Annotated in this window: 51 protein-coding genes and 1 tRNA gene (2 of these 52 cut by a window edge); 26 read left to right on the top strand and 26 right to left on the bottom strand. The window is 66.1% G+C overall.

From position 1 onward, the window contains the following. From RALTA_RS13965 to RALTA_RS13940, 6 genes are all read left to right on the top strand, one after another. Nucleotides 1-339, top strand: the 3' portion of a protein-coding gene (locus RALTA_RS13965) for a DUF4870 family protein (protein WP_012354083.1). The gene continues 54 nt to the left of window position 1, outside the view; 339 of the gene's 393 nt are visible here — the last part of the coding sequence; its start codon lies off the left edge, out of view; the stop codon is at nt 337-339. Nucleotides 340-409: 70 nt separating this feature from the next. Next, nucleotides 410-766, top strand: coding sequence for a histidine triad nucleotide-binding protein (locus RALTA_RS13960; protein WP_012354082.1), 357 nt, complete (start codon nt 410-412; stop codon nt 764-766). A 150-nt stretch (nt 767-916) separates the two neighbouring features. Further along, entirely contained in the window at nt 917-1,147 is a 231-nt protein-coding gene (gene tatA, locus RALTA_RS13955) for a Sec-independent protein translocase subunit TatA (protein ID WP_012354081.1), read from the top strand. 93 nt (nt 1,148-1,240) lie between these two features. After that, complete coding sequence (gene tatB, locus RALTA_RS13950; RefSeq protein WP_012354080.1) at nt 1,241-1,762, top strand: Sec-independent protein translocase protein TatB; 522 nt, start codon at nt 1,241-1,243, stop codon at nt 1,760-1,762. A 122-nt stretch (nt 1,763-1,884) separates the two neighbouring features. Beyond that, nucleotides 1,885-2,691 (top strand): twin-arginine translocase subunit TatC, encoded by an 807-nt coding sequence (gene tatC / locus RALTA_RS13945; RefSeq protein WP_012354079.1) that lies wholly within the window; start codon nt 1,885-1,887, stop codon nt 2,689-2,691. A 233-nt stretch (nt 2,692-2,924) separates the two neighbouring features. Continuing rightward, a complete protein-coding gene (locus tag RALTA_RS13940) occupies nt 2,925-4,019 on the top strand; it encodes a porin (RefSeq protein WP_041232216.1) in 1,095 nt (364 codons plus the stop codon). A gap of 429 nt (nt 4,020-4,448) precedes the next feature. Here the strand turns inward: RALTA_RS13940 and RALTA_RS13935 are convergent, their stop codons facing one another. Then, the gene (locus RALTA_RS13935) at nt 4,449-5,642 is read right to left on the bottom strand and encodes a Do family serine endopeptidase (protein WP_012354077.1); all 1,194 of its coding nucleotides are present in this window, start codon (nt 5,640-5,642) and stop codon (nt 4,449-4,451) included. 20 nt (nt 5,643-5,662) lie between these two features. On the opposite strand from RALTA_RS13935, the gene RALTA_RS13930 reads away from it, so the two are divergent. Next, on the top strand, nt 5,663-6,409 hold the full coding sequence (locus tag RALTA_RS13930; RefSeq protein ID WP_012354076.1) for a Nif3-like dinuclear metal center hexameric protein: 747 nt from the start codon (nt 5,663-5,665) through the stop codon (nt 6,407-6,409). A gap of 56 nt (nt 6,410-6,465) precedes the next feature. Here RALTA_RS13930 and mscL read toward each other — a convergent pair whose 3' ends face one another. Continuing rightward, on the bottom strand, nt 6,466-6,891 hold the full coding sequence (gene mscL / locus RALTA_RS13925) for a large conductance mechanosensitive channel protein MscL (RefSeq protein ID WP_025585813.1): 426 nt from the start codon (nt 6,889-6,891) through the stop codon (nt 6,466-6,468). A gap of 214 nt (nt 6,892-7,105) precedes the next feature. Here mscL and petA point away from each other — a divergent pair, with 214 nt between their 5' ends. The 6 genes from petA to RALTA_RS13895 all read left to right on the top strand — a co-directional run bounded on the left by petA (nt 7,106) and on the right by RALTA_RS13895 (nt 11,410). After that, entirely contained in the window at nt 7,106-7,723 is a 618-nt protein-coding gene (gene petA / locus RALTA_RS13920; protein ID WP_012354074.1) for a ubiquinol-cytochrome c reductase iron-sulfur subunit, read from the top strand. Nucleotides 7,724-7,725: 2 nt separating this feature from the next. Further along, complete coding sequence (locus RALTA_RS13915) at nt 7,726-9,129, top strand: cytochrome b (RefSeq protein WP_012354073.1); 1,404 nt, start codon at nt 7,726-7,728, stop codon at nt 9,127-9,129. Nucleotides 9,130-9,165: 36 nt separating this feature from the next. Then, complete coding sequence (locus tag RALTA_RS13910) at nt 9,166-9,909, top strand: cytochrome c1 (protein WP_012354072.1); 744 nt, start codon at nt 9,166-9,168, stop codon at nt 9,907-9,909. A gap of 215 nt (nt 9,910-10,124) precedes the next feature. Next, nucleotides 10,125-10,736 carry a glutathione S-transferase N-terminal domain-containing protein gene (locus tag RALTA_RS13905; RefSeq protein WP_010812311.1) on the top strand — a complete coding sequence of 204 codons (612 nt, stop codon included), beginning with the start codon at nt 10,125-10,127 and terminating at the stop codon, nt 10,734-10,736. 58 nt (nt 10,737-10,794) lie between these two features. Continuing rightward, on the top strand, nt 10,795-11,283 hold the full coding sequence (locus tag RALTA_RS13900; protein ID WP_012354071.1) for a ClpXP protease specificity-enhancing factor: 489 nt from the start codon (nt 10,795-10,797) through the stop codon (nt 11,281-11,283). A gap of 51 nt (nt 11,284-11,334) precedes the next feature. Then, nucleotides 11,335-11,410 (top strand) — tRNA-Thr (locus tag RALTA_RS13895). Between the two features lie 115 nt (nt 11,411-11,525). Here RALTA_RS13895 and RALTA_RS13890 read toward each other — a convergent pair. From RALTA_RS13890 to RALTA_RS13865, 6 genes are all read right to left on the bottom strand, one after another. Beyond that, the gene (locus RALTA_RS13890) at nt 11,526-13,109 is read right to left on the bottom strand and encodes a class I adenylate-forming enzyme family protein (protein ID WP_012354070.1); all 1,584 of its coding nucleotides are present in this window, start codon (nt 13,107-13,109) and stop codon (nt 11,526-11,528) included. A gap of 67 nt (nt 13,110-13,176) precedes the next feature. Beyond that, nucleotides 13,177-14,430 carry an acyl-CoA dehydrogenase family protein gene (locus RALTA_RS13885; protein ID WP_242405234.1) on the bottom strand — a complete coding sequence of 418 codons (1,254 nt, stop codon included), beginning with the start codon at nt 14,428-14,430 and terminating at the stop codon, nt 13,177-13,179. After that, nucleotides 14,396-15,997 (bottom strand): acyl-CoA carboxylase subunit beta, encoded by a 1,602-nt coding sequence (locus tag RALTA_RS13880; RefSeq protein ID WP_012354068.1) that lies wholly within the window; start codon nt 15,995-15,997, stop codon nt 14,396-14,398. The genes RALTA_RS13885 and RALTA_RS13880 overlap by 35 nt, the downstream gene beginning before the upstream one ends. Nucleotides 15,998-15,999: 2 nt before the next feature. After that, nucleotides 16,000-16,497 (bottom strand): acetyl-CoA carboxylase biotin carboxyl carrier protein subunit, encoded by a 498-nt coding sequence (locus RALTA_RS13875; protein ID WP_012354067.1) that lies wholly within the window; start codon nt 16,495-16,497, stop codon nt 16,000-16,002. Beyond that, the gene (locus RALTA_RS13870) at nt 16,497-17,963 is read right to left on the bottom strand and encodes an acetyl-CoA carboxylase biotin carboxylase subunit (protein ID WP_242405233.1); all 1,467 of its coding nucleotides are present in this window, start codon (nt 17,961-17,963) and stop codon (nt 16,497-16,499) included. The genes RALTA_RS13875 and RALTA_RS13870 overlap by 1 nt, the downstream gene beginning before the upstream one ends. Nucleotides 17,964-18,085: 122 nt before the next feature. Then, entirely contained in the window at nt 18,086-18,862 is a 777-nt protein-coding gene (locus RALTA_RS13865; RefSeq protein ID WP_012354065.1) for an enoyl-CoA hydratase/isomerase family protein, read from the bottom strand. A 229-nt stretch (nt 18,863-19,091) separates the two neighbouring features. On the opposite strand from RALTA_RS13865, the gene RALTA_RS13860 reads away from it, so the two are divergent. The 3 genes from RALTA_RS13860 (at nt 19,092) to RALTA_RS13850 (ending at nt 21,516) form a co-directional block, all read left to right on the top strand. Then, on the top strand, nt 19,092-19,679 hold the full coding sequence (locus RALTA_RS13860; RefSeq protein WP_012354064.1) for a TetR/AcrR family transcriptional regulator: 588 nt from the start codon (nt 19,092-19,094) through the stop codon (nt 19,677-19,679). 146 nt (nt 19,680-19,825) lie between these two features. After that, on the top strand, nt 19,826-20,740 hold the full coding sequence (locus RALTA_RS13855) for a sensor histidine kinase (RefSeq protein ID WP_041232215.1): 915 nt from the start codon (nt 19,826-19,828) through the stop codon (nt 20,738-20,740). Between the two features lie 14 nt (nt 20,741-20,754). Then, on the top strand, nt 20,755-21,516 hold the full coding sequence (locus RALTA_RS13850) for a LytR/AlgR family response regulator transcription factor (RefSeq protein ID WP_012354062.1): 762 nt from the start codon (nt 20,755-20,757) through the stop codon (nt 21,514-21,516). A 37-nt stretch (nt 21,517-21,553) separates the two neighbouring features. Here RALTA_RS13850 and RALTA_RS13845 read toward each other — a convergent pair whose 3' ends face one another. The 4 genes from RALTA_RS13845 to manD form a co-directional block, all read right to left on the bottom strand. Further along, nucleotides 21,554-21,874, bottom strand: coding sequence for a 2TM domain-containing protein (locus RALTA_RS13845; RefSeq protein ID WP_012354061.1), 321 nt, complete (start codon nt 21,872-21,874; stop codon nt 21,554-21,556). Between the two features lie 141 nt (nt 21,875-22,015). Next, entirely contained in the window at nt 22,016-22,948 is a 933-nt protein-coding gene (locus RALTA_RS13840) for a sugar kinase (protein ID WP_012354060.1), read from the bottom strand. 1 nt (nt 22,949) lies between these two features. Next, nucleotides 22,950-23,984, bottom strand: coding sequence for a Zn-dependent oxidoreductase (locus RALTA_RS13835; protein ID WP_012354059.1), 1,035 nt, complete (start codon nt 23,982-23,984; stop codon nt 22,950-22,952). A gap of 34 nt (nt 23,985-24,018) precedes the next feature. After that, a complete protein-coding gene (manD, locus tag RALTA_RS13830; RefSeq protein ID WP_012354058.1) occupies nt 24,019-25,227 on the bottom strand; it encodes a D-mannonate dehydratase ManD in 1,209 nt (402 codons plus the stop codon). A gap of 269 nt (nt 25,228-25,496) precedes the next feature. On the opposite strand from manD, the gene RALTA_RS13825 reads away from it, so the two are divergent. The 3 genes from RALTA_RS13825 to RALTA_RS13815 are packed head-to-tail and all read left to right on the top strand — an operon-like array spanning nt 25,497 to nt 29,910. After that, on the top strand, nt 25,497-26,942 hold the full coding sequence (locus RALTA_RS13825) for a mannitol dehydrogenase family protein (protein ID WP_012354057.1): 1,446 nt from the start codon (nt 25,497-25,499) through the stop codon (nt 26,940-26,942). Nucleotides 26,943-26,977: 35 nt separating this feature from the next. Beyond that, nucleotides 26,978-27,997: a TRAP transporter substrate-binding protein gene (locus tag RALTA_RS13820; protein ID WP_012354056.1), complete on the top strand. Its 1,020-nt coding sequence runs from the start codon at nt 26,978-26,980 to the stop codon at nt 27,995-27,997. Between the two features lie 38 nt (nt 27,998-28,035). After that, entirely contained in the window at nt 28,036-29,910 is a 1,875-nt protein-coding gene (locus tag RALTA_RS13815) for a TRAP transporter large permease (RefSeq protein ID WP_050976460.1), read from the top strand. Nucleotides 29,911-30,009: 99 nt separating this feature from the next. Here the strand turns inward: RALTA_RS13815 and RALTA_RS13810 are convergent, their stop codons facing one another. Together RALTA_RS13810 and RALTA_RS13805 are read right to left on the bottom strand one after the other, a co-directional pair. Then, the gene (locus RALTA_RS13810) at nt 30,010-31,413 is read right to left on the bottom strand and encodes an amidohydrolase family protein (RefSeq protein ID WP_012354054.1); all 1,404 of its coding nucleotides are present in this window, start codon (nt 31,411-31,413) and stop codon (nt 30,010-30,012) included. Nucleotides 31,414-31,417: 4 nt separating this feature from the next. Beyond that, a complete protein-coding gene (locus RALTA_RS13805) occupies nt 31,418-32,767 on the bottom strand; it encodes a nucleobase:cation symporter-2 family protein (protein ID WP_012354053.1) in 1,350 nt (449 codons plus the stop codon). A 520-nt stretch (nt 32,768-33,287) separates the two neighbouring features. Here RALTA_RS13805 and RALTA_RS13800 point away from each other — a divergent pair. After that, nucleotides 33,288-34,295 (top strand): AraC family transcriptional regulator, encoded by a 1,008-nt coding sequence (locus RALTA_RS13800; protein WP_012354052.1) that lies wholly within the window; start codon nt 33,288-33,290, stop codon nt 34,293-34,295. A gap of 31 nt (nt 34,296-34,326) precedes the next feature. On the opposite strand, the gene RALTA_RS13795 is transcribed toward RALTA_RS13800, so the two are convergent. From RALTA_RS13795 to RALTA_RS13775, 5 genes are read right to left on the bottom strand one after another with little or no spacing between them, the layout of a single operon-like run. Next, complete coding sequence (locus tag RALTA_RS13795) at nt 34,327-35,433, bottom strand: CobW family GTP-binding protein (RefSeq protein ID WP_012354051.1); 1,107 nt, start codon at nt 35,431-35,433, stop codon at nt 34,327-34,329. A gap of 54 nt (nt 35,434-35,487) precedes the next feature. Beyond that, nucleotides 35,488-36,084, bottom strand: a complete 597-nt coding sequence (locus RALTA_RS13790) for a UbiX family flavin prenyltransferase (RefSeq protein ID WP_012354050.1) — start codon at nt 36,082-36,084, stop codon at nt 35,488-35,490. Next, on the bottom strand, nt 36,081-38,369 hold the full coding sequence (locus tag RALTA_RS13785; protein ID WP_081479480.1) for a xanthine dehydrogenase family protein molybdopterin-binding subunit: 2,289 nt from the start codon (nt 38,367-38,369) through the stop codon (nt 36,081-36,083). Before RALTA_RS13785 ends, RALTA_RS13790 begins: the two co-directional genes overlap by 4 nt. Beyond that, entirely contained in the window at nt 38,369-38,881 is a 513-nt protein-coding gene (locus tag RALTA_RS13780) for a (2Fe-2S)-binding protein (protein ID WP_012354048.1), read from the bottom strand. The genes RALTA_RS13785 and RALTA_RS13780 overlap by 1 nt, the downstream gene beginning before the upstream one ends. Continuing rightward, nucleotides 38,869-39,741, bottom strand: a complete 873-nt coding sequence (locus RALTA_RS13775; protein WP_012354047.1) for an FAD binding domain-containing protein — start codon at nt 39,739-39,741, stop codon at nt 38,869-38,871. Before RALTA_RS13775 ends, RALTA_RS13780 begins: the two co-directional genes overlap by 13 nt. A gap of 244 nt (nt 39,742-39,985) precedes the next feature. Between RALTA_RS13775 and RALTA_RS13770 the strand changes: the two genes are divergently transcribed. After that, nucleotides 39,986-40,891, top strand: a complete 906-nt coding sequence (locus RALTA_RS13770; RefSeq protein ID WP_041232214.1) for a LysR family transcriptional regulator — start codon at nt 39,986-39,988, stop codon at nt 40,889-40,891. A 5-nt stretch (nt 40,892-40,896) separates the two neighbouring features. Here RALTA_RS13770 and RALTA_RS13765 read toward each other — a convergent pair whose 3' ends face one another. From RALTA_RS13765 to RALTA_RS13750, 4 genes are all read right to left on the bottom strand, one after another. After that, complete coding sequence (locus tag RALTA_RS13765; RefSeq protein WP_012354045.1) at nt 40,897-42,288, bottom strand: nucleobase:cation symporter-2 family protein; 1,392 nt, start codon at nt 42,286-42,288, stop codon at nt 40,897-40,899. Between the two features lie 237 nt (nt 42,289-42,525). Beyond that, nucleotides 42,526-43,968 (bottom strand): UbiD family decarboxylase, encoded by a 1,443-nt coding sequence (locus RALTA_RS13760; RefSeq protein WP_012354044.1) that lies wholly within the window; start codon nt 43,966-43,968, stop codon nt 42,526-42,528. 102 nt (nt 43,969-44,070) lie between these two features. Further along, a complete protein-coding gene (locus RALTA_RS13755; RefSeq protein WP_012354043.1) occupies nt 44,071-44,985 on the bottom strand; it encodes an amidohydrolase family protein in 915 nt (304 codons plus the stop codon). A gap of 43 nt (nt 44,986-45,028) precedes the next feature. Then, complete coding sequence (locus tag RALTA_RS13750) at nt 45,029-45,931, bottom strand: amidohydrolase family protein (protein ID WP_012354042.1); 903 nt, start codon at nt 45,929-45,931, stop codon at nt 45,029-45,031. Nucleotides 45,932-46,352: 421 nt separating this feature from the next. Here RALTA_RS13750 and RALTA_RS13745 point away from each other — a divergent pair, with 421 nt between their 5' ends. Next, nucleotides 46,353-47,237, top strand: coding sequence for an endo alpha-1,4 polygalactosaminidase (locus tag RALTA_RS13745; protein ID WP_025585783.1), 885 nt, complete (start codon nt 46,353-46,355; stop codon nt 47,235-47,237). On the opposite strand, the gene RALTA_RS13740 is transcribed toward RALTA_RS13745, so the two are convergent. Both RALTA_RS13740 and RALTA_RS13735 read right to left on the bottom strand, forming a co-directional pair. After that, a complete protein-coding gene (locus RALTA_RS13740) occupies nt 47,219-47,752 on the bottom strand; it encodes a M48 family metallopeptidase (RefSeq protein ID WP_012354040.1) in 534 nt (177 codons plus the stop codon). The two genes, RALTA_RS13745 and RALTA_RS13740, sit on opposite strands and share 19 nt — an antisense overlap. 49 nt (nt 47,753-47,801) lie before the next feature. Continuing rightward, entirely contained in the window at nt 47,802-48,026 is a 225-nt protein-coding gene (locus RALTA_RS13735) for a hypothetical protein (protein ID WP_012354039.1), read from the bottom strand. Nucleotides 48,027-48,175: 149 nt separating this feature from the next. Here RALTA_RS13735 and ettA point away from each other — a divergent pair, with 149 nt between their 5' ends. Together ettA and RALTA_RS29090 are read left to right on the top strand one after the other, a co-directional pair. Continuing rightward, nucleotides 48,176-49,843 carry an energy-dependent translational throttle protein EttA gene (ettA, locus tag RALTA_RS13730; RefSeq protein WP_012354038.1) on the top strand — a complete coding sequence of 556 codons (1,668 nt, stop codon included), beginning with the start codon at nt 48,176-48,178 and terminating at the stop codon, nt 49,841-49,843. 135 nt (nt 49,844-49,978) lie between these two features. Beyond that, nucleotides 49,979-50,836 (top strand): conjugal transfer protein TraN, encoded by an 858-nt coding sequence (locus RALTA_RS29090; protein ID WP_012354037.1) that lies wholly within the window; start codon nt 49,979-49,981, stop codon nt 50,834-50,836. 61 nt (nt 50,837-50,897) lie between these two features. Here RALTA_RS29090 and RALTA_RS13720 read toward each other — a convergent pair whose 3' ends face one another. Continuing rightward, nucleotides 50,898-52,046, bottom strand: a complete 1,149-nt coding sequence (locus tag RALTA_RS13720; RefSeq protein ID WP_012354036.1) for a metallophosphoesterase — start codon at nt 52,044-52,046, stop codon at nt 50,898-50,900. Between the two features lie 351 nt (nt 52,047-52,397). Between RALTA_RS13720 and RALTA_RS13715 the strand changes: the two genes are divergently transcribed. Together RALTA_RS13715 and RALTA_RS13710 are read left to right on the top strand one after the other, a co-directional pair. Beyond that, nucleotides 52,398-54,797: a hypothetical protein gene (locus RALTA_RS13715; protein WP_012354035.1), complete on the top strand. Its 2,400-nt coding sequence runs from the start codon at nt 52,398-52,400 to the stop codon at nt 54,795-54,797. A gap of 248 nt (nt 54,798-55,045) precedes the next feature. Further along, a protein-coding gene (locus tag RALTA_RS13710) for an efflux RND transporter periplasmic adaptor subunit (RefSeq protein WP_012354034.1) crosses the window boundary here: on the top strand, nt 55,046-56,058 show its 5' portion. It continues 193 nt past the right edge of the window; the window shows 1,013 of its 1,206 coding nt (coding positions 1-1,013); the start codon lies at nt 55,046-55,048; the stop codon falls past the right edge of the window.

Here is a 56,058-nt window from a genome sequence, read left to right as displayed (position 1 = left end):
GGCAGCCTGCGCAAGCTGCTGCACATTCTTTACGCGCTGTACGCCATCTTCTGGCTCACCGGCGGCATCACCGCGCTGATCGCGATCGTGATCGACTACGTCAAGCGCGACGATGCCCGCGGTTCGCTGTATGCCTCGCACTTCGCGTGGCAGATCCGCTCGTTCTGGTGGTCGGTGGTGTGGGGCGTGCTGGGCGGGGTGCTGTTCGCGACAGTTGTGCTGATGCCGCTGGCCTTTGCCGTCTGGGGCGTGCTGTCGCTGTGGATGCTGTATCGTATCGTCAAGGGCTGGCTGTATCTGAACGACAGCAAGCCGATGTACCCGGACCAGCAGTTCTGATGTCGAAGGATGCCGGGCCGCCAGTGCAGGAGGCGACCCGCGGCGCCGCGGCCGTCGCAACGAAATTTTCATGAACGCTCAGGATAATTGCATCTTCTGCAAGATCGTGGCCGGCCAGCTGCCGTCGAACAAAGTCTATGAAGACGACGACATGCTGGCTTTCCACGATATCCATCCCAAGGCCCCGGTACACTTGCTGGTCATTCCCAAATCGCATGTCGACTCGCTGGCCGATTGCGGCGCCGGCGAAGGACAGGTGCTTGCTAGAATGATGCTGAAGGTGCCTGAACTGGCGCGCGCGGCCGGCTGTTCCAACGGCTTCCGGACGGTGATCAATACCGGCCCGGATGGTGGACAGGAGGTCTACCACCTGCACCTCCATGTGCTGGGTGGACCGCGCCACGCCTGGAAGGGACCGCTGCCCTGACCGGGCAGCCTTGGCAGGGAAGTCGTGTCCGCGGCGGCAGCGCCCGGACAGAAGCTGCGCCGGCAACCGTCGCCCGGCGCGGCCATCACGGGACGGAACAACGGGTCCGGGCATCAAGGAATGCGCCCGCGGCTGCATCAGGAGCAAGAAATGGGTTCGTTTAGCATTTGGCACTGGCTGATCGTGCTGGTGATCGTCATGCTGGTGTTCGGCACCAAGAAGCTGCGCAATATCGGCCAGGACCTCGGTGGCGCGGTCAAGGGCTTCAAGGACGGCATGAAGGACGGCGAAGACAAGGGTGCCCAGCCGGCCGCGTCCAAGGAACTGCGCGATTCCACCACCATTGACGTCGACGCCAAGGAAAAGTCCCGCCAGCAATAAGCCGGCGGCATGCCTCCCTTCCACGCAATCCCCGCTGCGGCGTGTCGTTGCGCGCCCGCGCTATTCCGCATGTTGTCCGCATGATGTGTCCGCATGATTGATCTCGGCATTTCCAAGCTGGCGCTGATTGGCGCCGTGGCACTGATCGTGATCGGTCCCGAACGGTTGCCCAAGGTCGCCCGCACGGTGGGTGCGCTGGTGGGCCGCGCGCAGCGGTACATCAATGACGTCAAGGCCGAAGTCAGCCGCGAGGTCGAACTGGAAGAGCTGCGCAAAATGCGCACGGAATTCGAGGATGCCGCGCGCGATGTCGAGCGCACCATCCACAAGGAAGTCAGCGAGCAGACCCAGGCGCTCAACGAAGCGCTCGGCGGAGCGGAGGCCAGCGCAACCAACGGCGCCGGTAGCAGCATCGACGCCGGCGGCGGCTTCGTGCCCAGCTGGGACGCGGCGCACAAGGCGCACAACGGGCGCAAGAGCTGGCGCGTCAAGCAGGGCGCCCGGCCGCTGTGGTTCAAGCGCCAGCACAATGTCCGCGTCTGGGTGCAGTCCGGCGCGGCGCGCGTCAAGCGTCACCGGCCGGCGAGCCGGCCCACCCGCTCCTTCTTCGAGTAAGCATGGCGCGCGGCGAACTCCTGCCGGCCGCCGTGGCCGCTGTCGTTGTGCGCCTCCCCACGCCGCCGCGTTGCGGTTTCATCGATCCACTTGCCAGCCCTCGCGGCTGAGCGGTTCACGCCATGAGCGACACCCGGTCCTCCGATCCCCAAGACCCGCAAGACGAGTCGCAGCAGGAAACCTTCATCTCCCACCTGATCGAGTTGCGCCAGCGGCTGGTCAAGGCGGTGGCCGGCATCATCCTGGTGTTCGTCTCGCTGGTCTACTGGGCGCCGGTCATCTTCAACCTCTTTTCCGCGCCGCTGATGGAATCGCTGCCCAAGGGCGGCAAGATGATCGTCACCGACGTGACCGGCTCCTTCTTCGTGCCGATGAAAGTCACCTTGCTGGTGGCGTTCCTGATCGCGCTGCCGTGGGTGCTGTACCAGGTCTGGCAGTTTGTCGCGCCCGGCCTGTACCAGCATGAGAAGCGCCTGATCCTGCCGCTGGTGTCGAGCAGCTATTTCCTGTTCCTGTGCGGCGTGGCGTTTGCGTATTTCCTGGTGTTCCCCACGGTGTTTCATTTCATGGCCCACTACAACGCGCCGCTGGGGGCCGAGATGTCCACCGACATCGACAAATACCTCAGCTTCGCCATGACGACATTCCTCGCCTTCGGCATTACGTTCGAAGTGCCGGTGGTCGTGATCGTGCTGGTGCGGTTTGGCGTGGTGGAATTGGAAAAGCTCAAGCAGATCCGTCCCTATGTGATCGTCGGGGCCTTCATCATCGCCGCCATCGTTACGCCGCCCGACGTGCTGTCGCAATTGTTGCTGGCCGTCCCGCTCGTGGCGCTCTATGAACTTGGCCTGATTCTGGCCCGCTTCATCGGCCGCCCGATAGCCGAAGAGGCCACTTCCGCAGAAACGCAGCCCGACGAATCGCGCTGAGGCCGGCGTTTTGGCAAGTCGCGGTGCCTGTTTGCACCAAAATGGGGAATTCCGGCCGCATTCCTGTTGCTCTCCGACAACAAAAACCGCCAGTAAGCATGGTTTACGCCGAAAAAGCCTTCTGAGGGCTGGGGGGCCTGGCACATAATACGCAGCAGACGTGAATGTAAATGCGTCGCCCAAGCACTTGGGCAACCAAGATTTCCCAATCAGTTGACAAGGAAAGTGTCGATATGAAGATGAAACTGTTTGCTGCTGCCGTCGCCGCTCTGGCCGCTGGTGGCGCGTATGCCCAGTCGAGCGTGACCCTGTACGGCGTGGCTGACGTCGGCCTCGAATACGTCAGCAAGGCCAACGCTGCCGGCGACGATCTGTTCCGCATGTCGTCGGGTAACCAGTCCGGTTCGCGCTGGGGCCTGCGTGGCGTGGAAGACCTGGGTGGCGGTCTGAAGGGCGTGTTCGTCCTGGAAAGCGGTTTCGACCTGGATGACGGCCGTTCGGCACAAGGCGGTCGTCTGTTCGGTCGTCAAGCCTACGTCGGTCTGCAAAGCAACTACGGTTCGCTGCTGCTGGGCCGTCAACAGACCGCTTTCTATGACTTCGGTCTGATCTATGACCCGATGGCCATCTCGTCGCGTTACGGTATCCTGTCTCAGGACGCCGCCTTCGCTTCGCGCGCCGACAACACCGTCAAGTACATCGGCAAGTTCGGTGGCCTGACCGCTTCGGCCTTCTACAGCTTCAACAGCAACGGCCAGGAAACCCCCGGCGCATTCCGTCGCGGCCAAGAGTACGGCGCCCTGCTGAACTACGCAGCTGGCCCGTTCTCGGTTGGTGCTGCCTATGACGAAATCCACGGCACGACCACCGGTCCCGCTACCGCTCCTGTCGATGCAAGCGGTCAGCGTATCCGCCGCGCCACCGTGGGTGCCAACTACGCCTTCGGCCCGGCCAAGGTGTACGCTGGCTACCGTTGGGCCAAGGCTGCTGACGGCGCGAGCCTGCCGGGCCAAGTTGCGACTACCGCCAACCCGCTGGGCATCAACGGTACCTCCAACCTGTACTGGCTGGGTCTGGGTTACCAGCTGACCCCGGCGTTCTCGCTGTCGGGCGCTGCTTACTACCAAGACTTCCGCAAGAGCGACGCCGATCCGTGGCAATTCGTCGTGACCGCCGACTACGCGCTGTCGAAGCGTACCGACGTGTACACCTCGCTGTCGTACGCTCTGAACGACAACGGTTCGCTGCTGGGTGTGAACGGCTTCAACACCGTCCAGTCCGGCAAGGACCAGTTCGGTGCTGTGGTTGGCCTGCGCCACAAGTTCTAATCTGACGCGGGCTTCCGCCCGCTGAAGGTTGGCTTGAAAAACGCCGGCATCCGTAAGGATGCCGGCGTTTTCTTTTGTGCAATTCGACGGCGGCTATCCGCCGGCACGGCGTGACCTTGCGCCGCGCCCACGCTGCCGCCGGACCGCGTGAGTGGCTCCATCGGGCCTGACCCCATCGGCTTTGGCAGCTCTTTGGCACCTTCGAGCCATGCGTAACGTGGCCGGCAAGCATCGCACGCCGGCGGACCTATTGGATCGGCTGAATCCCCTGAACAACCGGCGTCGGGCGGCATGACTCCCTGTGGCTATGCCGCAAGTTGGAAACGAGCCGACCCGTCTGCTACCACCGCCACGCCCCGGGAAATGCAGCCATAAAAAAACCCGCCATCGCTGGCGGGTTTGCTGACTCCGGTACGGTCAAGGACCGGCTTACTCTTCTTCCTCGAACGGCAGCGAGCGTCGCGGCGGCGGGGGCCGCTTGCCGATGGTGACCGTCAGGTCCGTCGGCTTGCCGCGTCGGATCACCGTCATCTTGATGTCCACGCCAGGCTTGAGCTGCGCAATGGCATTGAGCAGCGCCGTGGTGTCGGTGATCGACAAGCCATCGACTTTGGTCAGCACATCGCCGGGCCGCACGCCCGCCTTGTCGGCCGGGCCGCCCTGCACCACGGCCGCGATCAGTGCGCCTTCCTTGGCATCGAGCCCGAACGATTCCGCGATCTCCGGCGTCATGTCCTGGGGCTCGACGCCGATCCAGCCGCGTGTCACGCTGCCGGTCGAGATGATCGACTCCATCACCTGCTTCGCCGTCGATACCGGGATGGCGAAGCCGATACCCAGAGAGCCGCCCGAGCGCGAATAGATCGCCGTGTTGATGCCCAGCAGGTTGCCCTGCGCATCCACCAGCGCGCCACCCGAGTTGCCGGGGTTGATGGCGGCGTCGGTCTGGATGAAGTTCTCGAAGGTGTTGATGCCCAGGTGGCTGCGGCCCAGCGCCGACACGATGCCCATGGTCACGGTCTGGCCGACGCCGAACGGGTTGCCGATGGCCAGCACCACGTCGCCGACCTTGACGTTCTCGAGCCGGCCCAGCGTGATCGCGGGCAAGTCCTTGAGCGTCACTTTCAAAACGGCGAGGTCGGTTTCCGGGTCGGAGCCGACCACCTTGGCATTGCCCTTGCGGCCGTCGGTCAGCGCGATCTCGATCTCGTCGGCGCCGTCGACCACGTGGTGGTTGGTTAGAATGTAACCCTCGGCGCTGACAATGACGCCAGACCCCAGGCTGGAGACCGGCTCCTGCCTTTCGGGCAGGCGATCGCCGAAGAAGAAGCGGAACCACGGATCCTCGGCCTGCGGATTGGGCGAGCGCTTGTTGCCGTTCTTGCTGGTAAAGATATTGACCACCGCCGGCATCGCCTGCTGGGCGGCTTCGCTGTATGACCCTTCGGCCGCAGGACCAGATACGTTGGGCACGACCTCCTTGAGCGCCACGATGGGCGAGCCGGACTGCACCGCGACGCGCCCCCTCTGCAGCCATTCAGGCTTGAGCGTTGCCACGACGAACCAGACCGCCAGCACGACAGTGACAGCCTGGGCAAAGAACAGCCAAAAGCGCCGCAACATATTGGAGTTTTGAGCAGAAAATGAAAACAAAAGAGCTTGAATTGTACTTGAACGACCTGTTGGACGTTTCCCGATACAAGGACTATTGTCCCAACGGGCTGCAAGTGCAAGGCCGCTCGGAGATCACACACGTGGTGACCGGGGTGACGGCAAGCCTCGCGCTGGTCGATGCCGCGATCGAGGCAGGCGCCGACGCCATCCTCGTGCATCACGGCTATTTCTGGAAAAGCGAAGATGCGCGCGTGGTGGGGCAGAAGCATGCGCGACTGAAGCGCCTGCTCGGCGCGGATATCAATCTGTTCGCTTTCCATCTGCCGCTGGATAACCACCCGGAATTCGGCAATAACGCGCAACTTGGCCTTCAGCTCGGTTTTACTCCCACCGGCCGCTTCAGCGATGACCAGCTGGGCTGGACCGGTACGCTGCCCGCGCCGATGCCGCTGTCCGCGCTGGCGGCGCATGTCGGCGGTGTGCTCGGGCGCGAGCCGCTCGCGATCGGCGAGCCCGGCCAGATGATTCGCACCGTCGGCTGGTGCACGGGCGGGGCGCAAGGGTATTTCGATGCCGCAGTGGCCGCCGGCGTCGATGCCTATCTGAGCGGCGAAGTCTCGGAGCAGACCACGCACCTGGCGCGCGAGAGCGGCGTGGCGTATCTCGCCGCGGGTCACCATGCCACCGAGCGCTATGGCATCCGCTCGCTCGGCGAGCATGTGGCCGAACGCTTCGGCCTGCGCCATACCTTTATTGATATTCCGAATCCGGTCTGATCTGATAAAAAACAAAACGGCCCCAGCGGGGCCGTTTTATCGTTCGGGGTTCGGAATCAGCGTGCTTTCAGGCTGTCCCGGATTTCACGCAGCAGCGTTACTTCCTCGGGCGGCGCGGCGGGCGGCGGTGCGGGTTCTTCGGCGCGCATCCGGTTGAAGGCGCGCACCATCAGAAAGATGATGAAGGCCAGGATGATGAAGTTGACGACGATGGTCAGGAAGTTGCCATAGGCAAACACCGGTACGCCCGCCTTCTTCATGGCATCGAGCGTCTGCGGTGTCCCCGGAGGGGGATCCGCCAGAACAATGAACAGGCTGGAGAAATCCAGCTTGCCCACAACACGGCTCACCAACGGCATGATCAGGTCGTTGACCACCGAATCCACGATCTTGCCGAAGGCCGCGCCGATGATCACACCGACAGCGAGGTCGATGACGTTGCCGCGTACGGCGAAGGTTCTGAATTCCGAGATCATGCCCATGGGGGGTTCTCCTTCTTGTGGCGATGGGTGAACGGTTTCAAGCTCGAAGCCTGCCGCATCACCCACCGGAAATCAAGCGTGCAGGCGGATTTCCGGGATGCATGTCCGATAATCGCGCGAGGCCGTGGCATTTTCTGCCTATCTAGTGCGCAGGTGTCTAAGGTACACTTTATGGTTGACGCAAAATCTAAATTGACTTCCCCTGGGGTTTGGAATGAGTGACCAGCAAGACGTGAAGAGCGTGGATAAAGGTCGCCGCAATTGGTTGATCGCGACATCCGTCGCTGGCGGCGTCGGAGGCGTAGCGGTAGCGGTTCCTTTCGTCAGTACCTTTGCACCATCGGAGAAGGCCAAGGCCGCGGGTGCCCCAGTCGAGGCGGATATCGGCGCCCTGAAGCCGGGCGAGATGATGACCGTCGAGTGGCGCGGCAAACCGGTCTGGATCATGCGGCGCACGGAGGAGCAACTGGCGTCGCTGAAGAAGACGGACGGCGAAGTGGCCGATCCCAATTCCGACATTCCGTTCACCATGCAGACGCCCGAGTACTGCAAGAACGAAACCCGTTCGCGTCCGGAGCACAAGGACGTGCTGGTCGTAGTGGGGATCTGTTCCCATCTCGGCTGTTCCCCATCGGGCCCCTTCGCCCCCGGTGCCAATCCTCAGCTCGGCACTGATCCCGGTTTCCTCTGCCCCTGCCACGGGTCGACCTTCGATCTGGCCGGGCGCGTCTTCAAGAACAAGCCGGCTCCGCAGAATCTCGATGTTCCCCCCTACCAGTTCCTGTCCGACAGCAAGATCGTGATCGGCAAGGACGAGAAAGGAGAAGCCTGATCATGGCGGCCGAAAAACAAGTCAAGACGACCGGCCTGCTGGGCTGGATCGACGCCCGCTTTCCCGCGACCCAGCTGTGGGAAGACCACCTGTCGCGCTACTACGCGCCGAAGAACTTCAACTTCTGGTACTTCTTCGGTTCGCTGGCGCTGCTGGTGCTGGTGATCCAGATCGTCACCGGCATCTTCCTGGTGATGAACTACAAGCCGGACGGCACGCTGAACGCCGCCGGCATTCCCGTGGCCTTTGCCAGCGTGGAATACATCATGCGCGAAGTGCCGTGGGGCTGGCTGGTGCGCTACATGCACTCGACCGGCGCCTCGGCCTTCTTTGTCGTGGTCTACCTGCATATGTTCCGGGGCCTGCTGTACGGTTCGTACCGCAAGCCGCGCGAGCTGGTCTGGATCTTCGGCTGCCTGATCTTCCTGTGCCTGATGGCCGAAGCCTTTATGGGCTACCTGCTGCCGTGGGGCCAGATGTCGTACTGGGGCGCCCAGGTGATCGTGAACCTGTTCTCGGCCATTCCGGTGATCGGCCAGGACCTGTCGCTGTTTATCCGCGGCGATTACGTGGTCAGCGACGCGACCCTGAACCGTTTCTTCTCGTTCCACGTCATCGCCGTGCCGCTGGTGCTGCTGGGCCTGGTGATCGCGCACATCATTGCGCTGCACGAAGTGGGCTCGAACAACCCGGACGGCGTCGAGATCAAGGCCAAGAAGGACGAAAACGGTATCCCGCTGGACGGCATCCCGTTCCACCCGTACTACTCGGTGCATGACCTGCTCGGCGTGGGCGGCTTCCTGATCCTGTTCTCGGCCGTGATCTTCTTCTTCCCCGAAGTGGGCGGCTATTTCCTGGAAGCCAACAACTTCTTCCCGGCCGATCCGCTGAAGACCCCGCCGCACATTGCGCCGGTCTGGTACTTCACGCCGTTCTACTCGATGCTGCGCGCCACCACGTCGAACTTCCTGCCGATCCTGTGGGTGTTCTTCGCGCTGCTGCTCGGCATGGTGTTCCTGCGCAGCAAGGATGCGCGCGTGAAGATCGGTGCCATCGCCATCGCGGTGATCCTGGCCGTGGGCTTCTATTTCATCGACGCCAAGTTCTGGGGCGTGCTGGTGATGGGCGGCTCGGTGGTGATCCTGTTCTTCCTGCCGTGGCTCGACTGCTCGCCGGTCAAGTCCATCCGCTATCGTCCCGCTTTCCACAAGACCATCCTGATCGTCTTCGTGGTGGTGTTCCTGGTGCTCGGCTATCTCGGCGTGCAACCGCCGTCGCCGGTTGGTGAGAAGGTGTCGCAGCTGGGTACGCTGCTGTACTTCGCCTTCTTCCTGACCATGCCGCTGTGGAGCCGTGTCGGCGAGTTCAAGCCGGTCCCGGAGCGTGTCACGTTCCACCCGCACTGAGCGAAGCGAACCCCGACAAGAGCACAAGGACACAAGATGAAAAAGCTGCTTTCGATCCTCGCGCTGGCCGGCGCCTGCATTGCCGGCGCGCCCGCCATGGCATCCGAGGGGGGCTTCCCCCTCGAGCCGGCGCCGGTGAACACCGCCGACCTGTCGTCGCTGCAGCGCGGCGCCAAGGTGTTCGTCAACTACTGCCTGAACTGCCACGGCGCGTCGATGATGCGCTACAACCGGCTCAAGGACATCGGCCTGACCGACGACCAGATCCGCGAGAACCTGCTGTTCACCGCGGACAAGGTGGGCGAGACCATGAACATCGCCATGCAGCCGAAGGAAGCCAAGGCCTTCTTCGGCGCGCAGCCGCCGGACCTGTCGGTGATCGCGCGCGCCCGTGGCGACGACTGGCTCTACACCTACCTGCGCACGTTCTACCGCGACGACAGCCGCGCCACCGGCTGGAACAACCTGGTGTTCCCGAGCGTCGGCATGCCGCACGTGCTGTGGGAACTGCAAGGCCAGCGCGCCGCCAAGTTCACCGAAGTGGAAGAGCACGGCGAGAAGGTGCACAAGTTCGCCGGCTTCGAGCAACTGAGCCCGGGCAAGCTGAGCAAGGTCGAGTACGACCAGATGACGGCGGACCTCGTCAGCTTCCTGGACTGGATGGCCGAGCCCGCGCAGAACCACCGCAAGCGCCTGGGCGTCTGGGTGCTGCTGTTCCTGGGCGTGTTCACCGTGTTCGCCTGGCGCCTGAACGCGGCATACTGGAAAGACGTGAAGTAAGTTGTATCGGGGCCTGGTTCGGGCCCTTATCCAACCGGGCAAGGGGCGGCCGCTGTTGAACAGCGCCGCCCCTTGTCTTTTACGGGTAGCGCTTCGACACGGCCTTCCCAAAAAGTGTTGTATTTGCCACTTATTTGCTTTTCGGTAGCCGACTTTGGCAGAATGGCAGACCTTACTGTCCGACCCAGCTCCGGCTAAGCCCAAGGAATCCAACCATGATGGTGTTGTATTCGGGTACGACTTGCCCGTTTTCCCAACGTTGCCGCCTTGTCCTGTTCGAAAAGGGCATGGATTTTGAAATCCGCGACGTCGACCTGTTCAACAAGCCCGAAGATATTTCGGTGATGAACCCGTACGGCCAGGTGCCTATCCTGGTCGAGCGCGACCTCATCCTGTATGAGTCGAACATCATCAACGAATACATCGACGAGCGCTTCCCGCACCCGCAACTGATGCCGGCCGACCCGGTGCAGCGCGCCCGCGCCCGCCTGTTCCTGTTCAACTTCGAAAAGGAACTGTTCACCCACGTCTACACGCTGGAGAACGAAAAGGGCAAGGCCGCGGAAAAGAACCACGAACGCGCCCGCGCCGCGATCCGCGACCGCCTGACGCAGCTGGCGCCGATCTTCGTCAAGAACAAGTACATGCTCGGCGAAGAGTTCTCGATGCTCGACGTCGCCATCGCGCCGCTGCTGTGGCGCCTGGACCACTACGGCATCGAGCTGTCGAAAAACGCCGCGCCGCTGCTGAAGTATGCTGAACGCATTTTCAGCCGTCCCGCGTACATCGAAGCGCTGACCCCGTCCGAAAAGGTGATGCGCCGCTAACCGGCACCGGCCCGACGGCAACCGCCCTCGGGCCACTCGCGGCGCCATTGGAAGCACAATGCCTGAAACCTCCACCAAGCCCTACCTGATCCGCGCCATCTATGAATGGTGCACGGACAACGGCTTCACGCCGTACATCGCGGTCTTCGTCGACGCCAACACCAACGTGCCGCGCGAGTTCGTCAAGAACAACGAGATCGTGCTGAACGTCAGCTTCGACGCCACCAGCGGCCTGGACATGGGCAACGAGTGGATCACCTTCAGCGCACGCTTCGGCGGTGTCTCGCGCAAGATCGACGTGCCGGTGGAAAACGTGCTGGCCATCTACGCCCGCGAGAACGGGCAAGGCATGGCGTTCCCGGTCGAACGCAGCCTGCCGGAAACCCAGGCCGCCACCGAGCGCGAAAACAACCCGCCGCCCAAGCTCGCCCCGGTGGAAGCCGAAACCCCGGCAACCACCAGCGACACCGGCCCGGGCGACGACGACACGCCGCCCCCGGTGCCGCGCATCGGCGGCAAGAAGCCCGCACTGAAAGTGGTGAAGTAAGCCATCCCAAAGCCGACCGCAATGCAGTAGAATCGCGGTCTGTACCAATATGCCGGCTTAGCTCATCAGGTAGAGCAGTTGATTTGTAATCATCAGGTGGCGGGTTCGAGTCCTGCAGCCGGCACCAGATAACTCAAGGGGTTACAGGGAATTTCCGTGTAACCCCTTGTGCCTTTTGCGGTCGATATCCACCGCTGTGGATCCCCTTCCATCGATCCATCGATATCCGGCCAGCTTTCCCGCTACGGATTCTCCGAGGCGAAACAGTTCTCGTATTGCTTGCGCAGAATGTGTTTTTGCACCTTTCCCGTGGCAGTTAGCGGAAGTGCCTCGATGAACTTCACTGCCTTTGGTGTCTCGAACTTGCCGAGATGGGGGCGGCAATGGGCGATGAGCTCCTGCTCGCTGCATTCGGAGTCCGGCTTAAGCACGACGAACGCGCAGATCGCCTCGCTCCAGTGGGGATGCGGCAGGCCGACCACCGCGGCGGAGGCGATTGCCGGGTGACTGAGGATGGCGGATTCGACCCTGATGCTGGCCACATTCTCGCCGCCGGTCTTGATCATATCCTTCTTGCGATCGAGAAATAACAGCTGTCCGTCTTCATCGAAGGTCCCGAGGTCGCCGGTATGGTGCCATCCATATTTCTGGACAGATTCGGTGGCGGCGGGATCCTTGAAGTAGCCAAGCATCACGTTGGGTCCGCGATGGACGATCTCGCCAACCTCTCCCGGCCCGAGGAGCCTGCCGTCGTCGTCCATCAGCGCGGTCTCGCACACCACGGTTGAAGTACCCCAGTAGTTGGCGTCGCGATGTGGATGTTCCACCGGACGGAAGCTCATGGTGACCGGGTACATCTCGGTCTGGCCGGTAACGAGCACGATGTCGGAACACATTGCCGCGGCGATCCTGTCGACCAGGACGCGCGGCATGGCGGCCATGGCGTACATGCACAGGCGCAGCGACGAGAAATCGGCCGAGGGTGCCCGCGGATCGTCCAGTATCGCCGCGTACATCATCGGCAGTCCAATCAGCAGCGTGATGCGTTCCCGCGCGATGGCGTCGATCGTCGCCTGGGCGCTGAAGCCGCGTGCAAGCACCACGCTCGCGCCTGCAGCGAGGGCAGTTGCCATCGCCACATGCTGGCCGCAATGGAACAGCGGCAGCATCCCGCTCACCACGTCTTTCTCGGTATACGCGAGCGCCGAGACATTGGCGAGCACCGCGCTGTACACCGACGCGTGCGAATGCACCGCGCCCTTCGGATTGCCCGTGGTACCGCTGGTGTACATGATCAGCGCGGGCTGCCCGCTGTCGATGTCGACCGCCGGCAGGGCAGCGGGGCGACCGCGGGTGACGTTTGCGAGCGTCCTGCCGCCGGTGCTTCCAGCGCCGGCGCGCACGAGGATGACGGGAAGGTCCAGCCCATGGAGCAGTTCCGCGATCTGGGGCTGCGTGCTCAGTGCCTCGTCGGCAACGATGCAGGACACCTCCGCGTGACGCAGGATGTAGCCGATCTGGGCCGGGTCGAGCAGGATGTTGACCGGCACCCAGACATGGCCGGCCTTGTGGATACCGTTGATCGCTACCACCATGTCCGCAGAGTTCGCGCACAGCGTCGCTACCTGGACCGGCTCCGGGTGGGCTTCCAGCAGATAGTCGGCAAATTGCGAACTGAGATCATCCAGCTCGCGGTAGGACAGGCGGCGGTCGCCGTCCACCACGGCCACGCGCGCGCCGAACCTGATGGCTGACCGGTACAGCACGTCGCCGAGGGCAATGCGGCCGATACGCCGGCTTTCCGTCGATGCGGGCAGATTTTCCATCTTCGTCTCCTCCTGGTCTTGTCGTTGCACGCGCGGCACGCGTCTTCGCCGCGGTGATGCACGGCCTTCAGTGCGTTGCGCGCAGCAGCTCCTCGGCGATGATCAGCCGCCGCACCTCGCTGGTACCGCCGCCGATCGTGGCCAGCTTGGCGTTGCGATAATGGCGGTTGACCTCCGTTTCCCAGATGAAGCCGGAACCGCCGTGGATCTGCACGGCCTTGTCCGTGACCGAGAGCAGCATCTCGGCGACTTTCAGGATGGAGGCGGCGCACAGCTTGTGGATGTCACCGCGGCCGCCGCCGCCGCGCTCGAGGTCATTGCAGGCCATCAGCGCCCGGTAGGCCAGCGCACGCGCGGCTTCAAGCTCGACGAACATGTCCGCCAGCATCGCCTGCACCAGCTGGAACGACTCGATCGGCTTGCCGAACTGCTGCCTCGTGCTGGCATACTCGAGCGACAGATCCAGGCAGCGCTGCGCAGAGCCGATGCACGACAGCGCCAGGAAGGCACGTTCGATGTCGAGCCCGCTCATCACCACCGCCACGCCACGGTTCTCGCCGCCGACAAGGTTGCGGGCAGGCACGCGGCACTCGTCGAACACCAGTTCGCCGGTGGGTGCCCCGCGCCAACCCATCTTGTTCAGCTTCTGGGCGACGCTGAAGCCAGGGAAGCCTTTTTCGACGATGAACGCCGATATGCCCTTGGCACCGAGGGTCGGCTCGGTCTTGGCGTACACCAGCACAACGTCCGCCACCGGGCCATTCGAGATGAACATCTTGCGGCCGTTGAGCACATAGTGGTCGCCGTCGCGCCGGGCCGCGGTACGCATGCTGCCAAGCGCATCCGATCCGGCGCCCGGCTCGGTCAGGGCCAGCGCGCCCACCCATTCGCCGGAGCACAGTTTCGGCAGGTACCGTCGCTTCTGCTCGTCGGTGCCGTTGCGCAGGATGTTGTTCAGGCAGAGGTTCTCATGCGGGCCCCAGATGAAGCCCGCATTCGCGTTCCAGTAGCCGAAGGCTTCCCCTACCATGCCGGCCGAGAACAGGTCCATGCCCGACCCGCCGTATTCGGGCGGCGCGGTGATGCCGAGATAGCCGGCGGCACCGAGCATGGGCATCAGCGTTTCGGGATACCAGTCTTCGTCGTCCATGCGCGGCAACAGCGGTGCCAGTTCCGCCCTGGCGAAGCGGAACGCCTGCTCATAGATCTCACGCTGCTCCGGCGAGAGTTCGAATTGGGAAAGCGATGTCGTCACGTTGTCTCCTGTGGTTCGTCGGACCGGTGGCTCAGATGCGCAGGACGCCTTGCCGCCGCTCGCCAAATGGCGCGTTGAGCGAGGCGGACAGGGCGATGCCCAGTGCATTGCGTGTATCGACCATGTCGAGCACGCCATCGTCACGAAGCTCGGAGGTCTGGTGATAGACGCTGTTGCTGCGGGTGTAGTCGCGATGGATCTGGTCGTGGATGGCCTGGATTTCGGCCGGGTCGGGCTGCCTGCCCTCGCGCGCCAGCGCCGCGATGCGAACCTGCGCCAGCGTGCGGGCGGCCTGCTCGGCGCCCATGGTGGCGCACTGCGAATGCGGCCACGCGAACAGGAAGCGCGGCTCGTAGCCCCGGCCGGCCATGCCGTAGTTGCCGGCGCCGAACGAGGCATGGCACAGCACGCTGAACTTGGGCACGCGCACATTGCTCTGGACCATGATCATCCTGGCGCCATCCTTGGTGATGCCGCGATGCTCGTAGTCGCGCCCGATCATGAAGCCCGTGATGTTGTGCAGGAACAGCAGCGGCACACCGTCGCGGTCGCACAGTTCCATGAAGTTGGTGGCCTTCTCCGCCGCCTCGCTGAACAGCACGCCGTTGTTGGCGAGGATGCCGATCTTGTACCCCCACAGCCAGGCGTAGCCGCACACCAGCGTGGTGCCGTAGTCAGGCTTGTATTCATGGAACAGGCTGCCGTCGACAAGGCGTGCAATGACTTCGCGCATGTCGAACTGCTTCCGGATGTCGTCGGGAATGATCCCGTAGAGTTCGTCCGGGTCGTAGTAGGGTGCCTCCGGCTCGCGCATGTCGACGGGCTGCTTGGTACGGCGCCGCAGCGTGCCGACGATCTCGCGCGCCAGCGCGATGCCCTGGCTTTCGGAGTCCACGGCATAGTCGGCCGTCCCGGAAATGCGCGTGTGGACGTCGGCGCCACCCAGTTCGGCCGCGCTGATGTCCTCGCCCGTGGCGGCCTTGACCAGGGGCGGGCCGCCCAGGAACACGGCGCCGGAACCGCGCACCATGATCGAATAGTCCGACAGCGTCGGCACATAGGCACCGCCGGCCGTGCAATGCCCGAGGGCCACCGCGACCTGTTCCACGCCGGCGGCCGATAGGCGGCACTGGGTGTGGAACATATGGCCACCCTCATGGAAGATGTCCATCTGCATGGGCAGGTAAGCGCCGGCGCTGTCGACCAGGTGTACCACGGGCAGGCGATTTTCCATCGCGATCTTGAGCGCGCGGATCGACTTCCTGGCACCCAGCGGATAGACAGCGCCACCCTTGATGGCGCTGTCGTTGGCCAGCACCATGACCTCGCGGCCGTTGACCACGCCGATGCCGGAGACGATGCCCGCGCCCTTGATATGGGCGTCATATTGCGCGTGATTGGCGGCCAGCGGCGACAGTTCCAGGAACGGCGTGTCCGGATCGAGCAGCAGGTCCAGGCGCTCGCGCACCAGTAGTTTTCCCTGGTCGCGCAGGCGCTTGACGTCGCGCTCGGCGCGCACGTGGCGCGCGTCGTGCATCGTTGCCCGGAATTCGTCACGCAGGCGCAGGTTGTGTTCGCGGTTGGCCTTGTAGCTTTCCGAGCGAGTGCTGATGCGAGACTCGATGCGGCGCATGCTTAGTCCCCCCTTGCATCGAGCCGCGCCAGCACTGCGTCGCGGTCGAACACGGCGCCCTTCGGGAAGGGCAGTTCGGCCACCACACCATCGCGGGCGGCTTCCAGGTTGAGTTGCATCTTCATGCTCTCGATGACGATCATGGTTTGTCCGGTGCTCACGCGGTCGCCGACGGCGACCGCCAGTTCGACGACAGTGCCCGGCATCGGCGCCAGGCACACGTCGGCCTCGCTCGCGCTGGTACCGGTGCCGCGTACCGGGTCGCGCAGCGTGACGGTCCACGCGCGTCCAAAGGCGTGGACATAGGCCGTCTCGCCGTGCGGAACGACCCAGGCGGCGTGGATGCGGCCGTCCAGCGTGAGTTCAAGGCTGCCGTCCGGCTTTCCTTCCAGCGCCGCCTCGTACACGACACCGTCGATCTCGACGCGTCCGCCGCGTGCATGGCGCGCCAGCGCGACCTGATGGCTCCCGCCGGCGGCCAGTTCTGCTGTCAGCTTCATCAGTTCCTCCAGTCTTGCATCGCGGCATGGATGGCCGGCGGCGCATAACGTGCATCGGCCAGCGTGCGGTTGCCTAGCAGCGCGGCCGCCAGCACCACGGCAATCTGTTCCTGCGTGGGGGCAGGGGCCTGCAGCTCGGCCTTGTGTTCTTCAAGAAAGCTGGTGAAGGTGTTGCCGGCCGCAAACTCGGGGTGCGTCAGCACGCGTTCGAGATAGGCGGCGTTGGTGGTCACGCCGAGCACTACCATGTGCTCCAGCACCGCGCGCATGCGTCCGATCGCTTCGGCCCGCGTGGCGCCGTGCACGATCAGCTTGGCGAGCATCGGATCGAAGGCGGAGGTCACGGCATCGCCCTCCTGAACGCCTGCATCGAGGCGCAGGCCTGCCATCTCCGGCGCCCGGAACCTGCGCAGCGTGCCGATGGCCGGCATGAAATCGCGCTCGGCATCTTCCGCGCACAAGCGGCACTCGATCGCGTGGCCCGCGAGCCGTATCTCATCCTGGGCCAGGCCGAGCGCCTCGCCTTCGGCAACGCGGATCTGCTCGGCAACGATATCCAGACCGGTGATCATTTCCGTGACGGGATGCTCCACCTGAATGCGCGTGTTCATCTCGAGGAAGTAGAACGCACCCGAAGGATCGACAACGAATTCCACGGTGCCCGCCGATGCGTACCCCACTTGCTGCGCCAGGGCCACTGCCTGGGCCCCCATTGCCTCGCGCAGCGCAGCGTCAACGAACGGCGAGGGCGCTTCCTCGATGACCTTCTGGTGGCGCCGCTGGATCGAGCATTCGCGCTCGCCGAGATGGACCACGTTTCCGTATCGATCGCCGAGCACCTGGATCTCGATATGGCGTGGACGCTCGATGTACTTTTCGAGAAACACGCGTGCATCGCCGAACGCCCCCTGTGCCTCGCTGGTGGTGCGCTCGAATGCCGCGCGACATGCTTCCGGGTCGGCGTCGCGGATGACCCGCATGCCCTTGCCGCCGCCGCCGGCGCTGGCTTTCAGGATGACCGGAAAGCCGATGGCACTCGCCACGTCGAAGGCATGGCCGGCACTGCGGATCTCGCCGTCGTAGCCGGGAATGGTGTTGACGCCCGCCTGCTGGGCGATTCGCTTGGCGCGGATCTTGTCGCCCATGGCATCGATTGCGTCCGCACCGGGGCCGATGAAGCGTATGCCCGCAGCATCGAGCGCGCGGGCGAATGCGGCGTTTTCCGAGAGAAATCCAAAACCGGGGTGTACCGCGTCCGCGCCTGTGGCCCGGCACGCTGCAAGCATGTTGTCGATGGACAGGTAGGCCGCCACCGGCGTCGGCCCGTCGATCCGAAAGGCCTCGTCGGCCAGGCGTACCGCCAGCGAGTCCTGGTCCGCCTCGTGATAGACGACGACGGCGCGCTTGCCCAGGCGGCGGCACGTGCCGACGATGCGCACCGCGATCTCACCGCGGTTGGCAATCAATACCGTATGGATGGGAGTCATGGGCTGTGAGGTTCCAGGTTGCGCCCGGCGCAGCGCCTTGGGTTGGCCAGAGTGCCTTGTCGCGGCGCTCGAAGGATCGATGCGGTCATGGACGCTTCCGATCAGGCAAAGCGCGAGAAATCTGGTTGCCGCTTTGCAAAGAATGCGGCGATGGCTTCCTGCATTTCCTCGGACGCAAAGCAGCCTTCAAGCGCGCGGCCTTCCGCGGCCGTGGCGGCTGCCAGGCCGGCGCGGTGTCCCATGCGGAGCAGGCGCTTGCTGGCCCGCATGGAAGCCGGAGGAAGCGCGGCCAGCGCCGCCGCGGTCGCGTCGACGCGCGCCATCAGCGCCTCTTCAGGCAGCACGTCGTTCACGATGCCGGCGCGCAAGGCCCTCTGCGCGTCGAAAGGTTGTCCGAGCAGCACGAGTTCGGTCGCCAGTCGCGCGCCGGCGTGCAGAGACAGCAGGTAGCTGGAGCCAAATTCGGGCACGAGGCCCAGCCGAGTGAACGGCAGCTGGAACATCGTGCCTTCGGCCGCGAACACAAAATCGCAATGCAGCAGCAGCGTCGTGCCGCCCCCGATCGCGCTGCCCTGCACGGCGGCGATGATGGGTTTATCGAAGTCGTCCAGGCGCATCAGCAGCCGCGCGAAGGACGAACCGACATAGCCCTGCGGAAACGGCCCGCTCTGGAAACCACGCAAGTCACCGCCGGCACAGAAGCCTTCGCCCTGCGCCCGCAGCACCACCACGCGGGTTTGTTCGTCCTGTTGCGCGGCGCAGAGGTGCTGCTCGAACTCGCGGAACCACGCGTCGTTCATCACGTTGCGTGTGTCGGGCGAACCGAACGATACGGCAAGCACATGTCCGTTGCGTTCCGCATGGAAATTCTCGGCCACTGGTTTCCTCCTTTTGCTTCATTTCCCGATTCAAGGGGCCGTGACGGTCACGGCGTGAGGCAAAGTGTAGAAACGTGAAATTAAAAAAGCAAGTGATTGGTTTGTTTTTGGGCTACACTTCCGAACGTGGCAGAGCGGGACGACTGATCCCGCGTTGTCCGGCCGGTGGTTTTTGGTGTCGCGTCTTAGAATGACGGCTGCCCCAACTCAGTGACATCAAGCGAGAAATATGGCGCGACCCAAACGCGAGGACATCAACGACGTCAACCGCCGCAATGACCTGGTCATCGCGGCGGCGTTGCTGTTCAAGGAGAAGGGCTACCACGGCACGTCCATGCGCGACATCGCGCGGGCCATCAACATGCAGGCGGGCAGCCCCTTCTATCACTTCGCCACCAAGCAGGACCTGCTGTTCGCAGGCGTGGAGGCCGGCCTGCTGGCATGCCTGGCCGACCTCGAAGCCATCGACCCCAAGGCGTTGCCCCCCCTGGAATACTTCCGTGCGATGGCGCGCGCTCACCTGCGCTGCCTGCTCGAAACGCAGGGCGGGATGGTTCCCATGGTGGTGGACGAATGGCGTTACCTGGAAGGGCCGAACCTGGAAGCGGTGCTGGCGATCCGCCATCGCTTCGAGGCGCTATGGCAGTCTGCGCTGGCCCGGCTCAAGGATGCCGGGCTGGTCCGGCGCTCCGACGCGATGGCCTGCCGCTTTTTCCTCAGTGCCTTGCATGGTGCGGTGCGCTGGTACAAGCCGGATGGACCCATGTCGCCCGATGAAATTGCCGACGAACTCGTAGACTGGATACGCACCCGATAGCGTGCGCTGTCAGTGCCTGGCGCCTGGCCACCGGCACCGCTTTTCCGTCGATTCACGCCGCCAGCCTGTCGATTCCCGGCACACTCATGTCAGAACGCCGGAAGCCGGTGGTAACCTGCCCCCGTTACCGCCCCATCCGCCCGCCCGTGCCTTTCCCCCACTCCCGCCTCTGGCGCGCCGCCCCGGAGCAACGTGCCTACGAAGAAGCCCGCCATCGCGCGCGCGCGTTGCGTTTCTTCTACCTGCACGCCATGGTCTACGTGGTGGTGAACGCGATGCTGATCGGATTTCATCTGATGGGATCGTCGCACCGCTCCTGGGCCGGCGGCCCGCTGATGGGCTGGGGCATTGGGCTGGCGGTGCACGGGATCATGACCTGGGGACGGGTCGGCCTGCTCGGGCGGCGCTGGGAAGAGCGCAAGATTGCCGAGTACATGGCGCAGGAACAGGTGCGCACGCTGTCGACGGAGAAGCAGCTGGTCGAGGCGCGCATGAAGCTGCTGCAGGCGCAGATCGAGCCGCACTTCCTGTTCAACACGCTGGCCAATGTGGTCAGCCTGATCGAGCCCGCGCCGCAGAAGGCGACGATGATGCTGGAGCATTTCATCGCCTATCTGCGCGCGTCGCTTGCCGCCAGCCGCGCGACGCAAGGCACGGTGGCGCAGGAGGCGAAGCTGCTGCGCGACTATCTGGCGCTGATCCGCATCCGCATGGGCGAGCGCCTGCATTACACGGTCGATGTCGACCCGGAGCTCGAACCGATGCCGCTCGCGCCGATGCTGCTGCAGCCGGTGGTGGAAAATGCGATCAAGCATGGCCTGGAGCCGAAAATCGAAGGGGGGCGGCTGCTGGTCCGGCTGGAGCGGCGCGGCGCGCGCATGCTGGCGACGATCGAGGACGATGGCATGGGCTTCCGGCCGTCGGCCGGCGCGGGTGTCGGGCTGTCGAACCTGCGCGAACGGCTGGCGGTGCTGTATGACGGCGACGCCCACGTCAGGATCGAAGAGCGCTCTCCCGGTACCGCCGTATTGATCGACCTTCCGCTGCCGACAGCACCCTGAACCGGAGACGCCCGATGACGCCAACCGCGCTGATTGCCGACGATGAAGAGCACCTGCGTGCATACCTGCGTGGCAAGCTGCAGCGCCTTTGGCCAGAGCTGCAGATCGTTGCCGAGGCGACCAACGGCATCGAAGCCGCCGACGCCATTGCGCGGTTGTCGCCGAGCGTTGCTTTCCTCGATATCAAGATGCCGGGTCTGTCCGGGCTGGAAGTGGCGCAGGGGATGGAAACCGATACGCGGCTGGTGTTCGTCACCGCCTATGACGAATTTGCGCTCGATGCGTTCGAGCGCGCGGCGGTGGACTACCTGGTCAAGCCGGTCAGCGAGGAACGGCTCGGCCGCACCATCGACCGCCTGCGCAAGGCCTTGCAGGACGCGGCGCCCCTGCCTGAACTGGCGCAGCTGCTGAACCAGCTGACACGCGCCCAGCCACGCGTGGAAGGCGGCGCCCAGTTGCGATGGGTGCGGGCCAGCCGTGGCAATACCACCAGCCACGTGCCGATCCAGGAAGTGATGTACTTCCAGAGCGACGACAAGTACGTGGTAGTGCATACCCGGGATGGCGAGCACCTGATCCGGACGCCGCTGGCGGAACTGATGGCCGGCCTGGATCCGGAGGTGTTCTGGCAGATCCACCGCTCGTCCATCGTCAATATGGAATACGTGGCCGGCACGCGTCGTGACGAGTCGGGCCGGCTCTTTGTCAGGATGCGCGGCAGCGATGCCGAGCTGCCGGTGTCGCGCGCCTACATGCATCGGTTCCGGCAGATGTAGGCGGGCCGGCGGCGGGCGCCGCCGGCCAGGGATCCGGCTAGTGCCGGTCCATGAATTCCTGGATCTTGCGCTGTTCCCAGTCGCGACCCCGGCGCGACAGCCGCGTCCAGACCAGTAACCCGTGCAGGGCGAGTCCCAGGCTCCACGCCAGCGTGGTGGTCAGCGGCCAGGGCCAGCCCGTGGTGGCGTAATGCGACCAGGGCGGCGACGGAAAATAAAAGAAACGGAACCACAGCCACGCATTGACCACGGCGTAGACCAGCAGGTGGATATACCAGCCGCGCAGGGCGCGCACCATGCGGCGCGCGCGCCAGTAGGCCATGGCGTTGGGGTCGTTGGGCGGGAAGGCGTGGTGCATGGGATACCTCGTCATCATGAAGGTTGGCATGCGACAGGTATAGGCCACCGCCAGGCGTCGTTCCAGCCCCATGGGGCGAATCGACGGATTTCGTTCGCGAGCGAGCGTGCGGTCAGCGCGAATGTCGCGGCGTCGCCGCCTTCATGATTGCGCCTTGAGCGCATTCCAGACCGCTTGCACCCCCGGCAGCGGTGCCACGGCGCCGTGGCCTGTGGTGGCCAGCGCGGCGGCCACGCTGGCCCAGCGTGCGGCGCCGATGGCGTCATCCCCGGCCACCAGCCGCGCGAGATAGGTGCCGTCGAAGCAATCGCCTGCGCCGGTGGCATCGACCGCATCGACGCGCAATGGCGCCACGGCGGTCAGCTGTTCGCCGTCGGATACCAGGCAACCGCGGCTGCCCAGCTTTAACACCACCTGCCGCGCGCCCATCCGGTGGCACCACGCCACGATGCCCGCGGGATCGTCGATGCCGGCAAGCTGACGCACGTCGTCAAGGCTTGGCAGGAACAGGTCGCACAGGGGAAGGGTGGCGAGGATGACTTCCCGGGCGCGCTCCACGGGCCAAAGCGTCAGGCGCAGGTTGGGGTCGTAGGACACACTGGTGCCGGCCTGGCGAGCGATGCGGATCGCCTCGCGCACGGTACGCGCGGCGGAGTTGCTGATGGCCTGGCTGATTCCCGAGACATGGAGCCATGTCGCCCTTTCGATCAGTGCGACCGGCAGGTCCGCTGGCTGCATCCGGCTCGCGGCGGAGCCCGCGCGCCGATAGGTAAAGGCGTGGCCGTCAGGGCCGTGATGGACAAAGTAGAGCCCGGTAGGCGCCGAAGGGTCGATGACGACGCCGCTGGTGTCGACGCGCTCGGTGCGCAGCAGGTACAGGCACATGCGGCCGAATTCGTCGTCGCCGAGCCTGGTCACGTAGGCGCATCGTGCGCCCTGGCGCGCAGCGGCAATGATGGCGTTGGAGGTGTCGCCGCCAAAGCCCTGCACGTAGCTACGCGAATCCCGCGGCCCGGCGCGGTTGAACTCCACCATGGCCTCGCCGAGCGCAACGATGTCGAAGCGCGCGCGCATGTCAGGCGTCCTCGCTCAGGTCGAGCAGCACTTTGCAGCAGGCGCGCGGCTGGCTTTCGGAAAGGGCGAACGCGTCGGCCACATCGCGGAAGGGGATCTGGTGTGTGACGATCCGGCCCGGATCCACCCGCCCGCGCGTGATCCAGTCGATGACCGTGGGAAACATCGCGCAGTTCAGCCGCGAAGCGTAAAGCGTCAGTTCCTTGCTGGTCAGCGCCTGCTGCGGCAGCGCCGACGGCGTGGCGGAAAACCCGAGCACGCCGATACGGCCTGCGGGCGCGGCCAGGGCCACGGCTTCCTCCAGGATGGCGGGATGGCAGACCGCGTCAAAGATCAGCGTCGGCCCGCCGGCCACGCCGCGCCGCGCGAGCGCGCGGGCAAGCGGTTCGCGCGCAGTGTTGATGACTTCGTCTTCCTCGGCGCCGCACCCCCGCGCCAATGCCAGCCGTTCATCGACATGGTCGGTGATGAAGGTGCGCACCCCATACACGCCCTTCAACACTTGCAGCAGGTTCAGGCCGACCGGCCCGGCACCGTAGATCAGCGCCACGTCGGTGGGCAGCACGCCGGTGCGGTGGGTGGCGTTGGCCGCCACGGCAAACGTCTCGATCACCGCGGCACTGGCGGTCGGCATGCCGGCAGGCACCGCATACGCGTTGTCCGCCGGCACGCATGCGAACTGGCTGAAGCCGCCATCCCGGTGCACACCGATGACCTGGAGCCGCTGGCAGACATTGTGCCGGCCGATGCGACAGGCATGGCACTGGCCGCAACGTATCACCGGATCCACCACCACCCGCTCGCCAATGCGGTCAGCGCTGACGCCAGCGCCGACCGCATCGATATGACCGGCAAATTCATGGCCGATCACGCGTGGATACGTCGCGAACGGATTCTTGCCATGGAAGATGTGCAGGTCCGAGCCGCAGATGCCGGCGAGCCGGACGCGCACGCGCACCTCGCCTGCGGCAGGGGATGGATCGGCCCGCTCGCGCACGGCCATGCGGTGCGGTTGCTCGACGACGATGCTTAACATGCTGGCTCCTTGTTATGGTCCACTGCGGCGGCGGCTACCAGTTCCACATCGCGCCGTCACGCAGCCGCGCCACCGGCAGGTAGGCGCGTTCGTACGAATACCGCGACGCCAGCGCCTCGTCGATGTCGACGCCAAGGCCCGGCACGTCATCCATCACCAGGTAACCGTCTTCCAGCCGGTAGTTGTGCGGAAACACCTCGTCGATCAACGCGCCATGCGGCATCAGTTCCTGGATGACGAAGTTCGGTACCCACAAGCCGAAGTTGACCGCCGCGGCCATGCAAACCGGCGACAAGTCGGTGGCGCCATGGAAGCCGGTGCGCACCTGGTGGATCGCGGCCAACTCAGCGATGCGGCGCACATGCGTGATCCCGCCGGCGTGAACGATGGTGGTGCGAATGTAGTCGATCAGCTGATGGCTGATCAGGTCCTTGCAGTCCCACAGGGAGTTGAAGATTTCGCCGACCGCGAGCGGGGTGGTGGTGTGCTGGCGTATCAGACGGAACGCCGCCTGGTTCTCTGCCGGTGTGGGATCCTCCAGCCAGAACAGACCGAAGGGCTCCAGCGCCTTGCCGAGGCTGGCCGCTTCGATCGGTGTCAGCCGGTGGTGCGCATCGTGCAGCAGATGCGGGCCGAAGCCGACGGCCTCGCGCACCTTGCGGAACAGTTCCGGCGTGTGGCGCAGGTACAGCGAGGTGTCCCAGGGCTCCTCAGGCGGCAGGCCCTTCTGCGCCGGTTCATAGCGGCCCGCCTGGGTGCCGACGCCATACACCTTGGACAAGCCAGGCACGCCCGACTGCACGCGGATCGCCTTGTAGCCCTGCTCGATATGGCGGTGCACCGCGTCGATGGCCTCGGCGTGGTCGCGGCCGGTGGCGTGGCCGTACACCATCAGGCCATGGCGGCTGCGCCCGCCCAGCAACTGGACCACCGGCATGCCGGCCAGCTTGCCCAGGATGTCCCACAGCGCCATGTCGATGGCGGCGATCGCGGTCATCGTGACCGGCCCGCGCCGCCAGTAAGCGCCGCGGTACAGGTACTGCCAGATGTCCTCGATCCGGCGCGGATCGCGGCCGATCAGGCATGGAATGACATGCTCGTCCAGGTACGCCCGCACCGCCAGCTCGCGGCCATTGAGCGTGGCGTCCCCCAGGCCGTACACGCCTGCGTCGGTGATCACCTTGACCGTCACGAAGTTGCGCCCCGGGCAGGTGACGATGGTCTTTATCTGTTCGATTTTCAAGAGGTGTCTCCGGCCGGAATGTCGTGGTCGTGGCCCGACGGCGCCGCCAGGTTGCGCAACGCGTGCATCGGTGTGGGTGCGGCCAGAGTACTGCGGGCCGATTGCGGCGGAGTACGGCCGATTCCGCAATCAATGCGGCATTTGCCGCAGTTGAATCGCGAAAGCCCCGCACGTTCGACACCACGGCTGCGTGCACACTTCATCGCATCGAAGACAACGCCGGATGCACGCACGATGCTGCTGCCAACAGACCTGCCGAGGTACCGCTGATGAGGCTCACGCAACGCACCGGTTGCCGCGCCAATGCTGAAGTGCGCCAGCCCGGCTACGATCGCAGCCGTTTGTCGCGCGGCGTGCTGCACCTCGGCCTGGGCGCCTTCCATCGCGCGCACCAGGCGCTGTACACCGAGGCCGCGATCCGCGCCGGGGATAGCCGCTGGGGCATTGCCGGCGTCAGCCTGCGAGAGCCACGCACACCGCGCACGCTGGCGGCGCAGGACTTCCTGTACTCGGTGACCGAGCGCGAAGGCGCGGCGGCCACGACGCGCATCGTCGGCGCCGTGGTGCAGGCCTGGTATGCCCCGCACGCGCTAGGCGAGGTGCTCGGCGCGCTCGCCGACCCTGGTATCGCCGTGGTGACCTGCACGGTGACGGAAAAGGGCTACTGCCTGCAGCCGTCCAGCGCCGACCTGGACGTGGACGACGCCGATATCCGGCATGACCTGGCCCATCCCGACACGCCCAGAAGCACGCTTGGCGTACTGGCCGCCGGCCTGCGCCGTCGACCTGCCGGGGCGCCGCTCAGCATCGTCTGCTGCGACAACATGCCCGCCAACGGCGACACGCTGCGCAAGCTGCTGGCACAGTACGCGGCGCTAACGGACCCGGCGCTGGCCCGCCGCGTACGCGATGACGTGGCGTTCCCCAACACCATGGTGGATCGCATCGTGCCCGCCGCCACGCCTGCATCGCGCCGTGACGCCGAGGGCCGCCTGGGCTTGCGCGACGAAGCCGCCATCGTCTGCGAAGCCTTCACGCAGTGGGTGATCGAGGACCGCTTCGCCGGCCCCAGGCCGGCATGGGAAGTGGGCGGCGCGCTGATGACCGGCGATGTCCGGCCGTTCCAGGCGATGAAGCTGCAACTCCTCAATGGCACGCATTCCGCCATCGCCTATGCCGGACAACTGTGCGGGCTGCAGACCGTTGCCGAAGCCATGGGCGATGCACTGGTGGGCGCCTTCGCGCGTGGCGTGATGGCAGACCTGCGCGCCACCGTGCAAGCGCCGCCCGGGTATGACGTGGCCGCTTACAGCGAGGCCTTGTTGCAGCGCTTCCGCAATGCGGCGCTCGACCATCGCACCTTGCAAATTGCCGCCGATGGCACGCAGAAAGTGCCGTTGCGCTGGCTGCCCGCGTTGCGCGCCAGCGCCGGGACCGAGCGGCCCTGGCTGGAACGCGCGCTCGCCGCCTGGCTGCATTGCCTGCGCAGCGGACGCAGCGATAGCGGCCTCGCGCTTGCTTTCGACGATCCCGGCGCTCCCGCGCTGGCAGCGTGCCTGCGTGGGGCGCACGGCGATGCCGACGCTGTCAGGCGGGCACTGGCGCATACGCCGGTTTTTGGCAGCGAGCCGTGGCCCGTGCCGCTGGCTGACCGCCTGGCCCACTACTTGGCGGTGCTGCGCGTTTTCGGCGCCGCCGCGCTGCTGTCGTCCTGAGCCACCCCAACCGACAACAAGGAGACCACTGCACCATGGCCGTTCTGTTAACCCGACGCCGTTTTGGCGCGCTAGCCGCCGGCACGCTCGCGATGACGCTGCCGATGGCACCCGTGCTGGCCCAGGCTGCCACCATCCGCCTGAAGTACGGTACCGCCTTCCCCGCCGACCATCCGGGCACATTGCGCATCCAGCAGGCGGCGGTGGCAATCCGCCAGGACACCGGCGGCAAGGTCGACCTGCAGGTTTATCCCAACAGCCAGCTGGGCAGCGAGCCGGACATGATCGCCCAGGTGCGGACCGGCGCGATGGACTTCATGTCCACGGCCGGCACCAACCTGCAGACCCTGGTGCCGGTCGCCGGCATCAACGGCGTGGCCTTTGCCTTCAAGGACTACGCCACGGTCTGGGCCGCGATGGATGGCGACGTCGGCGCCTATGTACGGGCCGCCCTGGGCAAGGCAAATCTGCACGTCTTCGACAAATGCCTGGACAACGGCTATCGCAACATTACCTCGGCGAGCCGGCCGATCAACACGCCGGCCGACCTGAAGGGCTTCAAGGTACGCGTGCCCGGCATTCCGCTGTGGATCTCGATGTTCAAGGCACTGGGCGCGTCGCCCACTGCGATCCCGTTCGGCGAACTGTATTCGGCGCTGCAGACACGGGTCGTTGACGGGCAGGAGAACCCGCTGGCGCTGATCCGCAGCGCGAAGCTGTATGAAGTGCAGAAGTTCTGCGCGCTCACCGGGCACACCTGGGATGGTCACTTCATCTTCGGCAACGCGAAGACATTTCGGGCGCTGCCGGCGGAGGTGCAGGCCGCCATCACGACACACTTTACCGCCGCGGCGCTGAAGCAGCGCGAGGACATCGCGCGCCTGAATACCGATGCGCGGGCCGAGCTGAGCCGCCTCGGCATCGTCTTCGGCCAGCCCGATCCGGCGCCATTCCGCGCCTTGCTGCAAGGCGCCGGATTCTATGCCGAATGGAAGAAGAGGTACGGCGACGAAGCGTGGTCCAGGCTGGAGAAATACGCCGGACGGCTCGCATGACGGCGGGCACGGACAACAAGCAAGACAAGGAGACATCAATGGAGCACACCGCTGAAGCCGTTGCGCCGGCGCCATTGGCGCGGTCAGCGCCGTCAGCCGCCAGTGCGTGCTGGCGCCGGCTGATGGTCTGCGTGGTGGAGGTGCCGGCCGCACTGATCGTGCTGGCTGAGATCCTGTTGCTGGGCGGCGGTGCGTTCGCGCGCTATGCCCTGCACCAGCCCGTTCCCTGGACGGACGAACTGGCGGGCATCCTGTTCCTGTGGCTGGCGATGCTCGGCGCCATCATCGCGCTGGACCGCGGCAGCCACATGCAGCTGACCACCTTTATCAAGAACCTGCCGCCAGCCCGGCGCGCCTGGGTGGATGCGCTCGGCATGTGGCTGGTGGTGGCGTTCCTGTCGCTGTTGCTGCGGCCGGCCTGGGAGCATCTGGCCGAGCACCTGGAGGTGTCGACGCCGACACTGGAGATCAGTGAAGGCTACCGCGCCGCCGCGGTGCTGGCCGGCGTCGTGCTGATGCTGGTAGCGGCAACATTGCGCCTGCTGTCGGCGCACTGGAAGCCAGTGGCGGCGACAGGGCTGATGGTGGCATTGTGCGGAGGCCTGCTGTGGCTGCTGTCGCCCGCGCTGATGACGCTGGGCAATGTCAACCTGGTGATCTTCTTCCTGCTGATGCTGGTCGCCTGCGTGGCCATCGGCGTACCGATCGCCTTCGCCTTCGGCCTGGCCACGCTGTGCTACCTGTCGCTATCCACGGCCACGCCGCTGTCCATCATCCCCAACCGCATGCAGGAGGGCATGTCGCACCTGATCCTGCTGGCGGTGCCGCTCTTTGTCTTCCTGGGCGCGCTGATCGAGATGACCGGCCTCGCGCGCGCGATGATCCATTTCCTGGTCAGCCTGATCGGTCATCTGCGCGGCGGCTTGCAGTATGTGCTGCTGGGCGCGATGTATATCGTTTCCGGCATCTCCGGCGCCAAGGCCGCCGATATGGCCGCCGTGGCGCCGAGCCTGTTTCCCGAAATGAAGCGGCGCGGTGCGAAGGATGGGGACCTGATCGGACTGCTGTCCGCCTCGGGCGCGATGTCCGAGACCATCCCGCCCAGCATCGTGCTGATCACGGTGGGGTCGGTGACGGGGGTGTCGATCACCTCGCTGTTCATCGGTGGCCTGATGCCGGCGGCGGTGGGTTTGGTGATGATGTCGCTGGTGGTCTGGTTCCAGACCCGCAAGGAAGACATGAGCCGCGTGCCCCGGCCGTCGCGCTCGGCGATCGTGAAGGCCCTGCTGGTTGCGCTGCCGGCGCTGGCGCTGCCCGTCATCATTCGCACCGCCGTGGTGGAGGGCGTGGCCACCGCCACCGAGGTGTCTACCATTGGCATCTTCTATGCGGTGGTGGCAGGGGTCCTGGTGTACCGCCAGTTCGACTGGCGCCGGATATATCCAATGTTGCTGGGCACGGCGGCGCTGTCCGGGGCGATCCTGCTGATCGTGGGCTGCGCCACCGCGATGGCCTGGGCGCTGACCCAGTCCGGCTTCGCGCAAGACCTGGTCGAAATCCTGTCGGCTGTCCCCGGCGGCAAGACCGGCTTCCTGCTGGTATCGGCGCTGGCGTTCGTCATGCTCGGCAGTCTGCTGGAAGGCATCCCTGCGATTGTGCTGTTCGGGCCCTTGCTGTTCCCGATTGCGAAGCTGGTCGGCGTGCATGAGGTGCACTACGCCATGGTGGTGATTTTTGCGATGGGGCTCGGGCTGTTCGCGCCACCCTTTGGCGTGGGGTTTTATGCGGCCTGCGCGATCGGCCGCGTGTCGCCGGACGTGGCGATGCCAAAGGTGTGGCCGCATATGGCGGCGCTGCTTGTGGCGCTGGTGTTGCTGACGTTGGTGCCCTGGTTCTCGACTGGGTTCTTGTGATTAGATTTTGGGTGGCTCGGCACTGCGGGTTTCGGGCTCTGCCGCCGAGCGCATCCCAGCGCATTCGCTCTGCTGCTCCAGCAGCGACACCAATCCCCCTCAATCCACCAACCCCACCAACGCCTCCCGCGCCTCCCTCCTCAACTTCTCCAAATCCAGCCCCACCACCGCCCCATCCCGCACCACCTGCCGCCCCCGCACCAGCACATCCCTGACCGGCGTCGGCTCGCCAGCCGCGACCGGCGCGGTACCGATGTCATGGAACCCATGGAACCGCAGCCCGCTGACGTCATAGATTGCCAGGTCCGCCGATTGCCCCGGCGCAAGCGTCCCGATACCGGGCAGCCCCAGAACCTGCGCACCACCAGCAGTGCCCCAATGAATCACTTCCTCAACGCGCGTTTGCGCGGCGCCGCCGAGGGCGCGGTGCACCAGCCAGGCGAAGTTGGCCTCGTGCACCATGCTGCCCGATTCATTGGAGGCGACCCCATCGACGCCGAGTGAAATCGGCACGCCCGCATCTGCCATCGCGCGCACCGGCGCGATGCCGCTGCCCAGCCGGGCGTTGCTGACGGGGCAATGGGCCATGCCGGTGTTGGTCACGGCCAGCATGCGGACTTCCTCCGGGTTGACGGTGACGAGGTGCGCGAACCAGACGTCGGGGCCCAGCCAGTCGTGGTCGGCGACGAACTGCACCGGCGTGCACTGGTATTTCTCGCGGCAGAATTTGACGTAGTTGTCGGTCTCGGACAGGTGCGAATGCAGCCGCAGGTCCATGCCGCGGCCAAAGGCGGCCAGTTCGCGCAGCAGGGCGGGCGGCAGCGAGAAGGTTGGGGTCGTCGGGGCCACCACCACGCGGCGCAGGCCGTCGGCGGCGGCGTCGTGGTAGCGGGCTTTCAGGCGCTCGATATCGGCCAGCATTTCGTCCAGCGTCTCGGGCACCAGCGCGGTGGCGCGCATGCCGGGATGATCGGAGGCCGACTGGATCGCGCCGCCTCGGCACAGCACCAGGCGCATGCCCAGCTCTTCAGCGACTTCGAACAGCACGTCGCCGGTTTCCGCGCCGTGGCCGTGGTGATACAGGTAGTGATGGTCGGCGCAAGTGGTGGTGCCGGAGAGCAGCAACTCGGCCATGCCCAGCCGCACCGCGGTGCGGAAGATTTCGGGGGTGAAGCGCGCCAGGCGCGGGTAGGCGACCGCGGCCAGCCATTGCTCGAGCCCGACGTTCATGCCGCTGGGCACGGCCTTCAGCAGGTTCTGGAACAGGTGGTGGTGGGTGTTGACCCAGCCTGGGTAGACCACGCAGCCCGTGGCGTCGAGCACGGCTTCGCCGTCGTGGCGTGGCAGGACGGCGCCGATCTCGGCGATGCGGCCGTCGCGGATGCGGATGTCGGCGGCGCCGGCGCGCGCGGCATTGCCGGCACGGCCGGTCATCACGGCGGCAGCGTTGCGGACCAGCAGGGCGCCGGCCGGCGCGGTGGTGGCGTTGGTGTTGTGCACCATGTTTTCAGACCCCTTGGACGTTGTCGGCACTGGCGGGCAGCTCGTCGGCTTCACGCGCTGGCAGGCCGTTGAGAATCAGGTTGAGGACCACGGAAACCACGCAGGCGATGATCACGCTGCTGTGGACGAAGGGTTGCAGGAAGCCGGGCAGTTTCTCCAGCATGCCGGGCAGCATCACCGGCATCATCGCGCAGCCGAGCGTGATGGAGACGATGGAGAGGTTGTTGGCGTTGTGCTCATAGTCCACCTCGCCCAGCGTCTTGATGCCGGCGGCGACGACCACGCCGAACATCACCATGGTGGCACCGCCCAGCGCCGCGGCGGGGATCGATGCAAACAGCGCGCCGATCTTGGGCACCAGCGCCACCGCGCAAAGCATCACGCCGCAGGTGGCAACCACCCAGCGGCTGCGCACGCCGGTAACGATCACCAGCCCCACGTTTTCCATGAAGGCGATGTAGGGGAACGCCGCGAACATGCCGCCGATGGCGCTGGCCAGGCCGTTGGCGCGCAGGCCGCGGGTGGCGTCGCGCTCCGTCAGCGGGCGCTTGACGATGTCGCCGACGGCAACGAACAGGCCCATCGATTCCACCATCTGCACCACCATCACGATCACCATGGTGGTGATGGCGCCGATGTTGAAGGTGGGCATGCCGAACGCGAACGGCGTCACCATGGTGAACCACGGCGCGCGCGCGACTTCATCGAAGCTGCCCATGCCCAGCATCCACGCCACCGCGCCGCCGACCAGCAGCCCGATCACCACCGACAGGTTGCGCACCAGTTCGCCGCCGTGCCGGTTGATCAGCAGGATCAGTGCCACGACGCCGAAGGCGACCAGGAAAAAGATGGGCGCGCCGAAATCCGGCGCGCCCCTTCCGCCTCCAAACCAGTGAAACGAAACCGGGAACAGCGACAGGCCCACCGCGGTGATGGTGCAGCCGCTCACCACCGGCGGGAAAAAGCGCTTGAGCTTGCCGATCACCGGGGCGAGGAACATCGCGATCACGCCCGCGGCGATGATGGCGCCGCAGACGCCGTTGAAGCCCAGCGTGGGGTCGGTGCCGATGGCGATGACCGGCCCCACGGAACTGAACGCCACGCCCTGCATCAGCGGCAGGCGCACGCCGAACTTCCAGAAGCCCACGGTCTGCAGCAGCGTGGCGATGCCGGACGTGAACAGCGCGGTGCTGATCAGCATGGTGGTTTGGGCGGGCGTCATCTTGAGCGCGCCGGCGACGATCATCGGCACCGCGATGGCGCCGAGGTAACTGACGAGCATGTGCTGGAAACCGAGCGACGCCATGGCGCGCGCCGGCAGGATCTGGTCGACGGGATGAACCGCTGGTTGCATGATGTTGTCTCCTGCCGCGTGCTGGGGAAAGTGCGCCATGCCGGCGGCGGCTGGCCCGGTCTGTGGTTGCCGGGCTCGGTCCGTCACGGTGCCATGCGCGGCGCATGGCCCACGCATGCCATGCACAGTAGTGATGCGCGGCATGCCGTCATAGCGTTATTGCGAAGGCCCTGGCACCGGGCCGCAAGCGGGCTTGCAAAATGCGCGCCGGGGGGATCAGGGGTTTCCCTTGGGTTGCGTGAGGGCGGGGGTGGTCATAGGATGGATGCGCTGGTCGTGGTCCGCTTGTTTGCTCCCCTCTCCCGCGCGCGGGAGAGGGGTTGGGGGAGAGGGCAGGCGTGTGCAAAAGCGAGGTGGTATGTATGGCTGGGAGCCATTGCGCCGGTGGCTTTTGATACTGCATCGCAATTGCAAGCTCCTGCCCTCTCCCCCGCCCCTCTCCCGCAAGCGGGAGAGGGGAGAAAGACGTCGGATGTTCAGGCGTCATCGCCGTAACGCTTTCCCTTCCTGATTCAACGCTATGTCACCCACCGCAGCATGGTCCGCCGCAGCCCCGCGCTCGCCAGTCTCTCGCGGCGGTGACCTCGATCGCATCCAGTCGCTGTCCGGACGCGTGTTCGGCCCCACGCGCCTGCGCGCGGCGGAGGACGATGCGGCGCTCGATGCGCGCATCGATACGAGCACCATCGGCAGGTTGACGCTGGTGACCATCGCCTACAACCAGGCGGTGCAGATCGAGCCGCAGCCGAACAAGGACGAGTTCGTGATCCAGACCGTGCTGGCCGGTACGTGCCGCGTGGAGACCCCGCGTGGCGCGATGCTGATGCCGCCGGGCGCGACCTTCGTGTTCTCGCCCACGGTGCCGACCACGCTGTCGCTGGATCCGGGCTGCGAGCGCTTCAGCGTGGTGATCCGCCGCCAGCTGATCGAAGAGGCGTTTCGGCAGCAGTTCAGCTTCGACCCGCCAGCGCCGATTGAATTCGACATGCAGCCGGTGGCGGACGATGGCCGCGCCGGGCGCTGGCAGGCGCTGGTCGGCTACCTCCGCGCGGAAACGCGCGTGCGGCGCGAAGGCAGCGGCGTGCCGGCGGTCGATGCCAGCATCGAGCGCATCGTGCTGTCGACGCTGCTGCTCGACCGCTTTGCCGCGGACGACAATATGCTGCCGCGCCGCTTCGAGGCGGTGCTGCCGGACTGCGTGCGCCACGCCATTGCCTACCTGCGCGCCAACCTGGACCAGCCGCTGACGCTGGAGCAGATCGCCGCGCATTGCGGCGTGTCGGCGCGCACGCTGCAACTGGGCTTCCGCAAGAGCAAGAACACCACGCCGATGGAGTACCTGCGGCTGCTGCGGCTGCATGGCGCGCGCGCAGACCTGCAGCGCGCGCGGCAAGAGAAGGGCATGGTCGGCGCGGTCGCGCTGCGGCACGGCTTTACCCACCTGAGCCTGTTCTCGCGCGAGTACCGGCGCGAGTTTGGCGAGCTGCCGTCGCAGACGTTGCGCGCGGCAGCATCGCAGCGGGACTGACGGCAAGCCAGTCCCGCCGTCGACAGCGCGATCAGGCGGCCTGCGCCACCGGCAGGCACACCTTGAGCAGGGTCTGCAGCCGCAGCTTGTCGAGATGGCGGCCGATGAACACGAACTTGCTCTGCGCCGGTTCCGCGCCCCAAGCCTCGGCGGGATGGAAGTCCATCAGCCGGTGCACCGCCTGCAGCACGTAGCGGCGGTCATCGCCCTCCACCGCGACGATCCCCTTCATGCGGAACACATCGTCGCCCTGCGCGGCCAGCAGCGCCTTCAGGCCGTGCTCGAGGCGCTGGCGGTCGAACGGCTGGTCGAACACCAGCGAGACCGAGGTCACCGACGGATCGTGGCGGTGGCCGTGCGCATCGTCATCGTGTGCGTGGTCGCAGTGTTCGTCGCAGACATGATCGTGGTGGTCATGGTCATGATGACGATCCGGGTTGGCATGCGCGTGCGCGTGGCCGTCGTGCGCATCCGCCTGGATCGTGCCCGGCGTGAATCCGCCGATGCCGAGGATCTTGCCCAGGTCCACCTGCGCGAAATTGGAGCGCAGGATCTGCGCGCCCTCGTTCAGGCGGTGGATGCGGGCCTCCAGCCGGTCGAGCTGCGCGGCGTCGACCAGATCGGTCTTGTTCAGGATCACGCGGTCGGCCGCGACAATCTGGTCGACGGCCTGGTTGTCGAAGCCGGTCAGCTGGGGGTCGTCGAGATGGCTTTCGATATGCACCGCATCGACCAGCGTCAGGATGCCGTCGAGCGTGACCTGCCTGGCGACTTCGTTATCCATGAAGAAGGTGGCGGCCACCGGGGTCGGATCGGCCAGGCCGCTGGTCTCGACCAGGATATGGTCGAAGCGCTCGGGGCGCTCCAGCAGCTTCTGCAGGATGCGCACCAGGTCCGTGCGCACATCGACCACGCAGCAGATGCAGCCGTTGGTCATCTGGTAGATCTCTTCGTCCGAGGTCATCACCAGGTCGGAGTCCACGTCGACCTCGCCGAACTCGTTCTCGATCACGGCGATGCGGTGGCCGTGCTTCTGCGTCAGGATGTGGTTGAGCAGCGTCGTCTTGCCCGAGCCGAGGAAGCCGGTAAGGATGGTGACCGGGATGGGCGGCTGTTGTGCGACGGCAGGTGCGTTCATGTTGTCTCCTGATTGGGTACTGCGTTCCTCGCGGGCGCGAGGCGGAAGTCGTTGTCAAGCGGTGGCCACGTGGGGGCGCAGGCCTTGCCAGCGTGCCACCAGCCCGTCGTGCGGCACGCCGAACAGGTCCAGCACGCGCCCCACGGTGTGGTCGACGATGTCGTCCACCGATTGCGGATGCGCATAGAAGGCCGGCACCGGCGGCAGCACGATGGCGCCCATCTCGGTCACCGTGGTCATGTTGCGCAGGTGCACCAGGTGGAAGGGCGTCTCGCGCGCCAGCAGCACCAGCCGCCGGCGCTCCTTGAGCATGACGTCGGCGGCGCGCGTAACGAGGTTGTCGGCCAGCCCGGTGGCGATGGCGGCCAGCGTGCGCATCGAGCAGGGCGCCACCACCATGCCGTCGCAGCGGAACGAGCCGCTGGCGATGGCGGCGCCGATATCGCGCACGTTGTGCACCACGTCGGCCATGGCCTCGATCTGCGGACGCTGCAGGCCCAGTTCATGGTGGGCGGTGAGCAGGCCGGACGGCGAGCAGACCAGGTGGGTCTCCCAGCCGTCCAGCGCCGCCAGTGCCTGCAGCATGCGCACGCCGTACACCGCGCCGCTGGCGCCGGTGATGGCGACCACCAGGCGTTGCGGATGGGTCATGGTTGCCTGCCTTCCCGCGCCGCCTTTTCGGCAAGCGCCTGCAGCACCTGCTCCGGCTTGATGGGGTAGTGGCGGAAGCGCACGCCGATGGCATCGAACACCGCGTTGGCGATCGCCGGCCCGATCGCGACGATCGGGTCTTCGCCCACGCCCTTGGCACCGAACGGGCCACCGGGATCCGGCGCGGCTTCGAGGATCACGGTGCGGATCTCCGGCATATCCATTGCCAGCGGCATCTTGTAGTCGACGAAGTTGGCGTTGAGCGAGCGGCCGGTGCGCATGTCGATCTGGTAGTCCTCGTACAGCGTGTGGCCGATGCCTTGCTGGATGCCGCCTTCGATCTGGCCCGCCGCCGCCACCGGGTGGATCACCTTGCCGACGTCGTGCACCGGCACCACCTGCCGCACGGTGATGAAGCCGGTCTCGGTATCGACCGCGACTTCGACAAAATGCGCCGCGAACGAATACGACTTGGTCGGGTGATAGGTGGCGGTGCCCACCAGCTGCGCGGCGGGAATGCCCTTGCGCGGCATCACCGCCTCGCGCACCGTCAGCGTGGGGCCGTCGCGGTCGCGCACGGCGATGATGCCGTTGGCCAGCGTCAGGGCTTCGGGCTCGCACTCCATCAGCTTCGCGGCGCGCTCGAACAGCTGGCGCCTGATCTCGCCGGCCGCCATCTGCGCGGCCTTGCCGACCATGTAGGTGGTGTGGCTGGCAAAGGCGCCGATGTCCCAGGGGACCACGTCGGTGTCGCCGTGCACGACCGATACCGCTTCGAATGGCAAGGTCAGTTCTTCCGCGATGATCTGCGCGAGCGCGGTATGCGCACCGGTCCCCAGCCCGGCCGCGCCGGTCAGCAGTACCACGGTGCCGTCCTCGTTCATCTTGATGATGGCGTTGCCCTGTTCCTTGATGCCGGGATAGGCGCTGCTGCCGTGCATCTCGCACCCCAGGCCCCAGCCGGTGCGGACCGGGCCGGTGGTGTCGCGGGGGCGGCGGCGCAGCGCGGGCCAGTCGAGCAGTGCCATGCCCTTTTCGATGCAGGCCTCGAGGCCGTGTCCGATCAGCGGATGGTTCGACGGCGCGATATCGCCTTCGCGCACGGCGTTCCTGAGCTTGAGTTCGGCGGGGTCCATGCCCAGGTGCGCGGCGGCCTCGTCCATCTGCACGTCGAGCGCGTAGTAGGTCTGCACCACGCCATAGCCACGGAAAGCGCCGGCGATGGGGCTGTTGGTGTAGACGCAGCGGCCTTCGAGCAGCACGTTGTCGCAGCGGTACAGCGACACCAGCGCGGCGGTGCCGACGTTGGTCACGCCGGGGCCGTGCGAGCCGTAGGCGCCGGAGTTGAACACCACCCTGGCCTGGCGCGCGGTGATGGTGCCGTCGTTGCGGAAGCCCTGCTTCAGCCAGATCCTGGCCGGGTGGCGCGTGCGGCCTCCGAGGAAGGTCTCCTCGCGCGTGTACTCCATGCGCACCGGCCGGCGCGTCTCGCGCGCCAGCAGCGCGCACAGGAACTCATGCTGGAACAGGTCCTGCTTGGCGCCGAAGCCGCCGCCCATGTGGTCGACCAGCACGCGCACCTTGTGCAGCGGCAGTCCCAGCACCTCGGCCATGATGCCGCGCACCATGAAGGCGGTCTGGGTGGAGATCCACACCGTCAGGTTGCCGTTGCCGTCCCAGCTGCACGTGAGCACGTTGGGCTCCATGTACGCGGGGGTGGGACGGCCGCCCTCGTAGACGCCTTCGAGGATGAAGTCGGCTTCGGCAAAGCCGGCCTCCACGTCGCCACGCTGCACGATCACGGGCGGCAGCACCAGGTTGCCGCCGGGCTCTCGGTCATGGATGCGCGGCGCGTCGGAGCGCTCCGCGTCTTCGGTGGTGAAGACCGCGGGCAGCGTTTCATATTCGACCTCGATCAGCTCGAGCGCGCGCTCGGCGATCTCTTCGCTGACCGCCGCCACCGCGGCCACACCCTCGCCCCAGTAGCGCACCTTGTAGTCCAGAATGTACTGGTCGCAGGTCACCGACGCGGATCTCGGGTGCGGCGAGCCGGCATGCAGCACGCGCGGCACGTTCTCGTGCGTCAGCACGGCCCTGACCCCGGGCAACGCCAGCGCGCGCGAGGTGTCGATGCGGCGGATGCGGGCGTGGGCGACGTTGCTGCGCTTGATCTTGCCGTATAGCAGGCCGGGGAAGGGCATGTCGGCAACGTATTTCGCGTTGCCGGTGACCTTGTCGAGCAGGTCGGTGCGCTTGACGCTGTGTCCGATCACGGCGTGGGTCATCATGCCTCCTCGCTGGCGCGGGTACGGTGTTCGTACCCGTCGGGGTCCATGCCCGCGGCGGTCTGCTCGATGGCCTCGATGATCTTGGTGTAGCCGGTGCAGCGGCAGATATTGCCGGCAATGGCAAAGCGGATTTCGTCGCGCGTGGGATGCGGGTTCTCGTCCAGCAGCGCCTTGGCCATCACCACGAAGCCCGGCGTGCAGAAGCCGCACTGCGCGGCGCCGCAGCGCATGAACTGCTCCTGCAGCGGGTGCACGGTGTCGGGCGCGGGCTGCACGCCTTCGATGGTGGTGATGTGGCAGCCGTGCGCTTCCGGCGCCAGCACCAGGCAGCTGTTCATCGTCTTGCCGTCGATGATGACGGTGCACGAGCCGCATTCGCCGACGTCGCAGCCCTTCTTGGTGCCGGTCAGGCAGGCGTCGTTGCGCAGGGCGTCGAGCAGGGTGCTGTGCGGCTCGACCGCCAGCTCGCGCGGCTCGCCATTGATGACGAGTTCGATTATTTTTCGCATGTCGCGGACTCCAGGGCTTGTTCCAGGGCGCGGCGGGTCAGCACGCTGACCATCTGCCGCCGGTAGGCTTCGCTGGCACGCACGTCGCTGATGGGGCGGGCTTCGTCCATGGCGGCATGCGCGGCCTGCAGGATCAGGGCGTCGCTCACGCGCTGGCCGCGCAGCACCTGTTCGGCACGCATGGCGCGTACCGGGGTCGGGCCGACTGCGGCAAGCACGATGCCGACGTCGGCGCAGTGGCTGTTCTCGACCGTCAGCGATACCGCGACGCCGACCGTGGCCAGTTCCATCTGCACGCGGCGGCCGTGCTTGAGGTAGACCTTGCCGGTGTGGGGGCGCGGCGCCGGCACGGTGATGCGGGTGACGATCTCGTCCGGCGCAATGGCGGTCTTGCCGACGCCGGTGACAAAGTCCTCGACGCGCAGCTCGCGCGAGCCGGACATGCCGTACAGGTGCACCGAGGCGCCGTCGGCGACCAGCGGCGCGATCGAATCCGCCGATGGCGACGCGCGGCAGACGTTGCCGACCACGGTCGCGCGATGGCGCACCTGGATCGAGGCGAAGTCGGTCACCGCCTTTGCCAGGCCGGCGTAGTGGCGCTGCACGAAGCCCGAGGTCTCGACCGCGCGCGTGGTCACCAGCGCGCCGATGCGCAGGCCGTTGACCGGATCGAAGGTCAGTACGTCCATGCCCGGGATCTTCTTGATATTGATGACCTGCTCGGGCTTGCGCACGGACTCCTTGATCTGCACCAGCAGATCGGTGCCGCCGGCCAGCACGCTGGCCTTGCCGCCGCACCGGTGCAGCATGGCCGAGGCTTCGGCCAGCGTCGCCGGTTCGAAATACTCAAACGCTCTCATTGCTCCTCCTGGTCTGTGCCATCGGCGGCGGCTGCCGGACTTGCCGAGGCGGTGTGGGGCGCGCGCCGTTGAACCCATCATGGGCGGACGGACTTCATCGGTAAAGACCCGCAAACGGATTAATTGATCGTGTTACCCTCTGAATCAGACGCGCCGCGAAAGCCCTGCCTCTTCGCCGCACACCGCGCCGCAGAGCGCGCACCCCGAGATCCCGGAGGTAGACAACGTGCCCAACCTCAGCAACATGAACGTGTCGCTGCGCCAGCTGCGCGCGTTTATCGCCGTGGCGCAGGAGCGCCACTTCACCCGCGCCGCCGAAAAGCTGGACCTGTCGCAGTCGTCGGTCAGCGCGCTGATCCACGAGCTGGAAGCCAACCTCGGCCTGAAGCTGTTCGACCGCCACACGCGCCAGCTGCACATCACGCAGGCGGGCGCGGAACTGCTGCCGCTGGTGAAGAAGGCGGTGGCCGATATCGACAGCGTGATCGAGAACTCCAGCGAGCTGCGCACGCTGGGACGCGGGCGCGTGTCGATCGCGGCATCGTCGATCCAGGCGGCGCTGATGCTGCCGCGCGTGATCCGCGAGTTCTGCGTCAGCCATCCGGGCGTGAAGGTGGAGCTGCACGATGTGTCCGAGCATGAAGTGACCAAAATGGTCAGCTCGGGTGAAGTCGACTTCGGCATCGGCACCATCCCGGAGGGCCAGCCGGACCTGAGCGCGCACCGGCTGATGGACGATGCCTTCGTCATCGTGATGCCGGCGCACCATCCGCTGCGCCGGCGCAAGACGCTGCGCTGGGAGGACGTGGCCGGCCTGCCGGTGATCGGGCCGCACAAGGGCAACCCGATCCGCGACTGCCTGGACACCGCGCTGGCCGCCCGCGGCATCACGCTGCAACGGGTGCACGAGGTGTTGCTGCCGCTGACCATGGTGGGCATGGTCGACGCCGGGCTGGGCATCGCCGTGATGAGCGCCGCGGTCACGCGGCTGACCGGCGCGCTGGGGCTGGCTACGGTGATGCCGACCGATCCGGTGATCCACCGCGAGATCTCGCTGCTGGTGCACGCGGACCGGTCGCTGTCGCCGCCGGCGCAGGCTTTCCGCGACCTGCTGATGCGTTATCGCGCCAAGCTTACTGAGGCGGGCTGACTAGGTCATGCCGGCTCCTTGGCCAGCCCGTGAGGCCGGGGGGCCGGCGAACGCGCGTTGAACAACAGGTTCAGCAGCACCGCGGCCAGCGTGCCCAGCAGGATGCCGTTCTGGCAGAACTTGGCCAGCAGCTCGGGCATTTGCGCGAAGAACTTGTCCGACACCAGCGGGATCATGCCCAGCGCCACGCTGACGGCGACGATGTAGGCGTTCTTCTTGTTCTCGACAAAGTCCACATGGCCGAGGATGCGCACGCCCGTGGCCGCGACCATGCCGAACATCACCAGCGCCGCGCCGCCCAGCACGTATTGCGGGATCGATGCCGCGAAGAAGGCCAGCTTGGGCAGGCAGCCCAGCACGATCAGGATGCCGCCTGCGGTGGCGCAGACCCAGCGGCTGCGCACGCCGGTAACCTGCACCAGCCCGACGTTCTGCGCGTACGAGGTGTAGGTGAAGGTGTTGAATACCGCCCCCACCATCGCGCCGACACCGTCGGCGCGCAGGCCGCGCGCCAGGTCTTCGGAGTCGACCGGGCGATCGACGATCTCGCCCAGCGCCAGGAACTGCCCCACGCCTTCGATCATGATCACGATCATCACCACGCACAGCGTGACCGAGGTCATGGCGTCGAAGGTGGGCCAGCCGAAGTGGAAGGGCGTGATGAACTCGACCCAGTGCGCGCCGTGCAGGCCGTCGAAGCTGACCTTGCCCAGCGCCAGCGCAATGCCGAAGCCCACCGCAATGCCGATCAGCACCGCCACGTTGCACAGGAAGCCGCGCGCGAACGCCACCAGCGCCAGCACCGTGCACAGCACCGCGGTGGCGATGGCAATGTTCACCGGCAAGCCGAAATTGGGGTTGGGCACCGGACCGGCCGCGGTGTTGAGGGTGGGGTTGCCGCCCGCCGCCCAGTTGATGCCGACCCGCATCAGCGAGATCCCGATCACCAGCACCACGGTGCCGGTCACGACCGGCGGGAACCAGCGCACCATCTTGCCGACATAGGGCGCGGCAAAGCAAGTGAAGACGCCCGCCACCATCACCGCGCCGAACACCGCCGGCAGCCCCAGCGACGGATTGGAGCCGGTGGCGATGATCGGCGCGATCGCGGTGAAGGTGACGCCCATCATCACCGGCAGGCGGATGCCGACCTTCCAGATGCCGATGCTCTGGATCATCGTCACCAGGCCGCAGCAGAACAGGTCGGCGGCGATCAGGAAGGCAACCTGGTCCTTGGGCAGCTTGAGGGCGCCGCCGATGATCATCGGCACGGCAATGGCGCCGGCATACATCACCAGCACATGCTGCAGGCCCAGGGCCAGCAGGCGCGGCGGTGGCAGGACCTCGTCGACGGGATGCACGGCGGCATTCCCTTGCGTAGGCAGGGTGGGGTTCATGCTGTCTCCTTTGGTCGGTATCACGCCGGTTGCGCATTGCGCTAACGTGTCGCCAAGGTGCCGGCGCTTCCTCTTGCGGGATGGTCCTGCCATCCTCTCGTGCGAAGCCCGCGCCTGTCCTGTCTTGTCAATCCAGCATGACAGCGGCGCAGGGAAGGTACAACGTTCCCGGCGGATTTATCGATCGGGTGAAACGATGAATCCGCCGTTTTCAGCGGGTTATCCCTGAGCCGCGCCTCACGGCACGTGCGATGCCGCACGCTCCAGCCGCGCCAGCAGCGCGGCCGCGCGTGCCATCGCGGCGGGATCGATGCGCGCGCGGATGCCGTCGAAACTCGGCCCGCGCGTGGCATCCAGCCCCATGCGCGATGTCGTGCCGACGCCAGATGCCGACGGGTCCAGTGCGCTGCCGGGCAGCCCATCGACCACCACCACGTCCAGGTGCGGCTGCAGGTGCGTGGCCATGGCCCACAGCACTTCCTCGTCGCGGGTGATGTCGACGTCTTCATCCACAGCCACTACCGTCTTCAGGTACGGGTCCCAGCCGAGCAGCCCCAGCATCACCTGGCGCGCTTCGCCGGGGCGGCTCTGGCGCAGCGCCACGTAGGCGTGGAAATGCGTGCCGGAGCTGGGGTAGTGCACCGCGGTGACGCCGGGGAAGCGCTCGCGCAGCTTTTCCACCATCTCGGACTCGCGCGGGATCCGGCCCAGGTTCAGGTGCTCGGCCGAGTTGCCGCCGACCACGTCGACCAGCCACGCGTCCGTGCGCCGCATCACGCTCTGCACGCGCAGCAGGTTGTTGGTCGAGCGGTCCGACGAATAGCCGGTGAACTCGCCGAACGGGCCTTCGTCGACGCGCGCCTCGGGATCGATCACGCCTTCCAGCACGATCTCGGCATGCGCCGGCACCAGGATGCCGTGGCGCGGCGTGCGTACCACTTCCAGTGGCGCGCCGAACAGCCCGCCGGCGACATGGCGCTCGTCCACGCCGAACGGCAGCCGCGCGGCGCCCGCCAGCATGAACAGCGGATGCGCGCCGATCACCATCGCCACCGGCAACGGGCGGCCCAGTTCGGCGGCGCGCTGCTGCATGCGCCACAGGTGGCCGCGCGAATGCAGGCTGGTGGCGATCTCGGTGGGCGAATGCAGCATCGAGCGGTGGTAGCTGGCGTTGCCGATGCCGCTGTCGGGGTCTTCGGCGATCAGGATCGCGTTGGTGATATAGGGACCGCGGTCGGTGGCGAAGTGCCGGATCGCCGGAATCGTGCGCAGGTCGATGTGCTGCGTCTCGACATGGCCGGTGACAGCGCCGCTGTCCAGCACGCGCGGCGCCACCATGCGGCGGCTGCGGGCCTGGTATTCGGCATGGATGCCGGCGGGCGGCACGCCGCCCAGCATGCGCCCCACGCGCTCGCGCGAGGCGAACAGGTTGGTGGCCAGCGACGTGCCCAGGCCTTCGACATGGTCGAACAGCAGCGCCGGATGACGGCCCTGCGCAGCGAGCGTCCATACCAGCGCGGTCGGGTCCTGGTCGGCGCCAACCGGCTCGCGGATATGCAGCACGTCTTCGGGAAAGGCCTCGCGGTAGGCGGCCAGGAACTGGTGGAAGTCCTGCGAGGTGTCATGGAAAGGCTGGCGCGCCGGCGTCGCGGCGGCGAAGGGCGCTGAGGGTGAGTTCATGGATCGGCTCCTGAGGTCAGGGTGGGCCAGGGCGAAGGCTGCCCCGGCGGCCGGGAATGGTCCCGGCCGCCGTGCCGTGCCTGCCTGCCGAACAGCTAGTGACTACCGGGTGCTGGCGTAGGTGTCCTTCAGCCGCGCCAGGGCCTCTTCCTGCGTCCTGGGCGGCGCCGTGGGCTCGATGCCGACCAGCCGGGCGATGTTGTTGCCCATGTAGTCCTCCAGCCCGTCCTCGTCCAGGTCCATGCCCTGCGGCGCGGGGCCGCACAGCATTTCCAGCTCGCGCAGCCACATGCCGGGCTCGTTGGGCGGCGTGTCGGTGCCAAACACGATCTTGTCGCGCGGCAGCTGGCGCGCGAACTCGACGATGCGCGACTGGAAGCACCAGCCCGATTCGCAGTACACGTTGGGCGTGTCCATGGCCATCCAGAACGCCTCGAACGAATAGTTGCCGCCGGTCTGGATACCGAAATGCCCGATGATGAAATTGACCATCGGGAATTCGCGGATGATCGGATAGAACATCGTCGGAATCGTGTATGGGCCGTCGCCGGTGTGGATCAGCACCACGACGTTGTACTTGGCGCAGACCTTCATCGCCGGGCGCAGCCAGTCCAGCGCGCGGTCTGGCCGGTAGCCGTGCATGTTGGCATGCAGCTTCAGCATCTTGAAGCCGTACTCCTTGACGTGGAATTCCAGCTCCAGCGCGCCTTCTTCCGGGCCCCAGCGCGGGTTGAAGGTGAAGTTGCCGATAAAGCGGTCAGGGTATTTCTGGCACAGCTCGGCGATATACGCCATGTAGTCGCGGATGCCTTCGCGGCCGCGGCGGTTGCCGTCGCGGTAGCCGGTGTTGCCCGGCGGCGGCTGGATAAAGCCCATGTCGATGCGGCGCGGCTTGCCGTTGATCATGTAGGGGCCGTCCATCATCTTGAGCATGCGCTCGCCGTTGAAGGGCTCGCCGGTGTGGCGCCAGGCTTCGTCGACCAGGTTGGTCGGGTGCAGGTGGGTGTCGATAATCATGTGGGTGCTCCGGAGTCCGTTGTCGTTGGCGCGGGCATTGCGCTCAGGCAGCCAGGCGCGCTTTCGCTTCTTCCAGCGTGCGCGGCACCGGCGTCGGCTCCAGGCCGATCATCCGTGCGACGTTGTTGCCGAGGTAGTCCTCGAGCGTGTCTTCATCCAGGTTCAGGCCCTGCGGCGGCTCGAAGCACAGCACCTCCAGCAGGCGCAGCCACATGCCGGGCTCGTTGGGCGGGGTATCGGAACCGAACAGGATCTTGTGCTTGGGCAGCACCTTGGCGAACTCGACGATGCGCGACTGCAGGCACCAGCCCGATTCGCAGTACACGTTGGGCATGTCCATCGCCATCTGGAACGGCTCGAAGCAGTAGACGCCGCCGGTCTGCACGCCGAAGTGGGCCATGATGAAGTTCACCGTCGGGAACTCCTTCATCATCGGCACCCATTCGGTCGGGATGCTGTAGGGGCCGTCGCCGGTATGCAGCTTGACCAGCACGCCCAGCTCGGCGCATTTCTGCAGCGCCGGGCGCAGCCAGTCCAGCGCGCGGTCCGGGCGGTACGCGTGCATGTTGGCCTGGAACTGGACCATCTTGAAGCCCAGCTTCTTCACGTAGTGCTCGATGGCGTTGACGCCGTTCTGCACGCCGCAGCGCGGGTTGTAGACGAAGCAGCCGATAAAGCGGTCGGGATACTTCTTCACCATCTCGACGGTGTAGGCCATGTACGCGTCGATCGATTCGCTGCCCGACTTCACGCCGTCGGTGTAGGTGTAGATGGTGTTGCCCTGCGGCGGCTGGATAAAGGCCTTGTCGATGCGGCGCGGCTTGCCGTTGATGGTGAACGGGCCGTCCATCATCTGGATCAGGCGCTCGCCGGTGAACGGGTCGCCGTCGTGGCGCCAGGCCAGGTCCACCAGGTTCGTCGGATAACAGCTGGTGTCGATGATCATGGGAGATCCCCTAACAATGACTAGGTTGGACACGCATGCGGCAGGCGCGCGCGCGAACAACGCCGCGGGGCCGGCCTTGCATGCTGCGATCGGGAGTCTTTGTCAGGGGAGCGTCTGGACCATTGCGCCACCGACGAAACACTCCGTCAGTGAGCAATCTCCAGTTGAACGTCGCGGCATTGCACCGCTGCTGTCCAATCGACCGCTTCTACCCACGCGCTCTTTATACATAGCGCCTCGGCATGGGTCAAGCGCATCATGTGTTGCGCCGCACGAACAGTGGGGCCGGCCTGCATTCCGGACCGGGCCGCGAATCCGCTACATTGCGGGAACCGCGGCGGCAGGCCCGGCCGCCGCGGCATATCGACAACAGGGCCGATCGTTTCGAACGGGGTTCATCACAGGGAAGGGGGAAGAACATATGCATGGCAACGATGCGAAGAAGGCAGCGGCGCTGCTGTCGGTTGCGCTGAGCCTGGCACTGGGCGGCTGCGGCGGCGACGGCGGACAGACCGAGATGGTGTCGCCGACGGCCGCGGCCACGACGCGGTCCATCACCGAAACCACCACCAGCGCCACCACGCGCTGGGCCCCGGCGCTTACCGACACCTGGCAGATCCAGCTGACCGGCAGGCTCAATACCAGCTATGCGGTGACCGCCTATGACTTCGACCTGTTCGATACGCCGCAGGCCACCATCGATGCGCTCAAGGCGCAGGGCCGGCGCGTGATCTGCTACTTCTCGGCGGGCAGTTCAGAGGACTGGCGTCCCGACTTCAACCAGTTTACCGAGGCGGACCAGGGCGCCCCGCTGTCGGGCTGGGCCGGCGAGCGCTGGCTGGATACGCGCTCGGCCAACGTGCGTCGCATCATGCAGGCGCGCATGGACCTGGCGGTCAGCAAAGGCTGCGATGCGGTCGATCCTGACAATGTCGATGGCTATACCAACAGTCCCGGCCTGCCGCTGACAGCCGAGACCCAGCTCGACTACAACCGCTTCCTGGCGGCGGAGGCGCATGCGCGCGGGCTGGCGGTCGGTTTGAAGAACGACGTGGGGCAGGTGGCCGAGCTGGCCGCGAGCTTTGACTTCGCCATCAACGAACAGTGCTTCCAGTACCGCGAGTGCGGTGCCTATACCGCGTTCACGGGGCAGGGCAAGCCGGTATTCCAGATCGAATACGCCACCAAGTACCGTGACGCCGCCACGCGCGCCGCGCTGTGCGCCAAGTCCCAGGCGGCCAATCTGCGCACGCTGGTGCTGCCCAGGACGCTGAACGGGTCGTTCCGCTACGCCTGCGACGCCTGAGCGCCCGGGTCGATGCCGCCGGCGGGAGCGGCGCGTTCCAGCTCCCGCCAGGCCAGGTAGAGCCGCGTATCGAACTCGAGCTGGTGGTAGCGCGGCTCCATGTACTCGCAGAGCCGGTAGAAGGCCTTGTCGTGCTCGCTTTCCTTCAGGTGGGCAAGCTCGTGCACGACGATCATGCGCAGGAACTCCGGCGGCGCCTCCTTGAACAGCGAGGCGACGCGGATTTCCTTCTTGGCCTTGAGCTTGCCGCCCTGCACGCGTGAGATCGCGGTATGCAGGCCGAGCGCGCGCTGGGCGGAATCCAGGCGCGCATCGAACCCCACCTTGTGCAGCGGCGGCGCGCTGCGCAGGTATTCCTGCTTGATGTCCGTGGTGTATGCGTACAGCGCGCGGTCGGTCTGCACGGTGTGGCGCCCCGGGTAGCGGCGGGCCAGATGGTCGCCGAGCCGGCCGGCGGCGACCAGTTCGCGCACCTGCTCCAGCACGCCGGGCGGATAGCCGCCCAGGAAGCGCATCGGGTCCTTGGCGGCGGGACGCCAGGTCTCATTCACCACGGTGGCCGGCTCAGTGGTGGTGGTGATGGTGATGCATCCAGCTGTTGTCCAGCGAATTGACGAAGGACTCGACCGCGTCCTTGTCGCCGGTGGCATGGCGCATCATTTCGCCGCACTTGCAGAAACCCTGGTACGGAGTGATGTGCGAGCACGCCGAGGTCTTCTGCAGGTACAGCGTGACGGGTTTGGTGCACTTCTTGCACTTGAACTTCAGGGTCAGGGCGGGTTTGATCATGGCGATGGCTTGAAAAATCGGCGGAAAGACGAACCTGTGATTGTACCGGCGGAGGCCGAAGCTGGCCGGGCCCGGGCTGCGCGCGCCGGCGTGCCTGATACACTCCGCCATTCCCGCACCTACTCCAGCACCATCACCAGCACGCACCCATGGCACAGTACGTTTTCACCATGAACCGCGTGGGCAAGATCGTTCCGCCCAAGCGTCACATCCTGAAGGACATCTCGCTGTCGTTCTTCCCGGGCGCCAAGATTGGCGTGCTCGGCCTGAACGGCTCGGGCAAGTCCACGCTGCTCAAGATCATGGCCGGCCTCGACAAGGAAATCGAGGGCGAGGCCACGCCGATGCCGAACCTGAACATCGGCTACCTGCCGCAGGAGCCGCAGCTCAACCCCGAGCAGACCGTGCGCGAGTCGGTGGAAGAGGCCCTGGGCGGCGTGTTCGAGGCGCGCAAGAAGCTCGATGAAATCTACGCCGCGTACGCCGAGCCGGACGCGGACTTCGACGCGCTGGCCGCCGACCAGGCCAAGTACGAAGCTATTCTGGCCGCCAGCGACGGCAACAACGTCGAACTGCAGCTGGAGATCGCCGCCGACGCGCTGCGCCTGCCGCCGTGGGACGCGAAGATCGAACATCTCTCCGGCGGCGAAAAGCGCCGCGTGGCGCTGTGCCGCCTGCTGCTGTCGCGCCCCGACATGCTGTTGCTCGACGAACCGACCAACCACCTGGATGCGGAATCGGTCGACTGGCTCGAACAGTTCCTGACGCGCTTCCCGGGCACCGTGGTGGCCGTGACCCACGACCGCTACTTCCTCGACAACGCCGCCGAGTGGATCCTGGAACTGGACCGCGGCCAGGGCATCCCCTGGAAGGGCAACTACAGCTCGTGGCTGGACCAGAAGGAAGCGCGCCTGAAGCAGGAAGAGGCCAGCGAATCGGCGCGCCAGAAGGCGCTGCACAAGGAACTGGAGTGGGTGCGCCAGAACCCCAAGGGCCGCCAGGCCAAGTCCAAGGCGCGCCTGGCCCGCTTTGACGAGCTGAACAGCCAGGAATACCAGAAGCGCAACGAAACCCAGGAAATCTTCATCCCGGTGGGTGAGCGCCTGGGCAACGAAGTGATCGAGTTCGACAACGTCAGCAAGGGTTTCGGCGACCGCATGCTGATCGAAAACCTCAGCTTCAAGGTGCCGCCGGGCGCTATCGTCGGCATCATCGGTCCGAACGGCGCCGGCAAGTCGACGTTCTTCAAGATGCTGACCGGCAAGGAGCAGCCGGACAGCGGCGAGATCAAGATCGGGCCGACCGTGAAGATGGCCTTCGTCGACCAGAGCCGCGACGCGCTGGACGGCACCAAGACCGTGTTCGAGGAAATCTCGGGCGGCGCCGACGTGCTGACCGTGGGCCGTTACGAAACCCCGTCGCGCGCCTATATCGGGCGCTTCAACTTCAAGGGCGGCGACCAGCAGAAGCAGGTCGGCACGCTGTCGGGCGGCGAACGCGGCCGCCTGCACATGGCCAAGACGCTGATCGCCGGCGGCAACGTGCTGCTGCTGGACGAGCCGTCGAACGACCTCGACGTGGAAACGCTGCGCGCGCTGGAAGACGCGCTGCTCGAGTTCGCCGGCTGCGTGATGGTGATCTCGCACGATCGCTGGTTCCTGGACCGGATCGCGACGCACATCCTGGCGTTCGAGGGCGACTCGCATGTCGAGTTCTTCCCCGGCAACTACCAGGAATACGAGGCGGACAAGAAGAAGCGCCTGGGCGAGGAAGGGGCCAAGCCGAAGCGGATCCGGTACAAGCCTATCGTGCGGTGAAGTACTGCTGAGCGAGCAAGAGAACCAGGTCTGCGGGCCTGGTTTTTTTATGGTGCTGGCTGTATGTGTTGTCGAAAATTCTGAAACGTGTTGCCAGACCTTTGGCATTAGTGTGATGCCGGATAGGTTTGGGGGGTGCGAAAGTCAATCCACCTCTTCGTTCTAAAGCGGCTACCTGGACGTCACCGAAGGAAGCTGCCGTTCGAGGTTCGGCAGGATCGCGAGTACCCTTTCCCAGGAACGGTCGATTCGCCGTATTTCCTCTATCGGTCCGATGCCGAACTCAAGGCGCATCCGAGCTACAAGGCTGCCAAAGCCGGCAGCGCTGAAGCGGCAATACAGCTGATTGCCGACCTTGCGCCGCCGCTGGTGGCAAGGTTGCTCGACGAAGCCTTTCCACCTTCATGCATCTTCGTCGCCCCGCACGCGAAAGAAGCCGCAGGCGAGAATGCCATCCCGCAAGTGCTGGCGATGTATTTGCACCATGCCCTGGACGGATCAGTCGATGAAACCATCGTGCAGGCAACAAAGGTATTCCACACCGGCGCAGACCCAATGGAGCGGCTGAATATGCGCGCGAGCTTTTCCGGATATGTCGTGCCAGATGGGCGCTATGTGCTGGTCGACGACGTGACTACAATGGGGGGCACGCTAGCCGAGCTTGCCAACTATATTCAATGTCACGGTGCCGGCGTGATCGCAGCAATCGTCCTCGTATGCGCAGGACGCTCTGGTAGACTCGTGGCACCCGGAAGGGTAATTCGTGAACTGGAAAGGAGGTATGGCGATGAAATCCGCAAGATCTTCGGCATTGCCACCCACGCCCTCACCGCGGATGAAGCGGGGTACCTCATCGGTTTCCGTACATCTGACGAAATCCGAAATCGCCGAGCTAAGGCGGAACAAGAAACGCATCTCCGACTTGGCGCGAAAGGCATTCAGCTCGATGAACCTGAAGGGCAAGTAAAGCCCAAAGGCGCTGACCGCCGGTAGCTGAGCTTGCAAAATCGCCGCTTCAAGCCCGCGAAGAGTCTTCCTCTTTTACGGCACTTTCCTAGTTGCCTCGCACCAACCTCACCCGCGTAATTTCCGACGGCGCCCCGAACCGCTTCGGCGGGCCCCAATATCCAGTACCACGGCTGATATAGATCCACAGCGATCCATGCCGCACCAGGCCGGCGGTGTACGGCTGCTGCATCGGCACGAACAGGTTCCACGGCCAGAACTGGCCGCCATGGGTATGGCCCGACAGCTGCAGGTCGAAACCCGCTTGCGCCGCCGCGGGCGCGGTGCGCGGCTGGTGGGCCAGCAGCACGCGCACGCCGGCGTCGGCGGGGGCGCCGGCGATGGCGCGCTGCGGGTCGCTGCGGTGGGTTTCGTGGAAGCGGCCGGCGGAGTAGTCGGTGACGCCGCCCAGCACCAGTGCGTCGCCGTCATGCTGCAGCACCACGTGCTCGTTCATCAGCACCCGCACGCCCAGGCGGCGCAGTTCGTCGATCCACGGCTGTGCACCGGAGTAGTACTCGTGGTTGCCGGTGACGAAGTAGGTGCCGTGGCGCGCCTGCAGCCGCGCCAGCGGCGCGGTGTGGGCGGACAGTTCGCGCACGGTGCCGTCGACCAGGTCGCCGGTGATGGCGACGGCATCGGCCTGCAGGCTGTTGACGCGGTCGACGATGCGGTCCAGGTAGGGCCGCTTGATGGTGGGGCCAACATGGATGTCGCTGATCTGAGCGATGGTGAAGCCGTGCAGCGCATCCGGCAGGCCGCGCACCGGCACGTCGACCTCGACCACGCGCGCCAGCCGGCGCGCGTTGACATAGCCCGCCAGCGTCACCAGCAAGGCCAGCAGCGGCACCGCCACGGCGCTGCCGGCGGCCAGGCCTGGCGCGCGCCAGCCGAGCAGTTGCCCCGCCAGCCAGGCAGCGGCGAGGGCGACGTCCCGGACCAGCGTCAGCACCAGCAGCGATGAGAAGAATCCCATGGCCAGCATGCCGACCCAGGACACCAGGTCCGACCAGGGCTGGCTGACGCGCCGCGCCAGCAGTCCGGCCGGCAGCAGCGCGCACGACAAGGCCAGCCAGGCCACCGCCAGGACCTTGAGTGCCATCGGTGCCGGCATCGCGGGCAGCAGGCGCAGCCCGATATAGCCATGCAGCAGGGCCGTGACGAGCGCCGCGGTCAGGATGGTGGTGCGTGGAGGCATGGGCGGGGGCCAGGGTGGAGTATTCGCAGATGAGGCCGTACCGGGCGGCTTCAAGTGCCCGGGCGGCAGGGGCATGCCATGCAGGATGCATACCCGCCAGGCCGTCCGCCCGCCGCGGCTGCACCGCGTCAGGTGCGGGCATGGCTAGCCGATGCCAGACGCCTACAGCAACCGTTGCGGTTTGGGGCCGGGCGGCCGATCTGTTTTTTTTCTGACGGATCCTGAATGTTTTCAATTCGGATTGTTCGTGCTGACGGGCTAATTTAGATTCGCGCAATGGGCCGCCTGTTGTGCAGCATCCTGCCCGCGCGTACCGGTGGCCGGCAGGCGGCGCCCCTCCCGGAGAAGCCCATGTCGTTTTGGATGAAGCAGACCAGCGCGCTGATCGTGGCGGCCTGGCTGACGCTGGCCCCGCTTGCCGCGCAGGCCGCCACGCCGCCCAGGCCGGCGGCGGCCGCTGCCCCCCTGACCTGGCCGCGCAGCTTTGATGCGGCCACCGACCATGTCGAGCTGTACCAGCCCCAGATCGAGGCCTGGGAGGGCAACCGCCTGTCGGGCCGCGCCGCGGTGGCGGTGGGCGAGAAGGCGGGCTCGCCCACTTACGGCGTGGTCCATTTCTCGGCCACCGGCGATATCGACAAGCCCTCCGGTCTGGTGCAGCTGACCCGGATCACCATTGACAGCGTCGAGGTTCCGACCCGGCCCGACGATGCCGACCGCGTGCGCCAGGCGCTTGTATCGCGCCTGCCTTCCAACGGGCTGACGGTGCCGCTGGACCAGCTGCAGGCCAGCTATGCCGTGTCGCAGCAGCTGTCGAAAGCCGGGCGCGTGGCGGTGCGCAATGACGCGCCGCAGATCCTGTTCGCCACCACGCCGACGCTGCTGGTGCTGGTCGACGGCGAACCGGCCTGGCGCACCGTGCCCGGCACGCCATACGAGCGCGCGCTGAACAGCCGGGCGCTGTTGCTGCGCGCGCCCGGCGGCGAACTGTTCCTGAAGGCGGCGGGCTACTGGTATCACTCCGAATCCGCCGGCGGGGCCTGGGAGGTGCTGGCGACGGTGCCCAAGGCGCTGGAGAGCGCGGCCGGCAAGGCGGCGGCCGGCATGAAAGCCGATGCGATGCTGCCCGCCGACGGCAAGCGGCCGGCCAGGCCCCCGGCCATCCTGTTCGCCACGCGGCCGACCGAGCTGGTCGTGACCAGCGGCGCGCCGCAGATGGCGCCGGTCAGCGGCGTCAGCCTGCTGACCATGGCCAACGCCGACCACGCTGTCTTTGTCGATCCGGCCGCCAACCAGTATTACGTGCTGGTCTCGGGGCGCTGGTTCCGTGCGCCGATGCTGACCGGCCCGTGGCAGTACGTGCCCGGCAGCCGGCTGCCGGCGGACTTTGCCCGTATCCCGCCTACCGATCCCAAGGCCAATGTGCTGGTCTCCGTGCCCGGCACGCCGCAGGCGCGCGAGGCCGAGATCGCCGCCACCATCCCGCAGACCGCCACGGTGTCGCGCAGCAAGGCCAGCCTGACAGTGGCGTATGACGGCGCGCCGCGTTTCGTGCCGATTACCGGCACCTCGCTCAGCTATGCGGTCAACACCGGCACGCCGGTGATCGAGGTCGACGGCAGCCGCTACTACGCGGTGGCCAACGGTGTCTGGTTCACCGCCCCGGCGCCGACCGGCCCGTGGCAGGTAGCCACCGAGGTGCCTTCGGCGATCTACACCATCCCGCCCACTTCGCCGGTGTACTACGTCACCTATGTGCGCATCTATTCGGTCACGCCCGAGACGGTGGTGGTCGGCTACACCCCCGGCTACATGGGCGTGGTGGTCAGCGCCGACGGTACGGTCGTGTACGGCACCGGCTATGTCTATCCACCCTACGTGGGCGCGGTCTACTACGGATACCCCGTCACCTACGGCTATGGCGCGGGCTTCGGCATCGGCATGGCAGAGGGCTTTGCCTTCGGCTTCGCCGCGGGCGCGTTCTGGGGCGCGGCCTCCCCGTACTGGGGGCCGTACTGGTGGGGCGGCCCGTACAACTGGAACTACGTCAACGTGAACCAGGCCAATTTCTACGGCCGCTGGGGCCAGGGCACGGTCACCCACGCGCAGGGCTGGAACGCCTGGACCGGCACGGAGTGGCGCGGCACCGCCGGCGCGGGCTACAACGCCGCCACCGGCGCGCGCTACCAGGGCAGCCGCGGAGCGGCGTTCAATCCGTATTCCGGCAACTATGCGGCGGGCCGCCAGGGGTCGTTCGCCAACCCGTCGACCGGGCGCGAAGGCGCCGCGCGCGGCGGCGTGGCCGGCAACACCTACACCGGCGACTACGCGGCGGGACGCCAGGTGGCGGGCTACGACGCCCAGACCGGGCGTGTGGGTGCAGCCGAGGCCGGCATCGCCGGCAACACCCAGACTGGCCAGCATGCGGCGGGCAGCCGCGGCTTCGTGGCCAACCCGGACAAGAACAACGCCGTGGTGTGGAACAACGGCAACGTGTATGCCGGCCATGACGGTTCCGTGTACCAGCACACCGACAACGGCTGGCAGAAGCACACCCCCGGCGGCTGGGAGCCGGTGCAGGCCGGCAACGATGTCACCGGCCGGCTGGACCAGCAGCGCCAGGCGCGCGAGCTGGGTCAGCAGCGCTTCAGCGGTGCCGCGCAGCAGTGGCAAGGGCGCGGCGGCATGGGGGGCGGATTTGGCGGCCGGGGTTTGCGTGGCGGTGGCTTTCACGGCGGGTTCCGGCGCTGATCGCCGCGGCGGCAATCGCTGTGCGGACACTGCGCCGCGAACGCAGAACAATGGGGTGGCGCGCGCGCGTGGCGCGACTCGAAAGGACTTAATACGTGCGCAAGAAAGATTGAATTGGCGCTGACTGGGCCCGGCCTTACTCTGCCGGAGTACAGGGGGGGAAAGGTTCACCCGGTGGCCGGTCAATTGCAGCGCCGGCCGCCCAGGCCGCGCTACGGCAACGCAACACATTACTGGTGGGGGGTCCTGTGAAAAGCGTGTTCAACTGGCGCGGCGCGCTATGGCTGCTTCCTGTTCTGGCACTGGCCGGCTGCGGCAAGGAGAAAGCCGCGCCGGCCGCGCCGCCCGTGGCCGAGGTCGGCGTCATGACGGTGGCGCTGCGCGATGTGCCGATCGTCTTCGACTTTGTCGGACAGACGCAGAGCTCGCAGCAGGTCGAAATCCGCGCGCGGGTGAATGGCTTCCTGGACAAGCGCGTCTATACCGAAGGCGCACTGGTCAAGGCCGGCGAGACCCTGTTCCTGATGGATCGCAAGCCGTTCGAGGCGGCCCTTCAGGCCGCCGAGGCAGAGCTGGCGCAGCAGCAGGCGCGTCTGGTCACGGCCCAGGCCGACCTCAAGCGCGTGCGCCCGCTGGCCGAGCGCAACGCCCTGAGCCAGCGCGACCTCGACGACGCCACCGGCAAGGCCCAGGCCGCTGCCGCCGCCGTGGAAGGGGCACGCGCCAACGTGATCAGTGCCAGGCTCAACCTCGGCTATACGACGATCAAGTCGCCGGTGGCGGGGCTGTCCAGCTTTGCCAAGCGGCAGGCCGGCTCTTATATCGACACCACCAACAGCCTGCTTACCTATGTGGCCAAGCTGGATCCGATGTGGGTCAATTTCAGCCTGTCCGAGAACGAAGTCCTGAAGATGCGCACCGAGCGCGAATCGGGCGCCATCAAGTTCCCCGAGCAGGATGCGTTCGATGTCGTGGTCGTGCTGGCGGACGGCAAGTCATTCCCTAACCACGGCCGCATCGCTTTTGCCGACGCGTCGTTCAGCTCGGATACCGGCACCTACCTGGTCCGCGCCGAGGTCTCCAACCCGGAAGGCGTCCTGCGGCCCGGGCAGTTCGTGCGCGTGAAGGTGCATGGCGCGATGCGCGCCAAGGCCATCGCCGTGCCGCAGGAAGCGATCGTGCAGACCCAGCGCGGCCAGGCGGTATGGGTGGTCGGTCCTGACAACAAGGCGCAGCAGCGGGTGGTCGACGTGGGCGAGTG

Origin of the sequence: Cupriavidus taiwanensis LMG 19424 (genome assembly GCF_000069785.1) — a bacterium.
Classification (GTDB): Bacteria; Pseudomonadota; Gammaproteobacteria; order Burkholderiales; family Burkholderiaceae; genus Cupriavidus; species Cupriavidus taiwanensis.
This window is presented reverse-complemented; position numbering and strand designations above follow the sequence as displayed.

What these genes read in the sequence shown, in the direction of transcription:
- RALTA_RS13850 (WP_012354062.1), top strand. Translation starts at nt 20,755, where the DNA reads ATGACGCCAACCGCGCTGATTGCCGACGATGAAGAGCACCTGCGTGCA.
- RALTA_RS13835 (WP_012354059.1), bottom strand. Translation starts at nt 23,984, where the DNA reads ATGTTAAGCATCGTCGTCGAGCAACCGCACCGCATGGCCGTGCGCGAG.
- RALTA_RS13875 (WP_012354067.1), bottom strand. Translation starts at nt 16,497, where the DNA reads ATGAAGCTGACAGCAGAACTGGCCGCCGGCGGGAGCCATCAGGTCGCG.
- RALTA_RS13770 (WP_041232214.1), top strand. Translation starts at nt 39,986, where the DNA reads ATGAACGTGTCGCTGCGCCAGCTGCGCGCGTTTATCGCCGTGGCGCAG.
- RALTA_RS13960 (WP_012354082.1), top strand. Translation starts at nt 410, where the DNA reads ATGAACGCTCAGGATAATTGCATCTTCTGCAAGATCGTGGCCGGCCAG.
- tatC (WP_012354079.1), top strand. Translation starts at nt 1,885, where the DNA reads ATGAGCGACACCCGGTCCTCCGATCCCCAAGACCCGCAAGACGAGTCG.
- RALTA_RS13745 (WP_025585783.1), top strand. Translation starts at nt 46,353, where the DNA reads ATGCATGGCAACGATGCGAAGAAGGCAGCGGCGCTGCTGTCGGTTGCG.
- RALTA_RS13820 (WP_012354056.1), top strand. Translation starts at nt 26,978, where the DNA reads ATGGCCGTTCTGTTAACCCGACGCCGTTTTGGCGCGCTAGCCGCCGGC.
- RALTA_RS13860 (WP_012354064.1), top strand. Translation starts at nt 19,092, where the DNA reads ATGGCGCGACCCAAACGCGAGGACATCAACGACGTCAACCGCCGCAAT.
- RALTA_RS13905 (WP_010812311.1), top strand. Translation starts at nt 10,125, where the DNA reads ATGATGGTGTTGTATTCGGGTACGACTTGCCCGTTTTCCCAACGTTGC.
- RALTA_RS13810 (WP_012354054.1), bottom strand. Translation starts at nt 31,413, where the DNA reads ATGGTGCACAACACCAACGCCACCACCGCGCCGGCCGGCGCCCTGCTG.
- tatA (WP_012354081.1), top strand. Translation starts at nt 917, where the DNA reads ATGGGTTCGTTTAGCATTTGGCACTGGCTGATCGTGCTGGTGATCGTC.
- RALTA_RS13760 (WP_012354044.1), bottom strand. Translation starts at nt 43,968, where the DNA reads ATGAACTCACCCTCAGCGCCCTTCGCCGCCGCGACGCCGGCGCGCCAG.
- RALTA_RS13815 (WP_050976460.1), top strand. Translation starts at nt 28,036, where the DNA reads ATGGAGCACACCGCTGAAGCCGTTGCGCCGGCGCCATTGGCGCGGTCA.
- RALTA_RS13900 (WP_012354071.1), top strand. Translation starts at nt 10,795, where the DNA reads ATGCCTGAAACCTCCACCAAGCCCTACCTGATCCGCGCCATCTATGAA.
- RALTA_RS13720 (WP_012354036.1), bottom strand. Translation starts at nt 52,046, where the DNA reads ATGCCTCCACGCACCACCATCCTGACCGCGGCGCTCGTCACGGCCCTG.
- RALTA_RS13775 (WP_012354047.1), bottom strand. Translation starts at nt 39,741, where the DNA reads ATGAGAGCGTTTGAGTATTTCGAACCGGCGACGCTGGCCGAAGCCTCG.
- RALTA_RS13805 (WP_012354053.1), bottom strand. Translation starts at nt 32,767, where the DNA reads ATGCAACCAGCGGTTCATCCCGTCGACCAGATCCTGCCGGCGCGCGCC.
- RALTA_RS13845 (WP_012354061.1), bottom strand. Translation starts at nt 21,874, where the DNA reads ATGCACCACGCCTTCCCGCCCAACGACCCCAACGCCATGGCCTACTGG.
- RALTA_RS13755 (WP_012354043.1), bottom strand. Translation starts at nt 44,985, where the DNA reads ATGATTATCGACACCCACCTGCACCCGACCAACCTGGTCGACGAAGCC.
- RALTA_RS13740 (WP_012354040.1), bottom strand. Translation starts at nt 47,752, where the DNA reads ATGCGCTTCCTGGGCGGCTATCCGCCCGGCGTGCTGGAGCAGGTGCGC.
- RALTA_RS13935 (WP_012354077.1), bottom strand. Translation starts at nt 5,642, where the DNA reads ATGTTGCGGCGCTTTTGGCTGTTCTTTGCCCAGGCTGTCACTGTCGTG.
- RALTA_RS13800 (WP_012354052.1), top strand. Translation starts at nt 33,288, where the DNA reads ATGTCACCCACCGCAGCATGGTCCGCCGCAGCCCCGCGCTCGCCAGTC.
- RALTA_RS13715 (WP_012354035.1), top strand. Translation starts at nt 52,398, where the DNA reads ATGTCGTTTTGGATGAAGCAGACCAGCGCGCTGATCGTGGCGGCCTGG.
- RALTA_RS13790 (WP_012354050.1), bottom strand. Translation starts at nt 36,084, where the DNA reads ATGACCCATCCGCAACGCCTGGTGGTCGCCATCACCGGCGCCAGCGGC.
- RALTA_RS13910 (WP_012354072.1), top strand. Translation starts at nt 9,166, where the DNA reads ATGAAAAAGCTGCTTTCGATCCTCGCGCTGGCCGGCGCCTGCATTGCC.
- RALTA_RS13780 (WP_012354048.1), bottom strand. Translation starts at nt 38,881, where the DNA reads ATGCGAAAAATAATCGAACTCGTCATCAATGGCGAGCCGCGCGAGCTG.
- RALTA_RS13940 (WP_041232216.1), top strand. Translation starts at nt 2,925, where the DNA reads ATGAAGATGAAACTGTTTGCTGCTGCCGTCGCCGCTCTGGCCGCTGGT.
- RALTA_RS13795 (WP_012354051.1), bottom strand. Translation starts at nt 35,433, where the DNA reads ATGAACGCACCTGCCGTCGCACAACAGCCGCCCATCCCGGTCACCATC.
- petA (WP_012354074.1), top strand. Translation starts at nt 7,106, where the DNA reads ATGAGTGACCAGCAAGACGTGAAGAGCGTGGATAAAGGTCGCCGCAAT.
- RALTA_RS13840 (WP_012354060.1), bottom strand. Translation starts at nt 22,948, where the DNA reads ATGCGCGCGCGCTTCGACATCGTTGCGCTCGGCGAGGCCATGGTGGAG.
- RALTA_RS13825 (WP_012354057.1), top strand. Translation starts at nt 25,497, where the DNA reads ATGAGGCTCACGCAACGCACCGGTTGCCGCGCCAATGCTGAAGTGCGC.
- RALTA_RS13750 (WP_012354042.1), bottom strand. Translation starts at nt 45,931, where the DNA reads ATGATCATCGACACCAGCTGTTATCCGACGAACCTGGTGGACCTGGCC.
- RALTA_RS13880 (WP_012354068.1), bottom strand. Translation starts at nt 15,997, where the DNA reads ATGCGCCGCATCGAGTCTCGCATCAGCACTCGCTCGGAAAGCTACAAG.
- RALTA_RS13785 (WP_081479480.1), bottom strand. Translation starts at nt 38,369, where the DNA reads ATGACCCACGCCGTGATCGGACACAGCGTCAAGCGCACCGACCTGCTC.
- mscL (WP_025585813.1), bottom strand. Translation starts at nt 6,891, where the DNA reads ATGGGCATGATCTCGGAATTCAGAACCTTCGCCGTACGCGGCAACGTC.
- RALTA_RS13930 (WP_012354076.1), top strand. Translation starts at nt 5,663, where the DNA reads ATGAAAACAAAAGAGCTTGAATTGTACTTGAACGACCTGTTGGACGTT.
- RALTA_RS13890 (WP_012354070.1), bottom strand. Translation starts at nt 13,109, where the DNA reads ATGGAAAATCTGCCCGCATCGACGGAAAGCCGGCGTATCGGCCGCATT.
- tatB (WP_012354080.1), top strand. Translation starts at nt 1,241, where the DNA reads ATGATTGATCTCGGCATTTCCAAGCTGGCGCTGATTGGCGCCGTGGCA.
- RALTA_RS13765 (WP_012354045.1), bottom strand. Translation starts at nt 42,288, where the DNA reads ATGAACCCCACCCTGCCTACGCAAGGGAATGCCGCCGTGCATCCCGTC.
- RALTA_RS13735 (WP_012354039.1), bottom strand. Translation starts at nt 48,026, where the DNA reads ATGATCAAACCCGCCCTGACCCTGAAGTTCAAGTGCAAGAAGTGCACC.
- ettA (WP_012354038.1), top strand. Translation starts at nt 48,176, where the DNA reads ATGGCACAGTACGTTTTCACCATGAACCGCGTGGGCAAGATCGTTCCG.
- RALTA_RS13915 (WP_012354073.1), top strand. Translation starts at nt 7,726, where the DNA reads ATGGCGGCCGAAAAACAAGTCAAGACGACCGGCCTGCTGGGCTGGATC.